The 57144-nt window shown below is 68.3% G+C and carries 42 protein-coding genes and 1 pseudogene (2 of these 43 only partly in view); 18 read left to right on the top strand and 25 right to left on the bottom strand.

What is annotated here, in order from left to right; all coding sequences use genetic code 11:
- Both OV287_RS37770 and OV287_RS56540 read right to left on the bottom strand, forming a co-directional pair.
- Positions 1-1647, bottom strand: the start of a protein-coding gene (locus tag OV287_RS37770; RefSeq protein WP_267538890.1) for an NHL domain-containing protein. It extends 4560 nt beyond the left edge of the window; the window shows 1647 of its 6207 coding nt (coding positions 1-1647); it begins with the start codon at positions 1645-1647; its stop codon lies beyond the left edge, outside the window.
- Between the two features lie 241 nt (positions 1648-1888).
- A pseudogene (locus tag OV287_RS56540) lies at positions 1889-1990 on the bottom strand (M1 family aminopeptidase); the annotation flags it as partial.
- Positions 1991-2366: 376 nt separating this feature from the next.
- Between OV287_RS56540 and OV287_RS37765 the strand changes: the two are divergent.
- Positions 2367-3287, top strand: a complete 921-nt coding sequence (locus OV287_RS37765) for a type VI immunity family protein (RefSeq protein WP_267538889.1) — start codon at positions 2367-2369, stop codon at positions 3285-3287.
- Between the two features lie 332 nt (positions 3288-3619).
- On the opposite strand, the gene OV287_RS37760 is transcribed toward OV287_RS37765, so the two are convergent.
- Positions 3620-3961 (bottom strand): hypothetical protein, encoded by a 342-nt coding sequence (locus OV287_RS37760; RefSeq protein ID WP_308809768.1) that lies wholly within the window; start codon positions 3959-3961, stop codon positions 3620-3622.
- 568 nt (positions 3962-4529) lie between these two features.
- Here OV287_RS37760 and OV287_RS37755 point away from each other — a divergent pair.
- The gene (locus OV287_RS37755; RefSeq protein ID WP_267538888.1) at positions 4530-4694 is read left to right on the top strand and encodes a hypothetical protein; all 165 of its coding nucleotides are present in this window, start codon (positions 4530-4532) and stop codon (positions 4692-4694) included.
- Positions 4695-4967: 273 nt separating this feature from the next.
- Here the strand turns inward: OV287_RS37755 and OV287_RS37750 are convergent, their stop codons facing one another.
- Positions 4968-6722, bottom strand: a complete 1755-nt coding sequence (locus tag OV287_RS37750) for a M1 family metallopeptidase (RefSeq protein ID WP_267538887.1) — start codon at positions 6720-6722, stop codon at positions 4968-4970.
- 118 nt (positions 6723-6840) lie between these two features.
- Between OV287_RS37750 and OV287_RS37745 the strand changes: the two genes are divergently transcribed.
- Both OV287_RS37745 and OV287_RS37740 read left to right on the top strand, forming a co-directional pair.
- The gene (locus OV287_RS37745) at positions 6841-9231 is read left to right on the top strand and encodes a 3-hydroxyacyl-CoA dehydrogenase/enoyl-CoA hydratase family protein (RefSeq protein ID WP_267538886.1); all 2391 of its coding nucleotides are present in this window, start codon (positions 6841-6843) and stop codon (positions 9229-9231) included.
- A gap of 88 nt (positions 9232-9319) precedes the next feature.
- Positions 9320-10492, top strand: a complete 1173-nt coding sequence (locus OV287_RS37740) for a thiolase family protein (RefSeq protein ID WP_267538885.1) — start codon at positions 9320-9322, stop codon at positions 10490-10492.
- A 65-nt stretch (positions 10493-10557) separates the two neighbouring features.
- Here OV287_RS37740 and OV287_RS37735 read toward each other — a convergent pair whose 3' ends face one another.
- Positions 10558-10797: an efflux RND transporter permease subunit gene (locus OV287_RS37735; protein WP_267538884.1), complete on the bottom strand. Its 240-nt coding sequence runs from the start codon at positions 10795-10797 to the stop codon at positions 10558-10560.
- A 149-nt stretch (positions 10798-10946) separates the two neighbouring features.
- On the opposite strand from OV287_RS37735, the gene OV287_RS37730 reads away from it, so the two are divergent.
- Positions 10947-11414, top strand: coding sequence for a hypothetical protein (locus OV287_RS37730; protein ID WP_267538883.1), 468 nt, complete (start codon positions 10947-10949; stop codon positions 11412-11414).
- Positions 11415-11595: 181 nt separating this feature from the next.
- Positions 11596-12819, top strand: coding sequence for a hypothetical protein (locus tag OV287_RS37725; RefSeq protein ID WP_267538882.1), 1224 nt, complete (start codon positions 11596-11598; stop codon positions 12817-12819).
- A 44-nt stretch (positions 12820-12863) separates the two neighbouring features.
- Here the strand turns inward: OV287_RS37725 and OV287_RS37720 are convergent, their stop codons facing one another.
- The 4 genes from OV287_RS37720 to OV287_RS37705 all read right to left on the bottom strand — a co-directional run bounded on the left by OV287_RS37720 (position 12864) and on the right by OV287_RS37705 (position 18486).
- Positions 12864-14771, bottom strand: a complete 1908-nt coding sequence (locus OV287_RS37720) for a MutS-related protein (protein WP_267538881.1) — start codon at positions 14769-14771, stop codon at positions 12864-12866.
- A 239-nt stretch (positions 14772-15010) separates the two neighbouring features.
- A complete protein-coding gene (gene mrpC / locus OV287_RS37715; RefSeq protein WP_267538880.1) occupies positions 15011-15757 on the bottom strand; it encodes a Crp/Fnr family transcriptional regulator MrpC in 747 nt (248 codons plus the stop codon).
- A 273-nt stretch (positions 15758-16030) separates the two neighbouring features.
- Positions 16031-17476: a sigma-54-dependent transcriptional regulator gene (locus OV287_RS37710; protein WP_267538879.1), complete on the bottom strand. Its 1446-nt coding sequence runs from the start codon at positions 17474-17476 to the stop codon at positions 16031-16033.
- Positions 17477-17481: 5 nt separating this feature from the next.
- Positions 17482-18486 (bottom strand): sensor histidine kinase, encoded by a 1005-nt coding sequence (locus OV287_RS37705; RefSeq protein WP_267538878.1) that lies wholly within the window; start codon positions 18484-18486, stop codon positions 17482-17484.
- Positions 18487-18756: 270 nt separating this feature from the next.
- Here OV287_RS37705 and OV287_RS37700 point away from each other — a divergent pair, with 270 nt between their 5' ends.
- A complete protein-coding gene (locus tag OV287_RS37700) occupies positions 18757-19017 on the top strand; it encodes a hypothetical protein (RefSeq protein ID WP_267538877.1) in 261 nt (86 codons plus the stop codon).
- Positions 19018-19062: 45 nt separating this feature from the next.
- Here the strand turns inward: OV287_RS37700 and OV287_RS37695 are convergent, their stop codons facing one another.
- The 7 genes from OV287_RS37695 to OV287_RS37665 form a co-directional block, all read right to left on the bottom strand.
- Positions 19063-21306, bottom strand: a complete 2244-nt coding sequence (locus OV287_RS37695; protein WP_267538876.1) for a YfhO family protein — start codon at positions 21304-21306, stop codon at positions 19063-19065.
- Between the two features lie 4 nt (positions 21307-21310).
- Entirely contained in the window at positions 21311-22477 is a 1167-nt protein-coding gene (locus tag OV287_RS37690; protein ID WP_267538875.1) for a hypothetical protein, read from the bottom strand.
- Between the two features lie 47 nt (positions 22478-22524).
- Positions 22525-23730 carry an SGNH/GDSL hydrolase family protein gene (locus OV287_RS37685; protein ID WP_267538874.1) on the bottom strand — a complete coding sequence of 402 codons (1206 nt, stop codon included), beginning with the start codon at positions 23728-23730 and terminating at the stop codon, positions 22525-22527.
- Between the two features lie 34 nt (positions 23731-23764).
- A complete protein-coding gene (locus tag OV287_RS37680) occupies positions 23765-25681 on the bottom strand; it encodes a HAMP domain-containing sensor histidine kinase (RefSeq protein WP_267538873.1) in 1917 nt (638 codons plus the stop codon).
- A complete protein-coding gene (locus OV287_RS37675; protein ID WP_267538872.1) occupies positions 25678-26643 on the bottom strand; it encodes an ABC transporter substrate-binding protein in 966 nt (321 codons plus the stop codon). The genes OV287_RS37680 and OV287_RS37675 overlap by 4 nt, the downstream gene beginning before the upstream one ends.
- A 117-nt stretch (positions 26644-26760) precedes the next feature.
- Positions 26761-29016: a fused MFS/spermidine synthase gene (locus tag OV287_RS37670; protein ID WP_267538871.1), complete on the bottom strand. Its 2256-nt coding sequence runs from the start codon at positions 29014-29016 to the stop codon at positions 26761-26763.
- Positions 29013-31856 carry a fused MFS/spermidine synthase gene (locus OV287_RS37665; RefSeq protein WP_267538870.1) on the bottom strand — a complete coding sequence of 948 codons (2844 nt, stop codon included), beginning with the start codon at positions 31854-31856 and terminating at the stop codon, positions 29013-29015. Before OV287_RS37665 ends, OV287_RS37670 begins: the two co-directional genes overlap by 4 nt.
- A 388-nt stretch (positions 31857-32244) precedes the next feature.
- Between OV287_RS37665 and OV287_RS37660 the strand changes: the two genes are divergently transcribed.
- On the top strand, positions 32245-33138 hold the full coding sequence (locus tag OV287_RS37660; protein WP_267538869.1) for a LysR family transcriptional regulator: 894 nt from the start codon (positions 32245-32247) through the stop codon (positions 33136-33138).
- Between the two features lie 142 nt (positions 33139-33280).
- Positions 33281-34123: an SDR family NAD(P)-dependent oxidoreductase gene (locus tag OV287_RS37655; RefSeq protein WP_267538868.1), complete on the top strand. Its 843-nt coding sequence runs from the start codon at positions 33281-33283 to the stop codon at positions 34121-34123.
- Between the two features lie 23 nt (positions 34124-34146).
- Here the strand turns inward: OV287_RS37655 and OV287_RS37650 are convergent, their stop codons facing one another.
- Complete coding sequence (locus OV287_RS37650; protein WP_267538867.1) at positions 34147-34806, bottom strand: hypothetical protein; 660 nt, start codon at positions 34804-34806, stop codon at positions 34147-34149.
- A gap of 36 nt (positions 34807-34842) precedes the next feature.
- Here OV287_RS37650 and OV287_RS37645 point away from each other — a divergent pair, with 36 nt between their 5' ends.
- Together OV287_RS37645 and OV287_RS37640 are read left to right on the top strand one after the other, a co-directional pair.
- On the top strand, positions 34843-37713 hold the full coding sequence (locus OV287_RS37645) for an aldo/keto reductase (RefSeq protein ID WP_267538866.1): 2871 nt from the start codon (positions 34843-34845) through the stop codon (positions 37711-37713).
- Between the two features lie 138 nt (positions 37714-37851).
- Complete coding sequence (locus OV287_RS37640; RefSeq protein WP_267538865.1) at positions 37852-38742, top strand: hypothetical protein; 891 nt, start codon at positions 37852-37854, stop codon at positions 38740-38742.
- A 74-nt stretch (positions 38743-38816) separates the two neighbouring features.
- Here OV287_RS37640 and OV287_RS37635 read toward each other — a convergent pair whose 3' ends face one another.
- Entirely contained in the window at positions 38817-39629 is an 813-nt protein-coding gene (locus OV287_RS37635; RefSeq protein WP_267538864.1) for an SDR family NAD(P)-dependent oxidoreductase, read from the bottom strand.
- Positions 39630-39741: 112 nt separating this feature from the next.
- On the opposite strand from OV287_RS37635, the gene OV287_RS37630 reads away from it, so the two are divergent.
- The 4 genes from OV287_RS37630 (at position 39742) to OV287_RS37615 (ending at position 43550) form a co-directional block, all read left to right on the top strand.
- Positions 39742-40356 (top strand): TetR/AcrR family transcriptional regulator, encoded by a 615-nt coding sequence (locus tag OV287_RS37630; protein ID WP_267538863.1) that lies wholly within the window; start codon positions 39742-39744, stop codon positions 40354-40356.
- 242 nt (positions 40357-40598) lie between these two features.
- Entirely contained in the window at positions 40599-42017 is a 1419-nt protein-coding gene (locus OV287_RS37625) for a reverse transcriptase family protein (RefSeq protein WP_267538862.1), read from the top strand.
- Complete coding sequence (locus OV287_RS37620; protein ID WP_267538861.1) at positions 42014-42997, top strand: TIGR02996 domain-containing protein; 984 nt, start codon at positions 42014-42016, stop codon at positions 42995-42997. Before OV287_RS37625 ends, OV287_RS37620 begins: the two co-directional genes overlap by 4 nt.
- A 133-nt stretch (positions 42998-43130) precedes the next feature.
- Positions 43131-43550 carry an MGMT family protein gene (locus OV287_RS37615; RefSeq protein ID WP_267538860.1) on the top strand — a complete coding sequence of 140 codons (420 nt, stop codon included), beginning with the start codon at positions 43131-43133 and terminating at the stop codon, positions 43548-43550.
- Between the two features lie 54 nt (positions 43551-43604).
- On the opposite strand, the gene OV287_RS37610 is transcribed toward OV287_RS37615, so the two are convergent.
- The 5 genes from OV287_RS37610 to OV287_RS37590 are packed head-to-tail and all read right to left on the bottom strand — an operon-like array spanning position 43605 to position 48261.
- A complete protein-coding gene (locus OV287_RS37610) occupies positions 43605-44375 on the bottom strand; it encodes an SMI1/KNR4 family protein (protein WP_267538859.1) in 771 nt (256 codons plus the stop codon).
- Between the two features lie 50 nt (positions 44376-44425).
- Entirely contained in the window at positions 44426-45190 is a 765-nt protein-coding gene (locus OV287_RS37605) for an SMI1/KNR4 family protein (protein WP_267538858.1), read from the bottom strand.
- Between the two features lies 1 nt (position 45191).
- On the bottom strand, positions 45192-46163 hold the full coding sequence (locus OV287_RS56535; protein ID WP_373371862.1) for a DUF4150 domain-containing protein: 972 nt from the start codon (positions 46161-46163) through the stop codon (positions 45192-45194).
- Positions 46160-47227: a 3-oxoacyl-ACP synthase gene (locus OV287_RS37595; RefSeq protein ID WP_267538857.1), complete on the bottom strand. Its 1068-nt coding sequence runs from the start codon at positions 47225-47227 to the stop codon at positions 46160-46162. The genes OV287_RS56535 and OV287_RS37595 overlap by 4 nt, the downstream gene beginning before the upstream one ends.
- On the bottom strand, positions 47224-48261 hold the full coding sequence (locus OV287_RS37590) for a DUF2169 family type VI secretion system accessory protein (protein ID WP_267538856.1): 1038 nt from the start codon (positions 48259-48261) through the stop codon (positions 47224-47226). Before OV287_RS37590 ends, OV287_RS37595 begins: the two co-directional genes overlap by 4 nt.
- A 43-nt stretch (positions 48262-48304) precedes the next feature.
- Here OV287_RS37590 and OV287_RS37585 point away from each other — a divergent pair, with 43 nt between their 5' ends.
- Positions 48305-49603 (top strand): HEAT repeat domain-containing protein, encoded by a 1299-nt coding sequence (locus OV287_RS37585; protein ID WP_267538855.1) that lies wholly within the window; start codon positions 48305-48307, stop codon positions 49601-49603.
- On the opposite strand, the gene OV287_RS37580 is transcribed toward OV287_RS37585, so the two are convergent.
- Positions 49588-50988, bottom strand: a complete 1401-nt coding sequence (locus OV287_RS37580; RefSeq protein WP_267538854.1) for an MBOAT family O-acyltransferase — start codon at positions 50986-50988, stop codon at positions 49588-49590. The two genes, OV287_RS37585 and OV287_RS37580, sit on opposite strands and share 16 nt — an antisense overlap.
- A gap of 186 nt (positions 50989-51174) precedes the next feature.
- Here OV287_RS37580 and OV287_RS37575 point away from each other — a divergent pair, with 186 nt between their 5' ends.
- Together OV287_RS37575 and OV287_RS37570 are read left to right on the top strand one after the other, a co-directional pair.
- Positions 51175-52470, top strand: coding sequence for an amidohydrolase family protein (locus OV287_RS37575; RefSeq protein WP_308809767.1), 1296 nt, complete (start codon positions 51175-51177; stop codon positions 52468-52470).
- Positions 52467-53453 (top strand): class I SAM-dependent rRNA methyltransferase, encoded by a 987-nt coding sequence (locus tag OV287_RS37570; protein WP_267538852.1) that lies wholly within the window; start codon positions 52467-52469, stop codon positions 53451-53453. The genes OV287_RS37575 and OV287_RS37570 overlap by 4 nt, the downstream gene beginning before the upstream one ends.
- A 6-nt stretch (positions 53454-53459) precedes the next feature.
- Here OV287_RS37570 and OV287_RS37565 read toward each other — a convergent pair whose 3' ends face one another.
- Positions 53460-57144 carry the 3' portion of an ATP-binding protein gene (locus tag OV287_RS37565; RefSeq protein ID WP_267538851.1) on the bottom strand. Its footprint extends 128 nt past the window's final position, so the window shows 3685 of its 3813 coding nt (coding positions 129-3813); its start codon lies beyond the right edge, outside the window; the stop codon is at positions 53460-53462.

Below are 57144 nucleotides of genomic sequence, written 5' to 3'. Positions count from 1 at the left end.
GATCTTGGTCTGTTTGTCCTTGTCGTCGTTCCCCCGAGGCTCTGGCGGGTTCGGTGCTTGAGCATCATCTGGTGGGGTGACAGGCCAGTTGAAGTCCCAGGGCGTAAAGTGGTTCATCGGCACGCGCCAGACCGTGTGTCCTGCTGGGTAGAGCTGCGCCAGGCGGGCCCGCTCGGCATCCGTCACCCCCAGCGCGGCGAGCTGGCTCGCGTCGTCCGCGGCTTCGTCCCCGTTCGTATCCAGCAGGGCCAGGCCATCCTGAATGCCGAGGACCTTCACCACTCGGCCGTTCTCGGAAGGAACCCAGGCGGCCTTCTCGCGGTCGTACCAGCCCGCCGGCACAAGGCCTCCCACCGGGAAGCCGAGGAAGTTGTCCACGTACACCGGCAGCGGCTGGCTGAAGCGCACCCCCCTCGCTCCGGCTTGCAGCGCCTCGTCCACGCTCAACTCCACCGCGTAGGTGTAGCCGCTGCTGGGAGGCAGCTCGCCCGGCATCATCCTGGGGCCTGCCGCGCCCACCGTGTACTCGGTGGCCCGCACGTTCAGCGTTGTCAGCGGCTGGGTGCTGCCGTCTGGCATCACCAGGGAGGCGAGGGTGCTGGGAGGAAACAGCACGGTGGCCTGCCGCGTGCCGTCCGAGTCCGTCACCGGGCTGCCTCGCGCCACTTGAACCTGCGTGCTGCTTCCGTCCAATGCAATGGCCGTCACCTGGCTGTCCAGGGCAATGAGCACCACCTCGGGCAGCCACGCATAGTCCTGCCATGGCGCATGAACCTGCCGCTGGGCGGGCAGTAACCCCGCCTTCTCATATTCGAGCGTCAGCAGCACTCCACCGTTCACCGCCAGGTCGAACATGCCGTTCTCCCGGGTGAAGGTATGGCCATACTCCGGATGGTCTTTGACAGAGACTTTGACGCCCGCCAGGGGGCTGCCATCCCGCTCCTTCACCTGTCCTCTCAGCACCGCTACGCGTTTGGGGTTGATCGTGCCGGGGGCCACTCCCACCTGAATGGCGCCCGGCCCCGTGTGCAGGAAGGCAATTGACTCCGCCAGCGGGACGACGACCGTGTCATCCAGCGGGGTGATCGTCCCCTCCAGCTCGGGCAGCACGGTCACGCGCAGCATGGATCGAGCCTCGTTGCCTGCCTTGTCCTGCACGCGGGCCACCAGCGTGGTGAGCCCCGTGGCCAGGCTCACGCTTCCTCGGACTGCGCTCTCCTCCACCGTGAGCTGAGAGCTCAGCTCCTGCCCATTGGCCAGCAGCTGGAACGTGCTGGGGACGACGCCCGAGAGCCCGTCCGCATAGGTCAGCATCAGCGTCTGGGTCGTCCCCTGAAGCGTGGCTCCCTCCGCCCAGTTGGAGAAGGACAGAGCAGGGGCCGTTCTATCCACCATGAACCCGGTCTGCGCCTGGGCCTCATTGCCGGCGGTGTCCGCCACCTGCGCCACCAGGGTGTGATTCCCCTCGGCGAGGGTTATCTCCCCCGTGGCTCCCGTGGCGGAGAGCGAGAGAGAGGCCTTCACCTCTTCCCCGTTCACACGGAGCTTCACCCGGGAGGGATCGATGCCCGAGGCATCCGTGTACTCCAGCTCCACGCGCTGGCTGGCCTGGTTGGAGATACTTCCCTGGGCCGGGCTCTTCAGCACGAGGGCCGGGGGCTCCGTGTCCTGCCCCGGCCCGGGGCCAGGGGGAGGCGGCGTAGAGGAACCTCCACATGCTGCCAGCCACAGCATTCCGACCGTGGCCCATGTCGCTGACAGGTACCGCCACGCTGACTGATTCATGAAGTGCCCCCAGCGACCTTTTTTACTCCGAGTGTGGCTGCCTTTTTACAGGAACCAAACGTTCAGCGCGGGCTTTTTGTAGACAAGCAGCTTTCTGATCGTCTTCTAGGAATATGAAGCCCTCGTTCAGCCAGAAGTGCTCGGCTGACGCGTTCGTCACCAAGTTGCCCGTCCACGAGTGCGCCAGCTCGTGCGCCACCACGCTCCTTGCGCCCGGTGAAGCCTGCGGCCTCCAGACAGATCGAGACTGTTCCAGCGGATTGAGCGACGCGGACTCCCATCCGCGCATGGAGTTCGGGAGGGGACGGCGGACTGGTTTTCAGTGAAGTGGGCGAGGATGGCACGCTCGGCCCGTTTGTCACAGGCCGGGTACGTGCTATCCCGCTCGCACCTCCTTCGTCAGAAGGCTCGATTCGGGCCGTACTGATTCTGGACCTCAAGTTTCCTTGTCCTGGAGACAGGGATCCCCAATGGACGAAGTACGGCGAAAAAAGTGCCTATAGCGGCCTCAACCAGCGTCAGATCTACCAGGAAGCGCTGGATGGAACTGCCCTGATTCTATCTCCGAAGGGAATCTTCCGATGAGCGGACGCTACCCTGTCATCCAGGTGCGTACAGAAGAGGGACACCTCAAGGTTCGCGACGGCCTCGTCCTCTGTTTCTTCATGCGGTGCAACCACACGGAGATCGCCCAGGCTGTCTGGCGCTCCTTGCAGGCATACTTGCACGCCATCCCTTCTGGGTCCCTGGGTTGGTATGTCGACCCAGATGGAGACACCCAGCCGTTGGACGACAACGGTTGGAAGCACATCCGAGAGAAGATACTGGAGCGCCCTTGGGCCATGGCCTGTCACGTCGATCTATGGCAGCTCGAGTACGAAGTGGGTGGCTATAACTTTGAATACAGTGGTTACCAGCTCGATCCGCTGTGCGTCCATGATGTGAGGGCCGCCTGCGCCATCGCCTTCTCCCTACCCACCGAGTACCTTCTGGAGCACGGGCCGGAGAAGGTACGCGCCCTTGCGCTCGAGCTGTCCCGTGAGCTCCCCTTCAGCTTCGGCTACGCCAGCTTTGCCCTCGTCTCCCCCAGCGGGCGCTGGTACCCGCACCGCATGAAGTTGCTCCCTCTGCTCGAGCGCTACCTGGGGCTGGACCTCTACCACGTTCAAATCACCAGCCGGTGCATCGGCACCGGCGCTCGCGGCGCTTATTGGCTCACCTTCCTCGGCCAGCCCCTGCTTGGCCAGCTCGGCGGACTCGAGGGGCTGCGCGGAGAGCTTCCCTTTCCCGAGGTTTCCTTCCAGCCCCTGGAGGGGGAGCGCCTGCTGCTCACCTTGGGCGAGTGGCCTGACCCCCTCGACACCCGCGACGAGCTCTACCTGCCCCCCTACAGAGTCCTGGCCCGTCTCCTCGAGCCCTACTTCCCCGAGGAGAAACTCGGCCTCACCTCGCTGCTGGACACCCGGAACATGGGCCGCTGGCTTCGTCGCCTCTGCCAGTGAGCTCAGGGGGCCGCAGTCCAACCTTCGGAGAGCGGATGGTGGGTTTCCTGAAGGTGACTCCAGGCGTCAACTACCCTGACACAGGGGGGAACCCCCTCTGGCCCGTTTCCGCTGGAAACCTGCTGGAGATTATTGATTCACACAAATCGCCCAAGCGCTGGTCAAACCATTACAATATGTATTATCGGTAGCGCCGTGCTTGCAGGTGACGCTTGTCAAGGCAATCGATGGCGCAAGACACCCTCCTGCTCCGACAACCGCCTTCCCGGTGGGGCAGGACACAGTAGAGATGCACGGGTTAGGGAAACTATAGAGATTGGGTACATTGCCAATCACCAACTGCCAGCCAGCCACTCCTCCCCCAGCCGGACCCTGGGGGCCAGTCGCCCCAACAGGCCCTTGGGGACCGACAGGCCCCACAGGACCCTGCGGCCCAGTCGCGCCCATCGCTCCGGTGTCACCCTTGGGGCCTTGTGCTCCCATCGGCCCGGTAGGACCTTGAGGTCCCGTTGCGCCAACCGGCCCCTGTGGCCCTGCCGGACCCACAGCACCCACGTCACCTTTGGGCCCTTGCGGCCCGGCAGGACCTTGTGCTCCGGCGGCACCCGCAGGACCTTGTGCTCCGGCAGGGCCCTGCGGACCGACCGCTCCGAAGGTGACGAGGTGACTATCATTCTCCGCGGCAGTGGGCCCTGCGGAGACAGACAGAAGATAATCCCCCTTCGCGCTCAGGAAGAGGTTTGGCATCCGGGCAACGATGAAGGTGTTGTCGTTTTGAAGCAGTGCCAGGGGCTGTTCGTACAACTGAACTGTGGGAGGTGCAGCTCCGAAGTTCCGGCCGTCGATGTAGATGCGCCGGCCGGCATAGTCCAACTCGACGGCAAGAATGGTGACAGGAGGTGGCAGTACCTGCGCCTCGGCATCCCTTCCCCCAGCCACTACAAGGGTCACAGCAAGCAACGTCCACACGGGCACTTTCATGCTTCCTCCTCGAGGACTGCCAAACAACGAGAGTGGGCTACCCTAACCCTAGCGCTGAGCTGTCGCTATGGATGCCTTCACTTTCCGTTCGAAGCGGATGTGGTCTAAAGCAAACACGATTGGAATACACCGCGCCGCGACCGCCTTGAGGCTCGCCACGCATGAGGCAGGGGCTTGTCGAGCGGCGGCCCGCGCCAACCTGACGGCGTGAATCCCTCCACGGCTGCGCGGGCCCAGAGCCTGTGGCGTACAGGGCCAGTCATGTCCGACCCCCTCCACATCGGGGTCGAACAGCTCCAGGCGCTCGGCCGTACTCCCGAGGCCCTCGCCACGGGGGAGGCCCTGGCCACCGAGCTGGCCAGGCAGGGCCAGCCGCTGTGTGCGCGCCCTCCGGGTGGAAGAGCACGCAGCCGACCACCTCCATGACCTCCACGGCCACCAGGTGCAGGCTGTCCTCGTCGAAGGGGAATTTCACCGAGGCGCGATCCATGCCGAGCGGTGCCCGGAGCACCTGGTAGCCCAGCTCCAGTTCCTGGGGGTAGAGGGGGTGGGAAGGTCCGAATTTGGTCCGACAAGAATCGATTTGGTCCCCCAAGGCGATCCGCGCCTCCTCATTAGGAGTGGGTTCGACTCAAGGCGGCGGGCAACTTCTAGCGGAGGCGGCGGAAATCGAAGCCGCCGCCTCCATGTGCTCCACGGCTACGCGCGGTTGAGGATGGACTCAACAGCGCCCTGGGCGATGGGGTGGTAGCGCTCGGCGTAGCGGTTGAACAGGCTGCGCGCCAGCACCTTGCCCTCGGGGGTGCTCGCCAGCGCCCCATACAGCGGCTTGAGGTACTTCATGCGCCCCACCTCGCCCAGGAAGGCCTCGGTGCGCCCCAGTGCCGGCTCCCAGCCTGCCCGCAGCGACGCCGCCAGCCACGACACCAGCACCTCCGCGTTCTGGCTCTTCGTCAGACGGAACCGCTCGTCCAACTGCCGGAACACGTCTCGTGACGTCCCGTGCGGTATCGACTGGATGTAGAGCTGCCACTCGGCCGGGGTCCAGTCCTTCACCTCTTCGACCGTGGGCACTCGGGCTTTCAGGCTCGTCATCCGCTCCAGGCGCTCCGAGCGCGGCACCGGCGAGCTGCCCGGAACGCCCGGCTTGTTCAGGTACGACTCCGCGTCCACCTTCGCCAGCGCGCCCGGCAGGTGCTTCTCCACGAAGGTGATGAACTGCTCCGTGGTGAGCGCCTGGAATCGGTGTGCCTCCAGGTAGCGCTTCAGGAAGGCGTCGAAGGCCGGCCGTCCCACCGCGTCCTCCAGCGCGCGCAGCAGCAGGAAGCCCTTCTCGTAGGGAATCTGCGAGAAGGCCTCGTCCGGGTCCACGCCCGTCAGGTGCGTGCGCAGCGCGGTGAGCTGCGGATGGTCCTTGAAGTGATGGACCGCGTCCTCCAGCGCGCGCCGGCCCAGCGCCGAGTGCAGCAGGGCCACGTCCGGCCCGTAGAGCGCCTCGAGGATGCGCCGCTCCGCGAAGACGGTGAAGCCCTCGTTCAGCCAGAAGTGCTCGGCCGACGCGTTCGTCACCAGGTTGCCCGTCCACGAGTGCGCCAGCTCGTGCGCCACCACGCTCACCAGGCTCTTGTCCCCCGCCAGCAGCGTGGGCGTCAGGAAGGTCAGCCGCGGGTTCTCCATACCCCCGTACGGGAACGAGGGCGGCATCGTCAGCAAGTCGAACCGCTCCCAGTCATACGGGCCGAAGAGCTCCTCCGCCGCGCGCAGCATGGCGTCCACGTCCTCGAACTCCTCGGCGGCCTCCTCCAGCACCTCGGGCTCGGCCCACACGCGCGAGCGCGGCCCCAGCTCCTTGGCCGCCAGCCGTCCCACCGCGAAGGCCAGCAGGTAGGGCGGAATCGGCTGGGGCATCTCGTAGCGCTCCACCGCCTCCACACCCGTCTCCTCGCGCCCGGTGAAGCCCGCCGCCATCACCGCCTTGAGCTCCTTGGGCACCGTCAGCTCCGCCCGGTAGCGGATGCGGATTCGCGGCGTGTCCTGGAGCGGTACCACCGAGCGTGCGTGGATGGCCTGGCACTGGCTGAAGAGGTACGGGTACTGGCCTCCCGCCGTCTGGGCCGGCGTCAGCCACTGCAGCGCGCTCGCCTGCGGGGACGTCCGGTAGCGGATGGTGAGCTGCTTCGTGCCTGGGCGCAGCTCCACCCTCAGGCGGCTGCCGAGGATGGGTTCGGGCGGCGACAGCAGGAAGGGCAGGGGCTTGCCCTGAGCGTCCACCACCGAGCGGATCTCCAACTCCCTCGTGTCCAGGTCCAGCGGGCCGGCGGATGCTTCCCTCATGGTGAGGGTGGCCTCCGCGTGCAGCCGGCGCGTGCGGAAGTCCACTCGCGCCTTCCAGGTGAGGGTCTCGGTCTCAGGTTGGGTGTCGTCGTTGTACGAGTGCGGATCGAGTCGGGCCATGGGGGCTCGTACCTTACCCCCCACCGGGTGACATGGGGGGCCTCAAGAGCCGGTTGACTTTTGAATCAACCGGCGCAATGTCTGGTGCCATCCTTTTTCAATTTGGGAGCCTCTTTCGATGACGATGCGGATCCGCAAAGTGGCAGTTCTGGGCGCGGGCGTGATGGGCAGCGGCATCGCCGCGCACCTGGCCAACTCGGGCGTGCGCGCCCTCCTGCTGGATATTGTCCCGCCCAAGGCGGGGCCCGGTGAGGACACGGCCTCCAAGGCCTTCAAGAACAAGTTCGCTCTCGGGGCGCTGGCCAACATGCGCAAGCAGAAGCCCAGCCCCATCGTGTCCGAGCAGGTGTTCACGGCCATCGAGGTTGGCAACTTCGAGGATGACCTGCACCGGCTGGCCGAGTGCGACTGGGTCATCGAGGTGGTGAAGGAGGACATGGGCGTCAAGCAGGCCCTGTTCGCCAAGGTGGAGCAGCACGCGCGCAAGGACGCCATCATCAGCTCCAACACCTCGGGCCTGTCCATCAAGGGCATGCTGGAGGGTCGTGGCGCCGCGTTCCGCAAGAACTTCCTCGTCACCCACTTCTTCAACCCCGTCCGCTACATGAAGCTGCTGGAGCTGGTGGCGGGCCCGGAGACGGACCCCGATGTGGTGAAGAGCATCCACCGCTTTGGCGAGGAGGTGCTCGGCAAGGGCATCGTCTACGGCAAGGACACCACCAACTTCATCGCCAACCGCGTCGGTACCTACGGGATGATGCGGACCATCTCGGAGATGCAGAAGGCGGAGCTGTCCATCGAGGAGGTGGACAAGATCTTTGGCCCCGCCATGGGCCGCCCCAAGTCCGCCGTGTTCCGCACCGCGGACATCGTCGGCCTGGACACCTTCAGCCACGTGGCGAAGAACTGTTACGACACGCTCACCCAGGACGAGGAGCGTGAGGTCTTCGCCATCCCCGACTTCCTCCAGAAGATGGTGGCCAAGGGGATGCTGGGCGACAAGAGCGGCGGCGGCTTCTACAAGAAGGACAAGAGCGCCGGCGGCAAGGACATCCTCGCCCTGGACCTGAAGACGCTGGAGTACCGGCCGCAGAACAAGGTGCGCTACGAGTCGCTGGGCGCCGCCAAGGACGTGGAGAACGTGCGCGAGCGCGTGGCCACGGTGCTGAACGGCCAGGACAAGGCCGCGAAGTTCGCCGAGCGGATCACCCTGGACGTGCTGGCCTACGCCAGCCGCCGGATTCCGGAGATCGCCGACGACGTGGTCAACATCGACCGCGGCATGCGCTGGGGCTTCGCCTGGGACCTGGGGCCCTTCGAGACCTGGGATGCCTATGGCGTGAAGAAGGGCGTGGAGCGGATGAAGGAGCTGGGCCTCAAGCCCGCCGCCTGGGTGGAGCAGATGCTCGCCACCGGCCGCACGTCCTTCTACGGCGTGGAGAACGGCAAGGACACGTACTGGGACATCCCCACGAAGTCCGTGAAGGTGGTGCCGGAGAACGCCCGCACGTCGCGCGTGGAGTACTTCAAGCGCGGCAACAAGAAGATCACCGGCAATGAGTCCGCCACCCTGTGGGACATGGGTGATGGGGTGACGCTGCTGGAGTTCCACTCGAAGATGAACTCCATCGACGACAGCATCATCGCGATGATGAACACGGCCCTGGACGAGACGGAGAAGAACTTCCGCGGCCTGGTCATCGGCAACGATGGGGCGAACTTCTCGGCGGGTGCCAACATCATGGCGCTGCTGATGGCGGCCAAGAGCGACGAGTTCGAGGCCATCCGCAAGATGGCCTCGGGCTTCCAGGCGGCCAACCAGCGCATGCGCTACAGCCCGGTGCCGGTGGTGACGGCGCCCTTCAACCTGACGCTGGGCGGCGGCGCCGAGTCGGCCATGGGCGGCAACGCCATCCAGGCCTCGGCCGAGCTGTACATGGGCCTGGTCGAGGTGGGCGTGGGCCTCATCCCCGGCGGCGGCGGCACCATGCAGCTGCTGCGCAACGTGTACGGCCCGTACGCGGCGGACAAGGACTTCGACGCGTTCCCCTTCATCAAGAAGGTGTTCCTGTCCATCGGCACGGCGAAGGTGGCCACCAGCGCCGAGGAGGCGCGCGAGTTCGGCTTCCTCAACGCCAACGATGGCATCAGCGCCAACCGCGACTTCCTGCTGTCGGACGCCAAGGCGCGGGTGATTGGCATGGCCAACGCGGGCTTCCGCGCCCCCCGGCCCACGCGCTTCCGCCTGCCCGGCGCCAGCGGCTTCGCCACCATCGACATGATGCTCTACGACATGGAGCTCAACGGACAGGTCTCCGCGCACGACCGGAAGATCGCCCAGAAGCTGGCGCGGGTGCTCACCGGCGGCGACACCAGCCCGTCGCTGCTCGTCACCGAGGAGCGGCTGCTGGAGCTGGAGCTGGAGGCGTTCCTCAGCCTGTGCGGCGAGGAGAAGACCCAGGACCGGCTGATGTTCATGCTCGAGAAGGGCAAGCCGCTGCGCAACTGAGGCGACAGCGTTAGGCCAGTTCACAAGTCATCCACTGATTCAGATTTTGAAGCCCGGGGGGTCGCTCCCCGGGCGAGGAGACAGACAGATGCCCGGTCGAGTCGTGATTGCCAGCGCGGTGCGTACCCCGTTCACCCGCGCGCACAAGGGAGAGTTCAAGGACACCCGGCCCGATACGCTCGCGGCCCTCGCCATCAAGGAGGCCGTTGCGCAGGTTCCCGGCCTGAAGCCCGAGGAGGTCGAGGACGTGATTCTCGGCTGCGCCATGCCGGAGGCCGAGCAGGGGATGAACGTGGCGCGCAACGCCGCCCTGCTGGCGGGGCTGCCGGACACCGTGCCCGGAATGACCATCAACCGCTTCTGCTCGTCGGGCACGCAGTCCATTGCCCAGGCGGCGCAGGCCATCAAGGCGGGGATGATGCAGGTCGCCGTGGCCGGTGGCACCGAGTCCATGACCATGGTCCCCATGGGTGGCAACAAGGTGAGCGCCAACCCGGAGATCATGGAGAAGCACCCGGAGGTCTACACCTCCATGGGCGCCACCGCGGAGAACATCGCCTCGCGCTACAACGTGTCGCGTGAGGACGCGGACAAGTTCGCCTACGAGAGCCAGCGCCGGGCGGCCACCGCGCGCGAGCAGGGCAAGTTGAAGGAGGAGATCTTCCCGGTGACCACCACCGTCTATGACGAGGACGGCAAGGCGCACCAGGTGACGGTCTCGGTGGACACCATCCTGCGCCCGGACACCACGCTGGAGGGTCTGGGCAAGCTCAAGCCGGCCTTCAACCCGAAGGGCATCGTGACGGCGGGTAACGCGTCGCCGCTGACGGACGGCGCGGCGGCCGCGGTGGTGATGAGCGAGGAGAAGGCCCAGCAGCTGGGCGTGAAGCCGCTCGGCTACTTCCTGGACTACCAGGTGGCCGGCGTGCCGCCGGAGATCATGGGCGTGGGTCCGGTGCCCGCGGTGAAGAAGCTGCTGGCGAAGAACAACCTCAAGGTCGAGGACATCGACGTCTTTGAGCTGAACGAGGCCTTCGCGGCGCAGGCGCTGTACTGCATCCGGGAGCTGGGGATTCCGCTGGACAAGGCGAACCCGAACGGCGGCGCCATCGCGCTGGGGCACCCGCTGGGCGTGTCGGGTGCGCGCCTGGTGGCCACCATCCTGCGCGAGCTGAAGCGGCGCAACGGCCGCTACGGCGTGGTGACGATGTGCATCGGCGGCGGCATGGGTGCCGCGGCGCTCGTCGAGGTGGCGAAGTAGTCACTCTTCCCTCTCCCACCGGGAGAGGGTCGGGGTGAGGGTATCCGGACCCCGGGTTGAATCCGTTACGAGGCCTCTCCTGGTTCACGCCTGGAGGGGCCTTCGTGTTTTCGGCTCCGCCGCCCTCCGGGACGCCACGCGACGAGCGCGTGCAGGCTGACGTAGAGGCACGGCACCACGAAGAGCGTGAGCAGCGTGCCCACGCTCAGTCCGGAGAGGGTGACGAGCGCGAGCGGACGCAGCAGTTCGGTGCCCTCGCCGAAGCCAAGCGCGATGGGCACCAGGTCCAGCGTGGCGAGCAGCATCGCTCACAGGTTCCTCGTGCTGGAGGACGTGTCTCGGGTGTCGTTGCAGTGGTGGGTGGGGGCGTGGTGCGTCAACAAGACGCACTCGCCGCTCTGGGCGTGCCGTAAGGTGTCGTCTCCGCGAGCCCATGGGCCCGCAGGTGAATGACATGCTCTATCAGGTGGTTCTCTTTCTGCATTCCTGGTTGCGCTGGGGCGTGCTGCTCCTCGGTGCGCTTTCACTCGGGCGGGCGGTGCATGGCTGGGCGCGTGGCCGGGATTGGACCCAGGCGGATCGGCGCATGCAGCAGCTCTTCGTCGCCTTGTTCGACAGTCAGGTGCTGCTCGGGCTGACGCTCTATTTCGTGCTCAGCCCGCTGACTCCCAGGAGCCTGGACGGCTTCCGGGTGGCCATGTCCAACTCCGTCCTCCGCTTCTACGGCATCGAGCATGTGACGGCGATGGTGCCGGCGCTCATCATCGCGCACTGGGCCTCCATCTCGAGCCGCCGGGCCCAGGACTCCACAACGAAGCACCGCCGATGGGTGGTGGGGCTACTCATCGCGCTCCTCTTCATCGCGGTGGGAATTCCCTGGCCCGCGTTGCCTTATGGAAGGCCGCTGGTGCGGGGGTTCTGAACCTGGGGCGACGTGCAACCTCTGCGTCTCGCGCCAAGGATGCCGTGCACGCCTCGGGACACCTCGGAGGTTGTTGGTTCTCGGCAAGGGGTTGAATTGATGGAGCTCCTTGCTGGCCCGTGACTTGCCCTGCGTCTGGAACTGCCGCACGCGCTCTCCGCGGCGGCCAGGAGGCAGGAACATGACCAGCGTAGGCTCGAGGCGGAACGACGACACTCTCGTGCTCGGGATGAATCCGCACGTCCAGGCGGAGGCCGAGGCCATCCAGAAGTCCAACCCCAGGGCCCGGGTGACCACCGTCCGGGACTCCTTCCAGAACGATCAGGTGCGCGCCAGGGGCTCGGACGGGAGGATGACGGTCCACGACCTGAGGACGGAGGACGGCATCCGGACCTTCGTGGCCACCCTGGGGCTGCCGCTCGCCCAGGGACAGAAGGTGGTGACGGCTATTGCCAGTGCTGGGGAGGATGCACGGGACGAGCTCGCGCAACTGGCGCAGGTGTGGGCCCGGGCGGAGAAGGGGGGCGTCGTTCCCTCGCGACTCGTGCTTTCCGGGCACAGTGGGGGCTCGAACCTGTGGGGCGAGGAGGGAAGCTTCACGAACGGCGTGCTCACCCGTAGCAGCCTTGCCTTGCTCGCAGCGGCCATGCCCCGGGCGGCGGCGGGGGTCGAGGACCTGTGCATCGCGGCCTGCTACAACGGCGGCGAGACCACGATGGAGGCCTGGCGTGCGCTCTTTCCCAACCTCCAGACGATGTGGGCCTACAACGGCAGCGCGCCCGGTACCTTCTCCGGTGCAACGGCTCATCTGGCCCGATGGGAGAAGGCGACGCGCGGCGAGGTGGCTTCTCTCCGGCCTGATTTGCTCAAGGGGTTGCGCAAGGGAGAGAACCTCGCGGTGTGGTCACGCCGGGAGGGCTACCAGACGGCCACGGTGGGGGCGAGCACCACGGACCTGCGTGTCCGCCAGGTTGCGGGTCATGCCGCCTTCGAGCGCTATTTTCGGGGCGATGAGGTGGTGCGCGATACCCAGCGCGGCCCGCTGCGGGAGCACTACAACACCCTCCAGGCGCTGCTGGGTCGGCCGGAGGTCTCTGCCTCTGAGCGGAGTGGACTCGAGCGGGCGCGCGATCAGACCCTCCGGCTCCTCTTCTATGGGAACGCCGCCACCCGTTTTCAGGAGGCGCACCGGTCTGTCATCCGGAGCGGCTTTGCGGCTCTCGGGTTGAATGCTCCCGACTTCTCACGGCTCGGCCGGAAGCAGGCGCTGGCGCTCATCCAGTCTTTTGAGTCTGAGCTGGCCCGCAGGAGTCCTCGGCCTGTCGAGGCCCAGCGGTTGTTACCCCTGCTCACAGAAGGGCTGCGAGAGCTTCAGCGCTCGCGCATCCCGGACAACTGGTTGTGAGCACGAGTTCCGCGAGGGGGGGTGGAGCACGGTGACGGGCACCCTCACCCCGTCCCTCTCCCGGAGGGAGAGGGGAGGTTGGTTGGAGAGGGGGCAGGGGGCGAGGTGGACTGCTCGGGGTCCTCCACGGGGACTCCCGCCATCCGCAGCACTCGCAGCGCGTTCGTGGTGTCCACCACCCCCGGCCGGAGCTGGTAGTCGAACACCATCTTTCCGTTCTCCAGATGGTCGCGGAAGTGCATGTTCACCACCTTCCCGGCGTGCTCGTCGGCGAGGGTCGCCAGGGAGAGATCGTGCGTCGTTACTCCACCGATCGCTCCCGTGGCCAGCAGCAGCCGCAGCACCTCTCGTGAGGCGATCTGCCGCTCCCGCGTGTTCGTTCCGAGGAGGATCTCATCCAGCAGGAACATGGCCTGCCCCTTCGCCGCCGCCGCCGCGTCGAGCACGGCCTTGATGCGCTGGACCTCCGCGTAGAAGTACGACACGCCCCGCTCCAGCGAGTCCTTCACGCGCATGCTCGTCAGCACCTGCAGCGGTGACACGGAGAAGCTCTTCGCGCACACCGGTGCTCCCGCCAGCGCGAGCACCGTGTTCAGCCCCACCGCTCGCAGCAGCGTCGTCTTGCCCGACATGTTGGAGCCCGTGAGCAGCAGCGCGCAGCCCGGTCCCGGCAGCTCCACGTCGTTCAGCACGGGTGCGTCCAGCAGCGGGTGGCCCACCGCCGTCGTCTTCACCTTCGGCCCGCCCGCTTCCATCGTGGGCCAGATGAAGTCCGGCCGGTCAAAGGCCAGCCCCGCCAGGCACGAGAGCGCCTCCAGCTCCGCCAGCGCCTCGAACCAGCTCCGCACTCGCGGCCCGTGCTGTTCCTTCCAGCGCTCCAGCGCGAACAGCGCGTGCACGTCCCACAGCGTGAACAGATGCACCACGGGGTGGAACTGGTGCCGCTTGAACTCCACGAACGAATAGAGCCAGCTGAAGCGCTTGAGGTGGGTGGAGACGGGTGGCTCTCCCTCGTGCTGCAGCCCCGCCTGCACTCGCCGCAGCTCCGGGTGCTCGAAACGTTCTCGCTCCACCCGCTCGAAGATGGGCGCGTAGCGCACGAAGCCGTGCTCGCCCGCGCTCATCCGCTCCTCCATGGCGCGCAGCGGACCCCGCGTGGCCCTCACCACCGCGAGGTGGACCAGCACGCCGGCCCACCACGCCCGCCCGGGTATCACCTCGAAGCTCCCCAGGATGAGCAGCGCCAGCGTCACCAGCGGCAGCACCACCGCCACCGGCCTCGCCCACCGGATGCTCGTGAGCGATGGCCCGCTCTCCGCCCACTGGATGAAGAGGCCAGGGTCCGCCTTCTCCTTCGCCACCGTGCGCGCTTCCACGCACACGTCCTGGCGGAACTCCACCCGGGGCCTCAGCTCGCGCGCCGCTCCCTGCCTCGTCACCACCGTGTCCGCCTGCGCAGGCCAGGACAGCCACGCCGCGAGTCGCTCCTCTCCCGCCTTCGTCGCCGTTTCGTTCATGAGCTGGAAGACGCTGCCCTGCCCGAAGACGTCCAGGTCCGCCGCGTACAGGTGTGAGCCCGTCAGGAAGCGCTCCCCTCGATCGGCGAAGTCGTGCCAGCCCCGCGTCAGCCGGGCCAGGCCCCGGTCATTGAGCTGCACGTACAGCCGCTGCCGCTCCTCGCGCAGGAAGATCCGATGGTGCAGCACCGCCAGCACCCCGTACACGACGAACGCCCCTCCGGCGGCCCACCACCACGTCTTCGGCAGCCGGCCGGCCAGGACGAACCCCGCCAGCGCGAGCCCCGCGAGGAAGGCCACGGTGCGCAGGTTGGCGTAGCGGGCGTTGACACCGTCCAGCCGCTTCAACTCCGCCTCGGCGGCGGCGCGGCGCTCGGTGTACGTGCGATGCGGGGAGGAGGACTCGGGGCGCGGAGTAGTCACGGACGCGCGCATGCTGATTCTGGCGGGCGGGCAGGGCAAGCCCGGAGACGCATGCGGTGCTCGGAAAATGGCGAACCCCGGCGCCAGACCCGTGGGAACGGATGGCGGCCGGGGCTCTCGGGTGTCGTGCCCGTCAAACGGGACACGTGGGGGCGGCACTTCGGGTGCTCACCTCGGCGACTCGGTGACGGATGCCCCCACCCCCGTCCCTCTCCTCGTAGGAGAGGGAAGGCACCCGCTTCACGGCCGGGTCACTTCTCCTTGGAAGCGTGCTTGCGCAGCGCCTTCTGGTCGCGGATGCAGAGGATGCGGCCCACGTTGCCCAGCACGCCGTCGCGCTTCATCTCGTTGATGAGCGTGGACACGAACGAGCGGGAGGCGCCCACCAGGTCCGCCAGGTCCTGCTGCGTAATGCCGCGCAGGTCCGTCTCACCGCCGTGCGGGCAGCGCTCGCCGTGCGCCTCGGCCAGGGTGAGCAGGGTGTCCGCCAGACGGGCCGGCACTTCCTTGAAGGTCAGGCCCAGCACGCGCTTGCGCAGGGCACGCACGCGCTCGGCGTAGGCGCGAACCACGTCCACCGCCAGGGCCGGCCGGGCCTCCAGCTGCGCGCGGAAGTCGCGGCCCTCGATGCTCCACACCTCGGCCTCACCGGAGGCAATCGCCATCTCCTCCACCGGCGTGCCCTCGGGGCGGAACAGCTCACCGAAGAGGTCTCCCGGGCGAAGGATGCTCACCACCGAGCGCGAGCTGTTCTTGCCCAGCCGCATCAGGCGCACGCGGCCGCTCTTGAGCAGGTACACGCGGTCCGTCGTGTCCCCCGGGCGGTAGATGACCGAGTTGTGCGGGAAGGACTCGACCTTGAAGTACCCCTTGAAGTCGATCGCCTCCTGTCCGGGGATCAGCTTGTTCGCCGTGACCAGCATGCCGCTGCTGGTGGTCTGGATGGGGGCGACAACGTTGGAGCCGATGGGACCGAGGGGACGATTGAAACCGTGCATGTGGGCACTCCTGCAGGCGGTTGAAAGTTGGGTTGCTGTGCTGCGGACGGAACAGTCCCTTTCCAAGCTTTGTGCCAACCCGAACGCTTCTCCCAACTCCTGAAAAACCCTGCGATGACGGCTACTTGGCGCTACAGCCCGCCTCTCTCTCCTTCCGAGTGTCCGAAACCTGAAACAGAACGTTCAAACAGTCTGATCAAGTTGAACGTTTCGTTCAATTCGTGCGGGGAGTTGTTGGACGGGGAACAGTGTCCGAAAGGCGTCCTTCGACGCCTACGCCTGCTGATCCTGTCGCACACCGTACTTCTGAAGCTTGCGCTCCAGGGTGGGGCGACTGATGCCCAGAATCTGGCAGGTCTTGCCCTTGTGACCCTTGGTCACGTTCATGGTCAGTTCGATCAACATCCGCTCCGCCTCCTCCAGGGTGGGGATGCGGCTGGGATCATCGATGGGGGCGACCAGGAAGTTGGGCAGGGAGTGGCCGTTGGCGTGGACGGAGTGGCCGTTGATGAGGTGGCCCCCATGCTCGGGCTCGGTGGGCTCGAGCGCCGGCAGGTTGTCGGAGAGCAGCACCTCGCCCGGGGCGAGCACCACGGCACGCGTCAGGACGTTCTCCAGCTCGCGCACGTTGCCCCGCCAGGGCAGGCGCATGAGGTGAGCCAACACCTCGGGAGGCACCCGGGTGACGCGCTTGTGCACCTTCTCGTTGATGCGGTCCAGGAGGTGGTGCACCAGCGAGGGGATGTCATCGCGCCGCTCGCGCAGCGGGGGAAGCTGCAGGGTAATGACCTTGAGGCGCTGGTAGAGGTCCTCGCGGAAGCGGCCGGAGGCCACCTCCTCCACCAGGTTGCGGTGGGTGGCGGCGATGACGCGGGCGCGCAGCTTGATTCGTTTGACGCCGCCCACGCGCTCGAACTCGCGCTCCTGCAGCACGCGCAGCAGCTTGGCCTGGAGCATGAGCGACATGTCGCCGATCTCGTCCAGGAAGATGGTGCCGTCCTCGGCCATCTCGAACTTGCCCGGCTTGACGGCGTTGGCGCCGGTGAAGGCGCCCTTCTCGTGGCCGAACAGCTCGCTCTCCAGCAGCGTGTCCACGATGGCCGAGCAGTTGATGCCGATGAAGGGCTTGGGCTCGTCGTAGGAGTAGTTGTGGATGACGCGGGCGATGAGCTCCTTGCCCGTGCCGCTCTCGCCGTGGATGAGCACGGTGGCGCGGCTGGCGGCCACCTTGCCGATCTCCTTGACCAGCTGCTGCATCAGCGAGCTGGTGCCGACGATGTCGCCCAGGCGCGCCGCCGCGGTCTCCACGTTCACCGTGGCCGCCCGGCGCGAGAGCTGCCGGTACTCCAGGGCGCGAGACACCACGATGTCCAGGGCCGTCAGGTCCGGGAAGGGCTTGTGGATGTAGTCGAAAGCCCCGGCCTTCATGGCCCGGATGGTGGTCTCCATGTCGTGGTAGGCGGTGACGAGGATGATGCGCGCGTCCCCGCACAGGCTCTTCATCTCCTCGATGATGTCCAGGCCCGTGCGGTCCGGGAGCTTCATGTCGAGGATGACGACGCTGGGCATGACCTCCTGAGCGACGCGGAGCGCCTCGGCGGCGCGGGTGGCCGTCACCACCTGGTAGCGCGGAGCGCCATCGTGCTCGATGTCCTCGAAGTGCATCTTCAAGGACTCCAGCAGCGAGAGGTCGTCGTCGACGATGAGAAGCGTCTCCATGTTCCTCAGGCGGCGAAGGTGAGTGTGAACACCGTGCCAGTCTCGGGGCCTGTCTCGGCGGAGACGTCACCCCCCTGGTGCTGCAATACGCGGCGCAGGGCCGCCAACGACAGTCCGGCCCCTCGCGCCAGGTGGCACTCGTAGGGCTTGAAGAGCGAGTCGCGTTGCTCCTCGGGCAGCAGGCCGGCGGGCTCCTTGAGCACCATCACCACCCGTCCCTCGGGGTCCGCGCGGATGGCTACCTCCACGTTGCCACCCTCCGTCAGCCCCATGGCGACGTTGAGCAGCACCTGGGCCAGCACCGGCCGCAGCCGGCCCGCGTCCACCCGCACCTTCGGCACGTCCGGCGCCTCGTCCACGCGCACCTCCACGCGGCGCTCGGTCAGCTCCGGGGCCACCATGGCCATGGCCTCCTGCACCAGGGTGCGCGGCGCGTGCTGCTCCAGGTTGGGCGTGGTGCCCCGGCCGTACTCGGAGAGCTGCCACAGCATCCGCTCCAGGGTGCGGATCTCCCGGTTGGCGATGGTCAGCCGGCGCTGGTCCCTCTCTGAGAGGCCCGTGTTCCGCGCCAGCGTCTGCACCGCCATCTTCACCGAGCTGAGCGGGTTGCGGAACTCGTGGCTCATCTGCGAGGCGAGCCCGGAGAGCTGCACCGGTGGCGCGCCCTCCAGCAGGGTGCTCAGGTTCACCCCCACAGCGGTGGCCTCGCCCTCCTCCAAGGTGAGCGTCAGCCGCAACGGCACCGGATCTCCCGAGCCCAGCGCGGCATAGAGGAACTCCACCGCCTGGTGACCCTCGCGGGCCAGGGCGTCCAGCTGCCGGACCTTCTCGGGGGTGGTTCCCAGCACCACGTGGAGCGGTCGATCCTTCAGCTCCGAGGCGGGGCGGTGCAGCACGGTCTCGCAGTCGCCCCCGGCCCGAGTCACCCTCAGGCTGGGGGACCATGAAATCTGGACGGCTTGCAGCAAGTGAAGGTTCATGGGCAGGTGCGAAAGATAACGAATCGCCATCGCTGCTGTCCCCCCCATGGCGAGACGGTTCTCCTTTAGAATCCGATACTTGGCGCTCTGGGCTGCCAGGGAGCGGTCCTTGCGGGCCCCTGAGTGTCAGCCAGGTAACATTTCGGGCGCAATGGAAGCCCGTCAGGGGACAGGTCCATGGAATCCCAGGGAAGTGCGATCATCCTCCCGATGACGGATGGAGGGCGAACGGGGAGCCATGTAGGTTGCACATCGTCGGTGGTGGCTACCCCCGCCACCCGCTACCCCCGGAGAATTCACATGGCCGCCAACAAGAAGAACCTGAAGAAGCTGGGCAAGCGTCGTGGTCAGGGTATGACCGAGTACATCATCATCGTGGCCCTGATCGCCATCGCGGCGATCGGCGTCATCACCCTGTTCGGCAACAACATCCGCAAGCTGTTCGGCGCCTCCGCCGAGGCCCTGGCCGGTAACGAGGACGTGTCCAACACGGGCCAGACCGCCAGCCGCCAGCTGCAGCGCAAGTCGCTCAAGACCTTCGGCGAGAACTCGGCCGACTGACGAAGGCACCGCTTTTCAGCGGTGGCTTCGCCTGAGGGCGGTCCTTCAAAGGGGCCGCCCTTCGTCTTTGCGGGGTCGGAGCGCGAGCACCAGCGCGCCGAGCGCGAGCGCGGAGAGGAGCGCCCCCAGCCGGAAGCTGAGGGGTCGGTAGTCGAAGCGGACCGAGTGTGCCCCCGGAGGCACGTGCACGGCGCGCATGACGGCGTTGGCCCGTCGCACCGGCACTGGCGCCCCATCGAGCGTGGCCTCCCAGCCCGGGTAGTACGAGTCGCTTAGGAGGAGGTAGCCCGGGCCACACGCCTCCAGCGCCACTTCCACCCAGGACAGGCCCGCCTCCGTCACCCGCGCCGACGAGCCCTCACAGTCGGGGCTCTCCAGGGGGTCGCCCTCGGCGAGCAGGGCGGTACGGCGCAGCGGCTGGGTGGGGTCCACGAAAGCTGCCTGGGTCTCGGCATCGCCGGCCACGCGCGCGGTGTGCACCACGAAGGCTCTCGGCAGGGCGGTGTCCGAGCGGTAGAGCGTGGGCAGCCCCGGCAGGGAGAGGACAGGCTGCAGGTCCTCGAAGGGCGGCGGACCCCGGCGCACGTAGTAGCCCACCCCGGCCAGGTCGAAGGCCGCGCGCGCTCCGGACTCATAGAGGGACTCGATGCGCAGGGGCTCCGGCGCGCCATAGCCCTCGAAGACGCGCAACCGCTCCTCCACGAAGCGGTTGGGCACCAGGGCATCCCGGCTGAGCGCGATGTACGAGCCCCCCTCGCCGGGCAGGGGCGCGGCGGTGGCGCTCAGGGTGGTGGAGACCTCGGAGAGCTCGTCCGAGTCGAGGTCCACGCTGACTCGGCCCGTGTATTCGCGGGGAATGGCGGCGGCGAGCCGGGATGCACGGCGGAGCGACTCGAGCGGTGCGCTGCCCGTGCCCCCCTGCATCAGGTGGAAGGCGCCCAGCTCCACCAGGGCCACCACGGTCAGCGAACGGCGGACTCGGAGGGCGCGGCCAGGGCCAGCGGCGGGGAGGATGAAGGCCAGGGCTCCCGCGCCGAGCGCCAGCACCACCCAGGGCAGTCCGGCCTCGACACCCGAGCGGAAGGAGGGGAGCCGGGTGAGAGGCGGGCCCAGGAGCAGCGCGACGAAGAGCGCGGCCACCACCCCAGCGATGTGCTTCAGGGAGCGGTGTCCCCTCCGGGCGCGGCGGGAGAGCACGTCCAGCCCGAAGGCGGAGAGCACTGCGAGGCAGAAGGCTGCGCCGACGAAGTACTTCACCGGGTAGCGGAAGAGGTGGAAGGGCGGCAGTTGGAGGACGAGGGCCGCCGGCGGGAAGTGCGCACCGAGTGCGAGCAGGGTGAGGACGAGGGCCCCGAGGCCGAAGGGCAGCGTCCGCCGCGAGCGTCCCAGGCCCACGAGCGCCAGGGCGCAGACGAGGGTGCCCAGGAAGAGGACGAGGATGAAGAACTGGTCGTCCCCGGCCCAGTAGCGGGAGCGCGGGTGCTCGGCGAAGGGCCACGCCACCGAGAGAAGCTGGGGCCAGGACAGGGACCATTCGAGCTGGTCCATCCGTCCCGAGCCGCGGGTGGAGTTCCGGGCGAACTCGAGTGCGGGCAGGGCCACGAGCGCCCCGAGCGCGAAGCCCCATGCGAGTCCCGCTCCCGTGGCCACCAGCGTGCGCATCTCGCGTCGCGCGGCGAGGGCTACGGCGAGGGCAAGCGGGGCCTGCCACAGCCACGTCTCCGGAGAGCCCGCGAGGAATGCGAGGCCCGCGACGGGGGCCACCTGGGCGGCGCGGCAGGGAGAGGGCTGGAGCGCAGCCCGGCGCGAGGCCAACAGGAGGAAGCCTGTCCACGCTGCGGCACTGGCGACGTTCTGCTGGGCTGACAGCACAGCGAAGGGGGCCGAGAGTGCGAAGGCAGCGGAGCCCAGCACAGCCGCGGGGCGCGAGGCGCGCAGGTGGCGCAGCAGAAGGAAGGTGCCCGCGGCGGCGATGGCCACGTGGAGCAGGTGCTGGAGGGTGAGGCCGAGCTCAGGGCCCGCGAGCAGCACGGTGAGCAGCCGGGGCGGATAGAAGACCTGCGAGTACAGCGTGGCGGCGAATGGCTGCCCGAGCCGGAGATAGGGATTCCACAGGGGCAGCTCCCCGGCGTGCAGCGCCTCGAGGAGGAAGGCGGAGTCGGGGATGAAGATGCGGAAGGCATCCCGCCCGGCCATGACTCGGCCCTGGAGGACGGAGCGGTACACGAGGGCCATGCCCGCGAGCAGCCCCAGCCAGGGGATGAGCCGCCTTCGGAGCGCCTCGCGCATCCGCTCAGCTCGCGAAGCCCAGCCGGCGCAGCATCACCCGGCGGATGCTCGGGAGACGGAAGCGGTAGATGAGGGCGTCGGCGAAGTAGTGGGCGAGCACCACGCCCAGGCTCAGTGTGGTGAGCCCTCGCAGCACCACGTGGGACTTCAGGTCCGTGGCTGCGGCGCTCACGGTGCCGTGGGAGGGCCCGGCGATGACCAGGTGCACCACGCCCAGCGCCAGCAGCGGCAGCATGGAGAGCACCATCATCGGCCACACCCAGGCGCGGCTCACGCGGGACGGAGGGTCGCCCTCACGCGGCTCCAGCATGCGGGCGGAGAGCAGGTAGTACTCGAGACCATGCAGGCCGGGGAGCATCACGTTGCCCCAGGCGGGAGCCACCAGGGTGAGCCCCGTGGCCACGGCCACGGTGAGCAGGTAGAGCACCTTCGGCCCACTGGCCGTCCCGGAGCGCAGCAGGGTGCGGAACAGCAGCCCGAAGTAGCCGAGCCACACCATGAGCAGCACCGCCATGGCGCCATGGGGCAAGGGCGTGCCCTGGTCGATGTCCAGGTAGGGCGTGTCACCCGGGCGAGGGGACTCGGCGACGAAGAACAGGCGCACCATCACCAGCGTCAGCATCACCGGGACGAACCACAGCTGCAGTCGGCGCTCGAGCGGGGCGGGGGCGGTGATTCCCGCCTGGAAGCCTCGCAGCGTGTGCAGGGCCCAGAAGCCCTTGCACTGAGAAAGGATGTGGTGGAGCCCGAAGATGTTGAAGATGACGCCCACCACATAGGCGTAGCCCGTGGAGTCCACGTAGTAGAGGGCGAACAGGAGCGCGCCCACCCCCAGCATCCCGAGGCTTCCGGCAAGTACCTGTCGCGGCTGACGGGGCTCGGCGGTGAGCACGTCCCGGTGCACCGCGAAGAGCAGGAAGGTGAGCACCACGTGGGTGCCGTTACCGAGGAGGTACTGGGCCGTCCAGATGGCCAATCGGTTGGCCGAGCCGGACACCGGCTGAGCCAGCAGAGTACTCACCACCCATGCGAGCACTGTGAAGGCCAGGGGGATTACGAGCAGGAGGCCATCCAGCCGGGGAGAGAACAGCCACAGCCCCCGAAAGGAGAGGCTCCCGGCCGGGGCGGCGGACGGAGGGGTCAGCACGGCGCTGGGGCTCGACGTCGTCATCGGCCCGACAGCCTACCACATGGAGGGGGTGGGGGAGCCCCACTGGCTCACGGCGTGCCCGGACCCGCCATGGATGGGGCAGGGGACGAGAGCACTTCAGCGAGCCGGCGCGACAGCCTGGGCCGGCCGCTCGACTCGTTGAGGTGCGTGACGTCGATGAAGTCCTCGGGGGTGAACTCCGGCGCCTCCGACAGGTCCACCACGGGCACTCCTGTGTCGCGCGAGAGCCGGGCCACCACTTCGTCGAGCCGTGCGCGGCCCTCGGGAGTCAGCTGCACCCAGGCCCGGTTGCGCGGGGCGAGCAGCAGCACGGTGCGCTCGGACACGCTGGCCAGCGCCCGCAGCGCCTCCGCGAAGGCGGCCACCTTGCCCTCGTCGAAGCGCAACTCCAACAGGTCGCTCGTCTCCACCCGCCACTCCAGGTCCTGCTTCAGCACCTCCGGCGCCGAGCGCATTCGCGCCCAGGCCAGGTAGTCCTCGCGTGTCTCGTCGAACACGAGGCGCACCTCGCCCCGGCGCATCGGGTCCCACTCCGGCACGGGTCGTCCCTCCACCCGATCCCTCCCAGCGCGGACCCGTGCAGCAATGGCCTTGCGTTCGGCATCCGGGTCCTCAGGAGCCAGTCCGTCGAAGAGCTGGTGCTCCAGCAGCGAGGTGACGGCCAGCGGCGAGTTCCCACCCAGGGCCTGCAGTGCCGCCAGGTGCGAGGCCTCTTCCGGTGAGCGCAGCGCCGTCTTCGCCAGGTCGCTCGGCGTAGCCAGCAGGGCCTTCTTCACCTGGGCCAGCTCGTGGAAGCGCGAGGACTGCCCGCGCGCCAAGGTGGCCTGGAAGGGAGTGAACTCCACCACCGTCAGCCGTGCGCGGCGTCCGCGACGCTGGAAAGCCTCCGCCACCCGGTGTGCGAGCAGCCGCTGCACCTCTGGCTCCACGCCGGGGAAGCCCAGGTTGTAGGCGGTGACGCGCGGCCCGCGTAGGTGGGCCTCGAACACCTCCGGCGAGAAGCCATGCTGGATGATGGACGAGCCGAAGACGAGCGCTGTGTCCTCCTTCGCCGCGAGCTCCGGTAGCTCCTGGAGGAAGTCTCGGACGCGGCCGGCCCCCTCGGTGAAGCGGGCCCGTGTGTCCGGGCTCGTGGTGCCTTCGAGCAGGGCGATGAAGCCGCGTGCCATCCCCAGTGCCGCCAACAGGACGCCGAGGCCCACGACCAGGGCCCTCGCGGCGGTCCGGTTTTCAGCGGGGAGGGGAGGGCTCATGGCGCATGGGCTCCAGGGACTTCGTGCCGCCTTCTCAGGCTGATTTCGTCCCGGTCGCGGCCTGCATGGCCCTGTCGGCTTCGGGCATGAAGACGCGGAAGGTGGTGCCCTTGCCCACCTCACTGGAGACCTCGATGCGCCCTCCCATCGCCGTGACGATGCCGTGGCAGATGGAGAGGCCCAGACCTGTTCCCACTCCCACCGGCTTGGTGGTGAAGAAGGGCTTGAACAGCCGCTGGAGGTTCTCCGGCGGAATCCCCACCCCCGTGTCTCGCACCGAGATCACCACCCACCCATCTTCCGCGCGCGCGGTGGTGATGCGGACGCTGTGCCCCTTCACGTCCCCCTCGGGGATGGCCTGGCCGGCGTTGACGAGCAGGTTGAGGAAGAGCTGCCCGAGCCTCGACTCGTTGGCGAGCACGCGCGGGATGTCTCCGTACTCCTTCACCAACTGCGCGCGGTGGCGGATCGCGCTCCGGGCCAGGCTCGCGCACGAGTCGAGCACCGCGTGGATATCGACCGGGCCGAGGCGCTCATCCTCCCTGCGCGCGAAGCTCCGCAGGTCGTGCACGATGTTGCGCATGCGCTCACCGCCCTCGAGTGCCTCGCGCAGCGCCTGTTGGATCTCCTCCAGCTGCTCGGCGGACGGCGGCTTGCCCGCCTCGGTCTGCTCGCCCAGCTCGTCCACCGCGAAGCGCAGGTTGCTCAGCACGAAGGAGATGGGGTTGTTGAGCTCGTGGGCCACGCCCGCGGCCAGCGTGCCGAGCGACACCATGCGGTCCGTGGTGCGCAGCTTCTCCTGCACCTGCTTGCGCTCGGTGACGTCTCGCGCGATGGACACCACCGCGGGCTGGCCGTCGAAGGGAATGGAGAACGTCACCACCTCGCCCAGCACCTGCTGGCCTCCCCGGTGCCGGAAGCGGACCTCCCGGGCGGCTCCGGCGGAGGACGTCTCGGCGAGCGGATCCTGCTCCCCGGGCATGAGGAGCTCCGCCACCTCGCGGCCCCGCAGCTCCTCCTCACGCGCGTAGCCCAGCAGCGAGACGGCCGCAGGATTGGCGAAGAGCAGCCTTTGCTCGCGGTGGACGAAGATGGCGTCCGGAGCGCGCTCGATGAGGGTGCGGAAGCTGGCCTCCGAGCGCAGCAGGGCCTCTTGCTCCTGGCTGAGGCGCTCGGCCATTTCATCGAAGGCACGGCCCAGTGTCCCCAGTTCGTCCACGCCGCGCAGCCCGGCGCGTGCGCTCAGCTCTCCCGCGGCGAGCCGGTGAGCGGTGGACTCCAGGCGCCTCACGCGCCGCCCCAAGGCGAAGTGGAAGAACAGACCCAGCAACCCGGCGATCAGCACCAGGAGGAGGCTCGAACGGAGCGCGGAGCGCTCGGCCCGGTAGCGCTGCGCTGCCTTGAGCTGCGACAGATCCTGCTGGAGATAGAGGATGCCCACCCTCCTCCCCTGGAACTCTGGCTTGAGCTGGATGGGGTAGTAGCCCTCCACCCGCGACCCGTCCTTGCTCACCTGCACGTCCCCGCTCATCCGAGCCACGGCTGCCTTCATCCGGGCGATGGCTTCCGGGCGTGTGAGCTCCGGCCAGGCCTTCTGTACCGGTTGGTCGAGCAGGGCGAGTCGGGTGGAGGCCAGTACGGTGTGCTGGTCGTTGAGGAGCAGCCCCACCTTCAGGTCAGGATTGGAGCCCAGGCTGGCGAGCTCCTCGCGCACGGCTTCGAGCTGCTCGGTGCGCAGCAGGTAGTCGAGCGTCCCCTGCAGGTGCGTCATCCGCAGGGTGACGTCCTCGCGGACATGCTCCTCCACCTGCTGCTCGCGGTGCACCATGTCGCGCTGCAGGGTGTAGAGCCCGAAGAAGCACGCATATGCGAGCAGCAGGAGCGGGACGAGTACCCGCATGGACACCAGTCGGTGCCAGCCGGCGCGCCGTACTGGGATGGGCGGACTCATGGTGACACCCTCAACAGCGGCGCGATATCGAGTAGCTGTGAGGCCTCCGTGCTCCCCTCGAGGAGCTGGTGGTGCCGCAGCAGCTCCCCCATCCGCTCGAGGGTGGTATGCAGGCCTGGCTGGGAGCCGGTGAGCAGGGCGCGCTGCGCGTGCTCGTCCATGAGCCTCACGCCGGACAAAGCCTCATGGAACCGCAGCGGGTCCAGGCCGAGCCGCCGCGACATCCTCTGCATCGCCTCCTGGGGATGCTGCTGCTTCCAGATGAGGGTGGCGAACCAGCCGCGCAGCAATGCGTCCACCTGCTGCGGCGAGGCCTCGAGGAAGTTCTTGCGGACCACCAGGACGTCGACGATCTCCCCGGGGAGGCGGGTGCTGTCGAAGAGCCGGCGTGCGCCCACGTCGGCGAGCCGCTGGCAGTACGGCTCGAAGGTCACCACCGCGTCCAGCTCACCCCGCTGCCAGGCCGCCACCTGGGTCTCCAGGGGGACGAACTCCAGCTTGACGTCCTCGCGCTTCAGCCCGGCGTGCTCGACCACGCGGGTGAGGATGTACATCCCGAGGAGCGACTCCTCGGAGCCGATCCTCCGGCCCGCGAGGGCGGAGAGTGACTCCACCTCGGGCCGCGCCATCAGACAGTCCGCCCCGTGGGAGGCGTCGAGCACGAGCACCACCCTCGGGTCATGGCCGAGCTGCTCGAGGGACAGCACCTCCTCGATGGTGGCGGACATGGCATCGATGGCGCCATTGCGGAAGGCCCGCAGGAGCTGAGAGGAGGACAGGTATTCCACCAGGTGGACGCGCTGGGTGGGGATCAGGCCCAGCTCCTGGCCGAGGAAGAGGGGCTCGTTGCCGGGCCAGGGGACCGTACCCACCCGGAGTCGGGGCTCGGGTGTTGGCGTGCAGGCGCACAGCAGCAACAACAGTGTCGCCAGCAGCCAGCTCTGGGGTCTCAGCGCGTTCATGGGAGAGCCGGAAGCCAGGATATCAAGCTCTGGCCCCTCCGCCGGGAAGTTCCGCTGGAGGTGAGATTTCTCGTGCTCCCTCGCCCCCCAGACAGCCATTCCAGGTCAACCCAGGAATCAGTTGTTGGAATAGAAGAGGCCCAACTTGCCGGGCAACCGGCGGAACTCCAGCGTCGGCATGTCGTCGCTGTTCTGGAACTCGGGGGTGCGCGAGGCCAGCTCCTGGAGCTTCTCGTCACCCAGGGCGATCAGCTCCTCGAAGCCGGCGAGCCCGTTCTCCAGCCCGATGGGTCCGAACAGCGCCCGGCCCTCGTCGTACTGCCGCAGGAACACCTCCCGCTGGTGCGGCTGCAGCGGCTCCGCCGAGGCGATGAGGGTGAGCCCGTTGCCATACGCCGGGATGGCCTTCACGTGGGGAAACACCTCGCGAATGCCGTGGTACAGCGACGCGATGTCCGGCCCGAAGATGTGCTGCGCCAGCACGCCCCCCGGCTTCAAGCGCGAGCGCGCCATCTCGTAGAACTCGCGGCTGAACAGGCTGGAGGAGCCCGGCAGGTACGGGTCCGACACGTTGATGGAGATGATGTCGTAGCGGTCGGGCGTGGTGGCCAGGAAGTGCCGCCCGTCGGTGACGTGCACCTGGATGCGTGGGTTGTCGAAATAGCGGTGGTTGCCCGGGCTGAACAGGCTGGCGTGCTCGACGAGCGCCGGGACGATCTCCACCGCCTCGATGGAGCGCACCTCGGCGACGCGCGAGAACGCCCCCGCGGTGATGCCGTAGCCCGAGCCGATGTTGAGCACCTTCTCCAACTGGGGCGCGTAGAGGACGGGGAGGTAGGCCTGGGACTCCTGCACGTACTGGGTGCTGGGGTCGCCGTACAGGTAGACGAGGTCCGTGCGGTTGTTGAGCACCCGGAGCCGGCCCTCGTCCATGCGCACCACGCTGAAGATGCCGTGCGCGTCCTCGCTGCTCACCACCGCGTTCGTCGTGTCCACCACCGGTGGCACCTCGGTGCTGCGCGGGAGGATGATCGTCAGGAAGCCGAGGCCCGCCGCGGCGACCAGGGCATGGTCCGACGGCCGGAAGTGCTGGCGGAAGGCATACACCAGCCCCAGCAGGGACAGCACCAGCAGCGCCGAGTTGAAGGCGATGAGGCCGTTGGAGCCGATGAGGTTGATGAGCACGTAGCCGCTTGCCAGCGAGCCCACGAGGCTGGCCAGGGTGTTGAACCCATACACGAGTCCTACCCAGCTCGCCGGGTTCTCCACTCCGGCGGGCCGGGCGGCGAGCGTCAGCGGGAAGAGCAGCCCGAGCGCCGTGGCCGGGAACACCACCATGACGAGGATGAAGAGCACCACCAGGCCCGGGTGGCTGGCCTGCAGGGCCGGGCGCTCCAGCAGGAACGCGGCCGAGAAGGAGATGAGGGTGAAGGCGCACGAGTAGAGCAGGATGCGCCACAGCGGATTGGGGCCGCGCAGCAGGGCGCTGCTCATGCGCGCCGCCTGGCCCATGAAGAGCAGGATGAGCGCCAGCGTGATGCTCGTCACGTAGACGCGGTTGCCGAACGTCAGCGAGAGGAATCGCGTCCAGGTGATCTCACACGACAGCGCGATGAAGCCCGAGAAGACAGCAAGCGCCAGCAGCAGCGGGCGGCTGAGCAGTCGGCCCTCCGTGGAGCCCGTGGCTGCCAGGGCGCTGTCACCCGGTTCCTCCTCGGCCCCCGCAGGGACGGGCGGGAAGTAACGGCTGGTCAGCAGGGCAGCGCAGAAGATGAGGCCATTGAGCGCCGCAGCCGCCGCTCCAGCCCGGATGCAGCCCAGGTAGTAGATGAGGACGAAGCTGGCGACGATGCTCCCCGTGGCGCCGCCGATGGTGTTGATGCCGTAGAGGGCGGACACCTGCCGCCGGTCCGTGACGAGCTGGCTCACCAGCGGCAGCGTCATGCCCATGAGCGTCGTAGGCACCGCGATGAGGGCGGCGCAGACGGTGATTTGTGCGGCCAGCCGCTGCAGCAGGGGCGCCGTGGGCGAGCCGGAGAGCGACAGGTAGAAGCCCTGGTGCGTGAAGAGCGTCCAGGTGACGAGCAGGGCGCTGAGGCCCACCAGCAGCTCCACGCCGCCGTAGGCCGCCAGTGGGTGGGCCGCCAGCCATCGGCCTCGCTTCAGCAGCTGGGACATCAGGAAGCTGCCGAGCGCCAGACCGAGCATGAACACGGTGATGACGGCCGACATCGAATAGATGGTGCTGCCAAGGATGATGCCGAACCCGCGCAGCCAGATGATCTGGAACACGAGCGACGTCATGCCCGTGCAGAACAGGAGCGCGCAGAGGAAGCGGAAACGGGAGCGGCTAAGCGTCGTCGGGGCGGTCATGGAATCTCGGTGGCGAGCCGGGAGTAGGGGGCGAGTGCGCGAATCCGCGCGAGGTATTTGCGGGCCTCGTCCTGCTCTCCGTTCTGGAGGGCCAGGCGCGCGAGCGCCTCGGTAGCGGCGAGGTCTGTAGGGTTGTAGCGGATGGCGGCCTCGAGCAGCGTCCGGGTACGCCCGGGCTCCAGGGGCGGGTCGACGCGGGCGGCCAGTCCCATCACCTGCCCCGTCCACACCGCGGCGGCCGGATGCGCCGGGTACAGCTCGAGCGCCCGGAGGAAGTCGGCCGTGAGAGCCTCTGCGTTCTCCAGCACCTCTGCCGGGGGGCGGGCGCCAAATGCGTCGAGCGCCGCCACACCTCGCAGGAAGTGCTGGTCCGCTTCGTGGATCCGCTGAACGCTGGCGCGCAACCCCACCAGCGCCTCCTGGTTGGCCGGGGCCGCGCGCAGGTGCTCGAAGATGAAGCCCGGGTCGTACGCGACGAGCCGCTCGACGGTGGAGGCGATCTCCCGGGGAGGATCCTGCGGGAGGAAGTCCAGTACCGGGTTCATGTCGCGGTTGATGAGTGGCACGCGCGAGGCAATCTCCGCCAGCCGCTCGGGTCCGGCCCGGAAGCTGGCGAAGAAGACGGCCGGATCTCCCCAGCCGAAGCCCTCCAGGTCCGTCCGCGCCACCCGCTCGAACTTCTCGTGCCACGCCTCCCAGTCGATGTGCGCCTCGTCACGGAAGCCGATGAGGAAGGCCTCCTGCGTGTTGAGGCCCAGCGGCAGCCACAGCAGGCTCTGGGGGAAGACCTGCTGGAACGTCTTCAGGATGACCAGGGCCTTGGTGGTGCCGGCGTTGAGCGGCAGCCACGCGAGCACCACGCCCCCGGGACTCAGGTGCCGGCGCGCCTCGCGGAAGTGCTCCTCCGTGTAGAGCCGGAGGCTGCCCTCGCTCGCGAGGATCATCGAGTCCGACATGATGACGTCGTACGTGTCGGGGCTCATCTTCAGGAAGTGCCGGCCGTCCATCACATCCACGCGCACGTTGGGGCGGCGGCTGGCCTTCTCGTTGAGGGCCTCGAAGTACTGCTCGGCCATCGGAATCATGTGCTCGTCGAGCTCGGCGATGTGCAGCAGCTCGGGCTGGTAGAGCTGGAGGGTGCGCGCCAGCTCTCCCACGCCGTAGCCGATCTCCAGCACGCGGCGCGGCGCGGGGTGCACGAGCATGGGCAGGTGGGCCTGCAGCCGTTGCGTCTGCCGGCGTGCGGGCACTGTCTCGCCGGACTGGAAGGGGCCGCCCATGAGCACCCGCTCTCCGTGCGCATCCTCGGCAACCAGCACCGGCTGAAGGCTGCCCTCGCTCTGGGCGATGATGTGGAAGCCGGGCCGGAGCCCCGCGCGCTCGTAGAAGCGGGTGAGCCAGTCTCCGCTGAACCAGCCCGTCACCCCCACGACCGCGAGCCCCACCGCTACCGCCACCTGACGCATGGGCAGCGGCCGGAGCGCCAGGCCCGCCACGCCCACGGCGATGAGGAGGTTGAGCCCCGCGGTGAGCAGGAGCGTGTGCGACGTACCCAGCCAGGGGATGAGGACGAAGCCCGCGAGGAACGAGCCCAGCACCGAGCCCAGGGTGTTGGCCGAGTAGAGGTTGCCCACGGTCCGCCCGAGCAGCCGCAGCGGCCCGGCGTACAGCTTGCCGGCCAGAGGAAAGAGACCTCCCAGGAGGAGGGTCATCCCGAAGAGCAGGAGGAAGGCGGTGGCGATGGTGAGGGGCCGTTGGCCCAGACTGCTGATCAACGACAGCAGCGGCAGGGTGACGAGCCCGAGCAGTCCCAGGATGAGCTCGAAGAGGATGAACAGCCGGAGCTCGCTCTGGCCGGGGGGACTCCAGCGGCTGAGCACGAGGCTGCCGAGGCTGATGCCCAGCAGATACACGGCGAGGACACAGGCGAAGGTGGCCAGCTTTCCGAGCAGGAGGAAGTCGAGGGTGCGGAACCAGATGACCTCGTAGGCGAGCGCACAGAATCCAGAGAGCGCGAAGGCCGGCAGAAGCACCCGCGCAGACGCTCCCCCTGCGACAACCCTTTCTCCAGCTCTCTCGCCAGAACTCCCCTCTCCCTCCGGGAGAGGGACGGGGTGAGGGTATCTCGCCTCCGTGGCTTCCACCCGTGGCTCCCTCCGTGCCATCACGAGCGCCGCGAGCCCGGTGACGGAGTTGAGCAAGAGGGCGACGTGGTAGCTGGACTCATAACCAATCCCCCACACCAGTCCGAGCATGAGGATGGCGCCGGCGGAGGAGCCCAGGGAGTTGATGGCATACAGCCGGCCGAGCGCGGACTTCACCCCCTCGGCGTGAGTCACGGCGTGCCGGACGATCGCGGGCAGCGTGCCGCCAATAAGGGTGGCGGGGATGGAGATGAAGACGAAGGCGATGAGGAAGACGAGCCACTTGATGGTGGCGTGGGGGGCCCGGGTGTACAGGACGGCGTAGAGCGACTCGATGTGCTGGAAGGCGTAGAAGGCGACGAGCCCGCTGAGGGCGACGCCGAGCTCCAGCACTCCATAGAGGACCAGGGGCCGCCGGGCGCGGCCGTCCACGAGCCTGCCGAAGAAGTACGAGCCCACGCCGAGCCCGAGCATGAAGGCCGTGATGACGGCGCTCACGCTCTGGGTGGTGCCGCCGAGCAAATACGTGAAGATGCGCGTCCAGAGGACCTGGAAGAGGATCCCCGAGAGCCCCGAGAGGAAGAAGAGGCGCAGCACCCACGGCCGGATACCGGGCACGGGGGGGGACGCGTCACCGCTCGTCGGGAGGTCGGGGGGATCGGGTGGACGGAGCACCGCGGCCGTGGTCTGTCTCATCGGGGAGTGGGCGCGAGGATGCCACACTGCCAGCGAAACGTCTCTCGGTTGACGGGCGGATGCACGGGCGGACGCCCGTCAGGCGGGATGCTCCTTAGACGGAGGCGGCCTCCGTCTCGGCGGAGAGCGCCCGGCCGAGCCGCAGCACCTCCTGGACGAGGAGCTCGAGGTCCTCACGGCGAGTGCGGTGGTTGGTGAGGCAGACGCGCAGTCAGTAGCGCCCGCCGAGCGTGGTGTACGAGGGCACGGCCATCCCACGCCTCGGGCGACTCGGGATCCAGCGTCTCTTCCAATTTTCCCATGGGGGTGTTCATGGCCCTTGGGTAACACCCGCATTCGCGCATGGACGAGCGCCGTTTCCGCGTACCTGCTATGCATTCCTGCATCCATGTTCGGCTGGGATGACGCCCGCTTCTTCCTCGAAATCCACCGCGCCGGCTCGCTGTCCGCCGCGGGGCGCAGGCTCCGGGTCAACCAGTCCACCGTGGGTCGGCGCCTGGCCGCGCTGGAGTCCGTGCTGAGAGTGCGCCTCTTCGACCGGACGCCCGGAGGCTACCTGCTGACGCCCGCGGGGGAGACGCTACTGCCCCGCGCCGAGCGCATGGAAGAGGAGGCACTCGCGGCGGCTCGGGACGTGGCGGGTGGGGAGGCTCGGCTCGCTGGCACCGTGCGACTCACCGCGCCGGAAGCGTTCGGCAGCCGCTTCCTCACCTCCCGGCTGGCGGGCTTCCACCAGCGCTACCCGGACATCACCCTGGAGCTGGTGGCCGACAACCGCACCTTCAGCCTCTCGCGCCGGGAGGCGGACGTGGCCCTGCGGCTGGCCCGGCCCGTTCAGCCCCTCCTCGTCACCCGGCAGGTGGCGGAGGTGGGCACCACGCTGTACGCCTCGAAGGGCTACCTCTCCGCTCGAAGGAAGCCCCGCACGCCGGACCTCTCCGGGCACCAACTCATTGGCTTCGACGAGACGTTCCAGCCCGAGGCGGAGGTGCGCTGGTTGGCTCAGCATGCCCGGAGCGCGCGCGTCGTCTTCAAGAGCAACAGCCCGCAGTCCCAGCTCGCGGCGGCCGAGGCCGGGTTGGGACTGGCCCTGCTGCCGTGCTACCTCGCGGACCCGGTGCCTGGACTCGTCCGGGTGCTTCCCGTCTCCAAGGGTGTGGTGCGTAGCTTGTGGCTCGTCCTTCACCGTGACCTGCGACACACCGCCCGGGTGCGTGCGCTGGCCGATTTCCTCGGGGAGACCCTCCACCGCGAGCGAGGAGCGCTGCGCGGTGGGCCCTGACTCAAGAGAAAGGCAAACCCCGATTACGTGAAATCCTGGATAGTCGGTAGATTTTTGCTGGATTACTGGAGAATTACAGCGTAGCTGGCGGTCCGCGCACTGCCGCTGGTGCACAAAAGGTGCTCATGAAACGAGGGTGGCCATGACGAAGGACTTCCTGAAGGACCAGGTGTGCCTGGTGACAGGTGGGGCTCAGGGAATCGGCTGGGCGACGGCGCGGCGGCTCGCGGAGGCCGGAGGCACGGTGTACGTGTGCGACATCTCCGAGGAGCACCTGGCGGCGGCACCGGCGCGAGCGGCCGAGCTGCCCTGGCCCGAGCGCTTCCACTTCTCCCGTTGTGACGTCTCGGACCGCAAGCAGGTGGATGCGTGGTGCGCGAGCGTCCTGGAGAAGGAGGGCCGCGTCGACGTCCTCGTCAACAACGCTGCCTTCGTGCGGTGGGAGACCGTGCTCGACATGCCCGTGGAGGACGTGGAGCGGACGATGGCGGTGGGCTTCAACGCCATCGTCTACACCATCCACGCGCTGCTCCCCTCCATGCTGGCGAAGGGGCGGGGCCTCATCGTCAACGTCGGCTCGTCCGCGGGGCGCGTCTTCGTGGGCAACTCGTCCGCGGCCTATGCGGCGGTGAAGGCGGCGGTGGACGGGTACACGCAGATGCTGCAAGGGGAGCTGCGGGGTACGCCCGTGCACGCGATGCTCGTCCGCCCCGGGACGGTGGCGGGGACGGAGTTCTTCGGCAAGCACGTGCCCTCCACGCGGATGCCGCGGCTGGCGGACTTTGTACGGCCCCTGAGTCCCGATGAGGTGGCGGAGGCCATCCTCGAGGGACTCGAGCGGCGCAGGCCCATCGTGGACGTGCCCCGCTCATTAGGCGTCTTCTACGCGATCTTCGAGCACGCGCCGGGCGTCATGCGCTGGCTGACGCGCGTGGGCGGCAGCGCCCGGAGCGATTTCGGAATTCTTCCGAGTCGGTCCAGCTGAGGCGCGAAAGCGGTTGGGTGGCTTCAGCCGGCGGAGCTCAGGCGCGCGGCGAGGACGCTCTGGACGGACTTCGCCACCTCCTGGGTGTTGGGAAGCAGCTCGTCGGGCAGCCAGTAGTAGAGCGTCCGGCCCTCGGCATCCACCCGGGCGCGGGTGAAGGACATGCCCGCCGCCTCGGCCCGCTCGTTGCTCTGGGGCAGGCAGCGGCGGCATAGGCACGGCAGGGGCCCCTGTGCATCGTGGGCCGTGAGGTTGATGCGTGTCTCCTCGACGGCACCTCCCGAGCCCCCCACTGCTCCCAGCAGCAGCGCCACGTCCCCGGTGGCCAGCGCCCGCGGCGTCTGGAGGGACATGCCCAGGGCCCCCTTCGCCGCTTGAATGCCCTTACCGGACTCGAAGCGGATGCGGGGGATGAGGGCGGTGACGTCGGTGATGGGCACCCGGTTGGGAGGGGCGTGCCACTCGTTGTCCTTGAACCTGAGCCCCTCGAGCACCGCCACCAGCCAGAGCGACTCCGAGGGAGGCCGCACGGTGAAGAGGAAGAGCCGCCCGCCGGCGCGCAGCGGCTCCAGGTGCTTGCTGGCGCTGCGATAGCGATCGACGGGGAGCACCTCGCCAGGGGCACGGCCGGCTGCTTCCTTCTCGAACACGGCCTTGCTGATGATCGCCAGCATGTCGGGCATGTCCTGACTCTACCAGGGCGCATAGAGTCCGCGTCCATGGGCCTCCTGGATTCGGCCGCGGTGCGACTGCTCGATGAAAACGCGGAAGTGCGCCGCGAGGCGGTGGATGCCGTCGACACCTTGGTGCCGCCGGGCCGTTTCGCCTTGCGTCAGGCCCTGCTGACGGACGAGGACGCCGAGGTCCGGGCCTCTGCCGCGCGCCGTCTGGGAGACGCCCGGGATGGGCGCTTCGTCTCGGCCCTGCTCGAGGCCCTGGGCGATCCGATGCCCAGTGTCCGCGATCGGGCCTGGCGCGCCCTGGCCCGGCTGGGTGCGGAAGCGCTACTGGCGCGGGTGCCACGTGCCATTCGCGAGGAGCCGGTCTGGTGGGTACGCCGCGCCGCCATCCGGGCCGCGGCTTCGGTGGCGGGGTCGGGGGCCCTGGAACTCCTGCTGGAGGCGCTGGAGGATCCTTTCTGGCGAGTTCGCAACGCGGCGGTGCAGGCCCTGGCCTGGTTGGGAGAGGCGGACGCGCTCGTGCGGCAGCGGGTGCGCGACGTGGCGGACGGTTCCCGGAATGGCGCGGTCAAGGCCGCCGGCGCCTACCTGGAGGGTGTGTGGGGTGGGGCGGCGCTGGCTCCAGTGACTCCGCCCCTGTTTGGGTCCGAGCTGCCTCAGGTTCCCGCAGGGGCCCTCGACAACGAGGACCCGGCGGTGGTGACGGCGCGGCTCGAACGGATGCCCGCCTCGGACGTGCCTGTGTCCGAACTGGTGAAGTGGCTCGGAGATCCCCACGAACCGCTGCGGGCCCTGGCGCGACGCCGGTTGCGCGAGCGGCGTGAGCCGGAGGCCCTGCGGCTCGCGCTGCGGTGGTTGGACGAGCCGCGTGTCCCGCATGCCGCGGACGAGGTTCGTGCCCTGCTCGAACGGCTCGACCTGGACGACGTGTCACTCGCTTCCCGGATTCTCGACGAGCCGCCGCGGGCGGGCGCGGTGGGGCTGGCGGCATGGGTGGCCGCGCGCAGGGCACACCCGGGTTTGCTGGAGCGGGTCCGGCCACTGGCTCGGCATCCCGTGCCCGCGGTGCGACGTGCGGCACTCTCGGGGCTCGTCCATGACCCGGAGAGCCGGGCGCTGGTCCTGTCCGCTCTCGAGGACTCCGATGAGACGGTGCGCGAGGTGCTGCTCTCCTCGTGGGAGCGGCGGCCGGTGGCACCGGAGTCGCTCGAGGCCCATGCTCGTGCGTTGGTTGTCTTCGCGCCTGCTGCCCGCTCTCCTCGCGAGCGCCGGGCCGTGGCGGAGGCGGCGGTCTTCCTGGAGGACGAGGCACTGCTGGCTCGGGCCGCGGAGGACCTGGACCCTTCCGTTCGTGCGGTGGCGTTGGCCGCGCTCGCGCGACGTGGGGTGTTCTCCGAAGCGGAGCTGCTCGCGGCGTCCGTGCACGAGGACCCGTGGATTCGCGCCGCCGTGTTGGACACGGAGTCGGCGCGCGCCGCGAGTGCGAGCGACCTGGATCCATCCGTGCGCCGCGCGGCGATGCAGCTCCTTGTGTCCCGCAGATACGAGCTGTCCGTCTCGGAGTTGCGCTCCGTGGCGCTCCTGGGCGCGGGAGGGCAGGACCCGTGGATCCGCGCCCGTGCGGCGGAGCTGCTCCAGGTGGAGGGCGAGCGGGAGGAGCTGAGTGCGTTGCTGCGCCTGTCGCTCGATACGTCGCCCATGGTCCGGGCCGCGGCTGCCTCGGGGCTGGAGGCGTGCGCCACGCTCGACGAACGCCTGGCGGAACTGCTGCACGGGCCTGGGCATGAGCAGGCCGAGGACGTTCGCGTCTCCGCCTATACGTGGTTGCTCCGCCGGGCGGATGGTCCCGCCTTCGAGCGCCTGTGCGCTGCTTTGCGCGGCACCTCCGAACCGGAGCGGGTGGCCTCGCACCTGGAGGCCCTGACGCTCGTCTTCCCCGACGAGGCTTTCGCTGCGGCCCCTGACCTCGAGCGGCGACGGCCCACGCGTCCCCAGCGGGCGAAGGCGGGCCCGGTGAGAGCGGCACCGGAGTTCCCGCCGCACTCCTCCCGGCGGCCCCTGGGTCGGACGGGGTTGAGTGTCTCGCCACTCGTGCTCTCGGGTGCTCACGGCCTGTCGGTCGGCGCGCTGGCCGAGGCCCATGAGGCCGGCGTGAACGCGTTCTTCTGGGAGCCTCGCTACATGGAGCTCACGCGCTTCCTGCGCTCCGGCCGTACCCGGAGGGACGGGCTCGTGGTGGTGGCCGGCACGTACCATTCGGGGGCCGAGGCCATCCGCCGGGACGTGCGCGCCGCGCTGCGGCTGCTGCGAACGGATCGGCTGGACGTCTTCCTACTGTTCTGGGTGCGCTCGCGCGAGCGGCTGGACGCGGAGAACTTCGAGACCCTCGAGGCCCTGCGTGCCGAGGGCCGCATCCGTGCCTTCGGCTTCTCCACCCACCACCGGGACATTGCGCTGGAGGCCCTGCGCCAGCACCCCTGGCCGGTGGTGATGACCCGCCACAGCGCCGCGCACCCGGGGGCGGAGTCAGCGCTCTTCCCCGAGGCCCTCGCGCGTGGGACGGGCGTGCTGACCTTCACCGCCACCTGCTACGGACGCCTCTTGCGGCCCGCACCCGGCGAGCCCGCGGACCTTGCGCTCCCCAGCGCCGTGGACTGTTACCGCTACGCGCTGTCCCAGCCCGGGGTAGGGGCGTGCCTCAGCGCGCCGCGCAACCACCGCGAGCTGAGGCAGAACCTGGAGGTGCTCGACCGTCCCTGGATGATGCCGGACGTGCTGGCGGCGATGCGGGCCCACGGCGAGCGAGTGCGGGCGGGCAATCAGCGCTTCAATGCCCTCGTGCGGCAGGCCCCCGGTGGTACGCGCGACACCCTGCTGGCGCTGCTCGACGAGGAGTCGTCCGACTTCTGACCACCTCATCGCCCTGTCCGGCACTTCACACGGAGAACGTTCACTGGCAGCGGTGGCGGTGGGCAGTGAAGCACCTGGACGGGCCCGAACCGCGACACTTCCTCATGGGCCCATCTTCAGGGGTCCGGGGAGGACACCATGAAAGTCACGGCATTGTTCGGAGTGATCGTCCTGGTTCTCGTTGGAGGCTGCGGCCCGGTGGAGGAACCCGCCAACCTGTCCGGGGAGCCTGGACACACGGCGGTTCAAGCACTCGAGGATGGCAACGGACTGGCCTTCAACGGACTGGCCTTCAACGGACTGGCCTTCAACGGACTGGCCTTCAATGGGCTCGCCTTCAACGGCCTGTCCAGCAGCAGCTTCTCGTCCTGGTTCCAGCAGCGCCCGGCGGATGCCAACCTCTTCATGAAGTACCTGATCCATTGCTCCGTCCCGGCCGGACAGACGCGGACGTACTCGAATGGCTCGACCACCTATGTCTGGAACGGTGGCCTGGGACTGGCACCGGCCTGGTCCAACGGCTCGCCAGCCACCCTGGAGGAGCAGCAGACCGTGTCCGCGTGCCTGGCCGCCCTCGTCAATAAGTACGGACGCACCGTGCAGATCTCCGTCTTGGGCTCCAACGCATGGGGCCAGCCCATCCCCACCACGGCCTCGGAGCGGAACAACTTCACGCTGCGGGAGGCCTGCTTCTTCGGGAACCTCTTCAACGGCGAGGGGCTCTTCGTCGGAAACGACCAGGGCCTGTTTCCCCCGGGGCAGAGCAGCCTCCGCGCCTGTGCGCTCTCGGGCGGCAACGCGTGCCCGCCGCTCACCCATATCGGGAGCTGCCACGCACGTTGCCAGCACGACATCTCGGGGTCGTACTTCACGAGGTGCACCTTCAACGGTGTCACCTATCACCCCCTCACCACCCGGCTCCGCTACCAGGACATCCACACGTGCGGTGACGGCATCTGCCAGCCCTCCGAGTCCTGCGGCAACGGCCTGAGCGCCAACAGCTGCCGCGACTGCGGCACCTGCGGCTGAGCCCGGAGGAAATGAAACGGGCGTCACCGGCGGGGGGATGAACATCCTCCCTGGCCGATGCCGTCCTGTGAATCTCAGGCGCTGAGCAGGCGAGCCGTGGTGTCCCGCACCGCGCGCCGTGTGGCCTCGTCCTCGGCGACGGCGGGCCACGGCTGCTCCTCCTCTTCGACGAGCCAGCGCGCCTCGCCAGCGGGAGACCAACGCTCGCGCGCGAGGATCCGTGCGAGGCGTGCGGCACATACCTCGGGTGCTTCCCAGCCGCGCTTCACGAGCGACAACAGCCAGCCGATCGGTCCCGGGCGGGCCCCGAGGTCCGTGCGCACCACGCCGGGGTGGAGGACGACGACATCGAGCTCCGGGTGAGCGGTCGCTACGTCGCGCATGGCGAGGGCGAAGCAGAGCTTGGTGTTGCAGTAGGTGCGAATGCTGGAGAAGTCCTCACCGGTGGGAGTGCGGGCCGCGTCGAAGTGGCCCTTGATGATCAATCCAGCGCTCACCACCATGATGCGGCGCAGGCGCCCGGCCTCGAGAAGCGCCTGCTGCATCACGAGCGGCGCCAGATGATTGACGACGAATGCGGCCTCGAGGCCATCAGGGTTGAGCACCCGCTTGGACGGCCATAGCCCGGCGTTGTGGATGAGCGTCGAGCCCGGGGTGACGATGTCCGCGAGCCGCTGTCCGAGCGCCCGGGCCTCTTCCTTGGTGGAGAGGTCACCCGGTACGGCGATGGCGCGGCCGCCCTTCTGCTCGATGGCGGCGACGAGGGCCTCCAGGCGGGCGCGGTCTCGGGCGACGAGGACGAGGCGAGCTCCGTGCTTCTCTGCGAGGGCGAGGGCCAGTGCGTGGCCGATACCGCGCGAGGCGCCGGTGAGGATCAAGTCAGCCATGGGGACAGCCTGACAGGCCGGTCTCGAAAGTGGAAGATTATTCCACTTTCAGTCAGCGTGCCCACCCCGGGGTGGTCGACCTCGAACGATGCTCCGCATAGGGTGGGGGCGCATGGAACCCGCTCGACGTGATGGCCAGAAACGGCGCGAGGCGCTCCTGGATGCGGCGCTGCGGTGCTTCGCGGAGCGGGGCGTGCTCGGCACGGGCATCGAGGAGATCCGGCGGGCGGCGGGGGCGAGTCCCTCCAGCGTCTACCACCTGTTCGATGGGCTCTCCGGGCTCACGCTCGCGTTGCTGACGCGCACCTTCGAGCGTCTCTTCACCCACCTCGCCGGGAGGGTGTTGCCAACGGCCACCGCGGAGGCCGCGGTCGTCGCCCTCGTCGATGGCCATCTCGAGTGGATTCTGAGCCACCAGGACGAGGGGCGCTTCATGTATCAGGCGATGGCCCTCGAGCTCGGCGCCGACACGATGGACTCCCTGCAGGCGAGGAAGGCCGAGCTGCTGACCCCCATTGTCGTCCACCTGAGCCGCTTCATCGACCAGGGGACGCTGCCGCAGTGGTCCCCTCTGGTCTTCGACGTGGTGCTGCTCGGCCCGAGTCACGAGTCCTGCCGTCGATTCCTCGCGGGTGCTCCGTTGGAGCCCTCGTGGATGCGGGAGACGCTGCCCCGTCTTGCCTGGCAGAGCGTCAAGCCCCGGCGATCGCGCCGGACTCGCACGTGAAGCGAGGGCGCTCTTTCCAGTCCGCTCCGGTTGTGGTCAGCTTGTCCCCGGTGCTCCTGGGGTCGTGTGCAGCCAGCCTTCCGTCCGCGATGTCACGTCGCGGCTGCTGACGTTACCCATTGAAGAACGATGCAGTACGAGGTCCGCCTCGCGGGCTACCCTGACCTCGTCTGCCTCTGCCGTGCAGGTGGCGGCGGCTCCAGGAGCACCGGTTTCATCCTTGGCCGTCCCGGGTACAGCACATGAACCTCGCCAGCCTCCTCCTCGAGCTCAAGCCCCTGCTGGCGGACCCCGATACCCACTTCGAGCGCATCACCGAGTTGCTGGAGCGCCATCAGGGTCTGGCCGAGTACGAGGTGGCGCGCTTCTACGTGAGTCGCCTCTGGCAGGAGCCCGTCGAGCGCAAGCTGCGCAGCGTGGACCCTCGCGAGCGGCTGAAGGGGGTACGGCACCTGCCGCTGCTCTTCTCCAGCATGACGGCGGCCCGGCTGCTCCGCCATCGGGTGAAGGATTCGGACACGCGCGTGTCTCAGACCGCACGTGCCGCGGTGCGCAAGCTGGGGCTCGCGGATGTGGCGCCGCCGGATCTCCGGGGAGATCCCCGCTACCGCCATGGGGCCGTGGGCGGGTGGAATCCCACTGGCTGGAACTTCGGCCTCTTCGCCAGTGAGATGCGCGGCTTCCGGCGGGTAAAGCGCCCTCCGCCCACCACGGGCGAGCTGCCCCCACTGCGCACCCGGGCGGATGTGGCGGAGCTGGTAGGCGTGGAGGAGTCCGCGCTCGATGCGTTGATGCGTCCGGGCACGGAGGCCGGCTCGGGGTACGTTGAGTTCGAGGTTCCCAAGCGCTCGGGCGGGGTGCGCCGCATCTCGGCGCCGCGCCAGAAGCTCAAGGAGGTCCAGCGGGCCATCCTCGACAAGGTGCTCGCGCGCATGACGCCGCACCCGGCCGCGCACGGCTTCATCGAGGGCCGCTCCACGGTGAGCAATGCCGAGCCCCACGTGGGGGCCATGGCGGTGGTGCGGGTGGACCTGGAGGACTTCTTCCCCACGGTGCACTTCCGCCGGGTGAAGGGTCTGTTCGAGGCGCACGGCTATGGCGAGGAGGTGTCTGGAGTGCTCGCCGGGCTCACCACGCACCGGCCGAAGCTGCCGGACGGGACGGTGGTCTGGCCGGGCATGCTGCCGCAGGGCGCGCCGACTTCACCGGCGATTGCCAACCTTGTCTGCCGGCGCATGGATGCGCGCCTCACCGCGCTGGCCGGGAAGTTCGGCGCCACCTACACCCGCTACGCGGATGACCTGTCCTTCTCCTTCCGAGCGCCCCCCGAGCGCCTGGGTCGCTTCTTCTGGTGGCTCAACGCCATCCTCCAGCAGGAGGGCTTCACGGAGAACAGCCCGAAGCGGCGGGTGATGCGCCAGGGCTCCCGCCAGCGTGTGACGGGCCTCACGGTGAATCAGAAGGTCTCCATCCCGCGTGAGGATCGGCGCCGTTTCAAGGCCATCCTCGCCAACTGCCGCAAGCACGGGGTGGCCTCGCAGGCGAGGGGCCGGCCGGACTTCGAGCGCTGGCTGGAAGGCTACGCGGCCTACGTCCGCATGGTGCACCCGGAGCTGGGCTCGCGCTGGCAGCACGAGGTGAAGGAGTTGCTCGGCCGATGAGTCCCCTCCGCGAGTTGCTGGCACGGGTGGCTGCCCACCCAAACGAGATGGAGGCCCGTCTGGCCTGTGCGGAGTCCCTCCGCGAGAAGGATGCTCCGCGCGCTGAGCTCATTCGAGCGCAAGTGGCGCTCACGGGGCGGGGGATGGATCCGGCGCGGCGGCTCACGTTGCGCAAGCGGGTGGACGCGCTGCTGCGAGAGCACGGGAAGGCGTGGTTGGGCGGGCTGAAGGCCCTGGGCGCGTCCGGCTTCGAGCTCAGCCGAGGCTTCGTCGAGGAGGTGTCCCTCTCGGAGAAGAGCCTCGCGGAGCATGGGGAGACGCTGCTCGCGCTCGAGCCCATTCACCGGTTGCGGCTCGAAGTCGGGGATGGGACGGGGCTGGCGAAGGCCATGGCGCAGCCCTGGTTCGAGCAGATCCGCTGGCTGAAGCTGACGGGGGACGAGCCCGCGGATGAGGCGGTGCGGGCGCTCGCCACCGCCGCGCATGCCGGGCGGTTGGAAGGGTTGGCGCTCTCCAACGTGGACCCGGAGGGGGTGGCCGCGCTGGCCGAGAGCGCGGTGCTGACGAGCCTGCGCTGGCTCAGCCTGACGGGGAATGACGGGAGCGGGGACGAATTCGCCGAGGCGCTCGCGGAGAGCCGCTTCTCGCTGGAGCGCCTGTACTTGTCGGGTACCGGCATCTCCGAGGAGGGCATCGCCGCCCTGGCGGGCTCGGAGCGGCTCGGGTCGCTCGAGCTGCTCGCCCTCAACCGCAACGATCTCGGCGACGAGGTCGCGGAGGTGCTCGCGGGCAGCGAGGTGTTGGTGAACCTTCAGCGGCTCGAACTGGCGCGCAATGAGCTGAGCGAGGAGGGGGCGCTGGCCTTCCGGCTCAAGAAGGCGCTGCCGAAGCTGCGCCTGTTGGATCTCCGGGACATGGGGCTCTCGGCCCGGGAGCTGGCGCCGCTACTGAAGCGGCTCGGCAAGGGCGTGTATCTCTAGAGCCCTGTTTCCGACCGGGCACGGGGGCGCCTGCCTACTCCACGTGTCGGGTCATGTATATGACGGCGGACGTAATACCGACTTCCCTGGACAGGGTCTCTGAGGTAGTACGCGAGACCTGACTGGAGAAGACATGTCCACGACCGTTACCATCACCATGCAGGAGCGAAGGTTTTTCGAGCGCATCTACCAGGTCGTCGAGCAGGTGCCGCACGGCCAGGTGTCCACCTACGGTGACATCGCGATCATCGTGGGAGGCGGTTGCGATGCACGCGTTGTAGGGCTCGCGATGGGGGACCTGGGGCCGCGCGCGGCCAAGGTGCCCTGGCAGCGGATCATCAACCGCTCGGGCGGCATCAGCACGCAGGGGTACAACCAGAAGGAGCTGCTGGTCGCCGAGGGCGTCGAGTTCGACGAGAAGGGCAAGGTGTATCTCGACCGGTTCCGCTGGCCCGGGCCAAGTCAGGAGTGGGCGACGAAGCACGGCTTCACCCCGCTGCCCGCGCGCAGCTCGGGCAAGGAGGAGGATAAGTCGCAGATGCGCCTGTTCTGAGCCACCCGGGCGCGAGTCTGATGCACCGGCTCGCGCCGGGCCTCAGGCGAGGGGCTATTTCGAGGCAGGAACGGGTGGCAGTCGTCTACTGAGTTCATCCGCCAGATGGTGCAGTTGCACGGCATCATGTGCCGCGAGCGAGAGGCGCACGGGCTCACCCGGGTTGGGGCTGATGATGGCGGTGGCGTCCTGCCGATCGAAGTAGCGCACGACGACGGTTGATTCGGGGTGCCGCTCGAATCCGAGCTGCTCGAGGATGGCGGCGCCTCTTTCGACTTCCTCAGGAGAATGCGCGTCGAAGAAGAGGGTCCGCTGGTGTTTGAACTGGGGCCAGCGGTACTGCAGATAGGCCTTTGCAAAGAGCGCTTCGTAGAGGGTGGGGTCCACGAGATCGAAGACGCGGATGGACTCGGGGAATTCGTGGGGACGCTCTGCCGGAGGGTAGGTGGTGAGCGCGAATTCACCCGAGTCCTCGTCCTGGCTCAATTCGATAGGCCTCTCGTAGATCTCGCGGCTGTTACCGTAAGGACCGTAACGGGAGATGCCGATGGCGGGAGGGCTGTCGCGATCGGCTTCCTCGCTGGAGTAGTGCCGGATGAGGGTTTCGATGCGGAAGTCTCCGTCCTGGAAGGACATCCCGCCCATCCGGCGACCCATGACACGGAGGAACTCGACATAGGGCTCGGGCAGAGGTTGGCCCACGAGCGCCTGGAGTCTCTCGATTTCCTCTGGGGAGCATCCTTCGATTTCAGTGTGGAAGGAGGGGTGATACCGCGCGATGGCGGAGATCAACTGCTCCATCCTGTTTGTCTGGGGGGAACTCAAGCCGCTCTCCTGTGATGTAGGCATCGCCGGTGGAGACGTGGATTTCGAAATCACCCAGGAGCGATGAGGTGGAGTTGCTGCGCTAGGACATCCGAGACCTTGAGCAACTCTCGCCGATCGTAAGCTGCCAGGGAAAAGAGTAGAGGGGCGCCTATGGGGCGGCTTCGGCTGAGAACGACCGTACAGGTTGGACGTTCGTAGTACGTCACTGCAGCGCTCGACTGCGGATGGCGTGTGAAACCCAGTTTCTTTAGCGGCAACTCAGCCTGTTCCTGTTCGAGCTTGATGCGAGTCTCAGGATTCTCGGCGAGAGAACCCCTCTGCGGAAAACGCGAAACGTGGAAGCCGAAGAAAGCCTTGGAGAAGACAAACTCGTAGAGAGAGGACGCCAGCCAGTCCAACTGCTCGATGATCCTGGGAAACTCCTCGACTCTCTCTGGCGTCGGAAACCGAACCACCTGGGGATCTGGGGTACCACAGTCCAGGTAGAAGTCGTAATAGGGGTCATCTTCCGCGAGGCCGAACAGCAGATAGCGCTCTGGCGGACGCGGTATGTTTTTGTTGGAGTGATACGCTAGAACAGGCCCGAAGGAGAAGACGTCGGAATCCTGGAACAGTTGCAGCGGCCCGGTGCTGTGCCCCATGAGTTGCAGGAACTCGATGTAGGAAGGAGGGATCGGCTGACCGACGGCCGCTTGGAGTTGAGAAATTTCGGCGGGACTGCACCCTCGGATTTCGTCGGCGAAGGATGGATGATACTGGGTAATGGCTTGGACCACTGCCTGCATTCGGGTTTCTGTGCTCTTGATAGACATGTCAATTGGTCTTCAGATCGACGGTGGTCGTTCCATTGCCCTGCTGTGGACACAGAAGGGCAGGGAGGAGCTTTTTGCAGGTTGGACAGGATTCGTAGTGGTGACCGTTACGTCGGCCTTCCTCGTTGATGGGGCCCACCCAGAACTCCGTCATGGATTTGATTTCAAGTCCTAACCTCCTGGCCTCGGAGATGAGCTTTTGGGCCGCGCAACTGCCGACAGGAGGGCCTTTGAATTCTGGACTGCGTTCTACGTGGATTTTCTGGCCGCCGAGGCTCTTCCATTCGATGGGCGAAGGTGGCTTGGGCTTTACGATGAATTTCTGGATTTCGGTGTTGCCGGAATGCAACTGCAGGAAGACCGTTTTACCAGTTTTGGGATGCCGGCAGCGCAGCACACCGGCCATGTAACCTTTCTTCTGGTCACGGACACGCTTGTGCGGAGGGCATCTTTTGTAGAGTTTCTGGGCCGCCTTTTCGCTGCGCTTGTCCGACTTCAACTCGTGCCCCGCCGGGTTGCCGCAGATGGGGCACTTGTCGTCTGCGCCATAGGTCAGGCCAACGCTGGGCTTGCCGGTAGCGGCGTTGCCTCCCGTGTTGACCGCGTTGCCGTTGTGCAGGCAGATGTCGAGGAAGCGGACGACGTTCTTGCCCTCGAACTTCACGTCCGGGCTGAAGGTGGCCCACGTCACCTTGCCCTTCGTCTTGGCGGAGATGATGCCGCCACCCGCGGTGCCCGCCTCGTCTCCCGTACTGGTGCTCAGGTTGGAACTGCTGAGGGCCACGGGGTGCCCCTCGATCGACACCTTCTTGGTTCCCTTGGCCAGGTCTGAGTCCCGTGCCACGTTGACGTAGGGCACCGGCACCGGGCCACCCGGCGAGGGCGTCTTGCACACGTCCGGCACCGGGCATGTCTGGGTCTGCCCATCTCCCGCGTTGAGCGCCATGCGCCCGTTGACGAAGACGTGACTCATGCGTGCACCTCCACCATACATGCTCCGATGTGACCGCCGTCCGAGCTTCCATACACCAATGTCCGCCAAGGGCCCGGTCGGGCCTCGCCCCAGCCGCCCCGGGCATGCAGCGCCATGCCCACCTGGATGACGCCCGCCGCCGCTCCCGGATCCCCCAGGCTCCCGGCGATGACTTCTCCCGCCAACGGTTCGGGCAGCAGGCTGGCGTTGCGCAGGTAGGCGTGCGTGAACTCCCGGCCCCAGAACGCCTCCGTGGGCTGGCATGAGAGGAAGAAATCCGCGCGCCGGGTACCCGCCACCGGGTGGGCACGCAACCGCCGGAAGGCCTCGGTCAGCCCGTGGCCAAGAGGTGGTTGGGATTGCAGGAAGTGGCGCTCGTCCCTGGCGAGCGCGCAGCCCAGCACCAGACCTCGTGCCTCGGTGGCGCGCGTTTCCAGCCCGCCCGCTCTCGCCAGCAGCACGAAGCCCGCCCCTTCGCCGGGGATGATGCCGTCCCGGTTGGGACCCCCGAGCGTACGCCCCCGGGCAGCCAGCATCCGCAGGGATTCACGGTCGCAGAGCGAGTCCACTGCACCCACGAGGACGAACGGGTAACGCTTGGAGTCCAGCATCTCGCCGGCCCAGCACAGCGCCTGGAAGAAGGCGGCCCGGCCCCGGGCAAGCAATCCCCCGTCCGCGAGCTGGAGGCGCCAAGCCGCGCCCGCTTCCAGCACCGCCCGGGCCAGTTTCTGCCCGTCCAGGGGCGCGCCACCCTCCGGCTCCGGAAGCCCCAGCACGACGGGGAGCGGGTGTTTCCCAGGTGGCGGAGCGCCCCGCATGCAATCCTCGAGTGCCGTGACCGCCATGGCGGCCATGCGCTCGCCGCGAGGCAGCCCCTCTTCCAGCGGTTTCAGCACGGAGGCCCGGACGGGCTCTCCCCGGATGTCCTCCACGTCGGTCTGGAACATGCGGACGGTGCCTGCGGCCACCTCCGCCTGCGTGGTCCGTGCGGTGAGCCCCAGGGGCGTGCACAGTCCCAGGCTCATGATGGCGAGCGGCTGGTTTCCCATGTCCGGAGGGCTCATCCGTCCTCCCACGATTCCAACTCGCGCACGAGTGTCTGTTCATGGTTGGCGAGCTCGCGCTCCGCCGGGAATGCCACTCGCCAGTACAGCCGGAGCAGCCGCTCGTCAGGTTCCAGCAGCACTGCATCCAGGCGCAGGCGCCGACGCTCGGTCCGGTCGCGGAACACCGCGCTGGCCACTAGCCGGGGGCGAGGCAGGTGGAAGCTGAACATGCCATCCGGGGAGAGTCCGCTCAGGACCACCGGCTCTCCTCCTTCCAACCATGGGGTCGCCACCAGTCCTGGTGAGGCCGCCTGGAAGAAGCGCACATCGAAATCGAGTGGCCACAAGGGGGCCCGCTGGTCAATCCATTTCTGATTGTAGGTCCCCCCGTATGCCAGGCGTGGTTGCCACGCCCGCGCGATGGCTCCGAAGCCCGCAGGCGGCACCCGCTCCGTGGGAGAGGCGAGGAGGCGCAGGGGATCCTCCAGGTTGGGCAGTGGTTGATCCACGGCGTCTCGTCCTTCGGGGTGGAAGCCTCGCCCGAGCGGGTTGCGGTCTTCATATGCACAAGGGCGCTCCCCCTCCCGGGGGGCGGGGCCGCCGAAGCTGCGCTCGTAGCGTAGCGGCATGGACTCGAACGGTTCAGGGGATGACGGACGCCAGCCGGTGATGCCCCGCCGCCACACCCGGTCCCCGAATACCTGGAGGCCCTTGCGGCAGGCACCCACTCGGACCGCCACCTGCATCTCCTTCACCGGACGTCCGAGTGGCGCCCAGGCCTGTCCGTTCAAGTAGATGTCCGTGCCGGGCCGGAAGTAAGTCGATTGGCCTTCGTACCGCAAGCTGGAGGTGCCCGGCTCGCCCCAGTACACGTCCTCGGGCACGGGCTCCGGTTGCTCATCGGCCATAGGCAATTCCTCGGGTCCTGGCTTTCCAGGCCCGGGTAGGCGGAACGAGCCACAGAGGCAGATGACCAGCGTGTCCGCGCCCTCCTTGTCGATGGACAAGAAGTCCCTGGCCGCGAAAGCAGTGGTGTTCTCGATGATGGGCATGCGGGGACGATACTGGGAAGACTGGCTGACGGCATGCTAACACATGGCAATGGCTCACACATTGCTGGATGGCTCGTCCGCCTCGGAGTTCCTCCAGGGACTCCAAGAGGAGCACTCGTCGGAACTGGCCTTCCTCCTCGCGCAGCGCCAGCGCTATCTGCACGATGCCGAGGTGGAATGGCCCGATGTCGAGTCGTTGGAAATTCGCATCATCCGTCATGCGGAGGCGATGCGGGTGGGGCGCGAGGCGGCGCTCGCGTGCGCGAGAGAGGCATTGGCTAGCGAGGCATGGGACGAGCTCGCGGCGGGTGTCCACGCGAGGGTGCTCATCGGCCCTGAAGGTGAGGGCATCGCTGAATCCCTGGCGCGTATGGCCGAACTCGATACGGTGTTGCTGCCGTATTGCAGCCAAGCCCTCATGCTGGTGCAACACCCGCAGCTCTCCGAGCGTCTCTGCGCCTTGCTGGACTCGCCGCGCGAGTCGGTGCGGGCCGCCGCCGTGCGTGTCATTGGGCACCGCCGCGACAGCGGGGCGGGGCCGCTCCTTCCTCTACTAGACGACGCCGACCTGGAGGTCCGCGCCGCCGCAGCACTCGCGGTGTCGGAGTTGGGGCACCGGCCCGCGCTCCCCATTCTCGAGCGGAAGCTGGCTCGGGCGCCCGCGGACGAAATGGATGTGTGGGCCCTCGCGGTGCTGCGGCTCGGGTCATCTCGTGCACTGCACGCTTGCCGCCAGTTCTGTCATGCGGCGGGCCCCCTTCCACCGCGGCTGCCCTGGCTCCTCGGCCTGGCCGGGGAGGCCAAGGACTTCGGTTTGTTGCGGCAGTTGTGCGGCCGGCTGGAGTCGATAGTGGGGAGTCTCGAAGCGCTTGGCATGCTCGGGGTTCCCGCGGCCGTGCCGCTTCTGCTCGAGCATTTGGGCCACGAGAAGCCCGCGGTGAAGAACGCGGCGGCAAAAGCCTTGTCCCTCATGACCGGTGCGGGACTCACGGAGACAGTCCAGATTCCTGATGAGTGGTCCCGGGAGGGTGATGAGGTTGAACTCCAGCAAGTGGTGCAGCCGAGTACTGACGCCGCCACGTGGCGCGCATGGTGGAATGCGCACCGTGCTCGTCTGGAAGGACCATCGCGGCTGCGGCTCGGTCAGCCATACAGCCTGTCTTTGTGTCTCGAGGAACTGGTCCACCCCCGCACTCCGTTTGACGCTCGGGCGCGTGCGGGGCTGGAACTTGTCATCCGCTCCGGGCAGACCGTGGGATTCCAGCCGGACTGGCCTGTTCGCCGCCAGCGTCAGGCCATCGAGCAGTGGCGGCAATGCATGGCAAATCAGAACTGGAAGTAGATGAAGCTCTGCCCCGGTGTCCCGATGGCCATGGCTATGGCCATGCACGTGGCCACCGCGGGCCAGAGCAGGGCAGGGCGCCGCTGTAGTCCAGTGCGCTCGGCGAGCGCGGATACGCCGTGGCACACCACGAGCCCCGCGCCTACGAGCACCAGCGTCAGCACCGAGGCCCGGCTGACGTCCGAGGCCACCGTCGGCGCGTGCATGCCGCCCAGCACCCGCAGCGCCGAGCCCAGGCTTTCCGCTCGGAAGAGCACCCAGCCGAGCACCACCATGTAGAACGTCCCGGCCCGCTTCACCCACTGGAGCGCCGGGGGCGTGGCTGTTCCGGACAACTGGGGCAGGCGCGCCGCGAGCACGTGCGAGGCCACCAGCAGCAGCCCGTGGTACGCGCCCCAGAGGACGAACGTCCAGTTGGCCCCGTGCCACAGCCCGCCCAGCAGCATGGTGAGCAGCAGGTTGCGGTAGCGCCCGTTCCGGTTGCCGCCCAGCGGGATGTACAGGTAGTCCCGTAGCCACGTGGACAGCGACAGGTGCCAGCGCCTCCAGAAGTCCACGGGCGAGGTGGCCAGGTACGGCAGGTCGAAGTTCGGCGGCAGCACGAAGCCCAGCAGCAGCGCCACCCCAATGGCGATGTCCGTGTAGCCCGAGAAGTCCGCGTAGATCTGCCCCGTGAAGGCCAGCGCTCCCGTCCAGCTCTCGAGCGCCCCCACCGGCCCCGTGGCCCCGAAGAGGCCGTCCGCCACCGGTGCCAGCAGGTCGGCCAGTGTTTTCTTGAACAGTCCCACCGCGATGAGCAGGTAGCCGCGCTGCACCTGCTCCCACCGCGGTGGCTCCATCCGCTCGAACTGGGGCAGCAGCACCGACGCCCGGATGATGGGCCCGGCCACCAGGTGCGGGAAGAAGGAGACCGCCGCGACGAACTCCTCCGGCCGCTCCCGTGCCTTCAGCTCACCCCGGTACACGTCGATGGTGTAGCTCATGCTCTGGAACGTGTAGAAGGAGATGCCCGCCGGCAGGACCAGCGAGAACGTGGGCTCCGGTACCGCCACCCCGAGCAGCGCCAGCAGCCCGTGGGCCGAGTCCGTGAAGAACCGTGCGTACTTGAAGAGTGCCAGTACACCCAGGTTCGCGGTCAGGCTCACTACAAGTAACAGCCGCCTGCGCCGAGCCTCCTCCGAGCGGCCAATTTCCCTCGCCAGCCAGAAGTCCAGCAGCGCGGTGCCCAGCAGCAGCGGCACGAAGCGCACGTCCCACGCCCCGTAGAAGACGAGGCTGCCCCCCGTGACGAGCCACAGCTTCGCCCCGCGCGAGCGCGCCACGAAGTGGAAGGCCACGAAGAAAGCCAGAAAGAAAACGCCGAACAGCGCGGTGTTGAAGAGCATGTCAGCGAGGGGGGGGCACCACGCCGCGGCGGGTCGTGGGCCTTCATCCTACCCGGGTCGCCTGGTTCCAGCACACCCCGCGATCGTAACGCCCGCTCCATGCGTATACTCGGCGCCCCTATGGAAGGCCGCTTGGTTCTTAAGAACTGCTCAATCTTCCGTGCCGACGGCCGTGGACGTGCCGGCATGGCCGTCGTCATCGAGGGTGGCCTCATCCGCCGGGTCGCTCCGGATGCCGAGGTCCCCGTGCTCCCCGGGGACTGGGAGGTCTCCTGTCGCGGCCGGCTGGTGATGCCGGGCCTCGTGGACTGTCATGCCCACCTCGTGGGTGACCTGCTCGTCCCCACCTCGGGCGAGCTCCTCCTGCACCCGCCCCAGGTCCGGCTGGAGCACGAGCGGCGGTTGGCTGCCCAGCTCACCGTCCCGGATGTGGAGGTCCTCTCCCGCTACGCCATGGCCCGTGCGCTGCGCTCGGGCGTCACGCTGGTGGTGGAGCACCTGTCCTGTCCGGGGGACGTGGGAGGCGCGCTCGATGCCCAGGCGCGCGCGGCGGAGCAGCTCGGCCTGCGGCTGGTGGCGAGTCATTCCACCAACAGCCTCGAGGGCACCGTCGAGGCGGAGGCCCAGGCGGAGGCCAATGCCGACTTCGTGCGGCGCCGCGGCTCCCATCCGCTGGTGCGTGGCGCGCTCGGCTTCCATGCCTCGTGGACGAGCGCCAATCCCCTGCTCCAGAGACTCAGCCGCTTGCGGGAGACCTCCGGTGCGCCCGTTGTCTTCCACCTCTCCGAGGGAGACCACGACCTGGCCACCACTTGGGGGCAGCACTTCCAACGGGTGGTGCCGCGGCTGGAGGGCTTCGGGCTGCTCGGGCCTCTCTCGGTGGCCGCGTACGCGCGCGCCGTGGACGACACCGAGTCCATCCGTCTGGCGGAGTCCGGTACCTGCGTGGCGCTCGGCCCCGGGGCGGCCCTCCTCATCGAGCCCAGTGGTCGGGCCCTGGAGACGCTGCACGGACGCCAGAACCTGATGGGGTTGGGCAGCGCCGGGCATGGCAACCTCTGGGACGCGGTCTCGGCTGCGCTCGTCACTGCGATGGGCGCCGCGCGAGGCGCGCGTCTGGTGGACCCGGACGGCGTGCTGGTGCAGCTCTTCGCGGACGGCCCGGCGGAGCTGTGCTCTCGTCTCTACGGCCATCCTTCCGGTGCAGTGGAGGAGGGGCGTCTGGCGGACCTGGCGGTGTTCGACTTCGTGCCCGCGCTGGACCCCGACAGCGGGCAGGCGCCGTTCCTCCTCGGTCAGCTCGGGCGCTCCCGGGTGGCGTGGAACATCGTGGACGGCCGCGTCACCGTGCGCGAGGGGCAGCTGCTCGGCATGGATGAGGTGGTGCTGGCGCGCGAGGCCTCCCTCGTGCTCTCCCGCCTGTGGGCGCGGACCCGGGCCCCGGAGGCCGCGGCCCCCTTGTGGCCGGTGCGCCAGGGATGAGCCTCGGCACCTCGTCCCTGGTGGAGCTCCTCCTCCAGGCTCGCGAGCGGCGGGCTCCGCTGCGCGAGGACCCGCGTACCACGGCCTTCCGGCTCATCAACGGCGAGCCCGATGGCGTCCCCGATGTGACGGTGGACGTCTTCGAGTACCTCCATGTGGTGAGCCTCTACCGCGACTTCTCTCCGGCCGAGGAGCAGGTGCTGCTCGACGCCATCGAGTCCGCCTGGGCGCCGCGCAGCCTCTACCTCAAGCGCCGGCCCAAGGAGGCGCGCCACCTGGCCAACGTGGCGAAGGAGCAGCTTGCCCCCGAGCAGGTCGAGCGCGGCGAGCCGGTGGAGTCGCTGGTGGCACTGGAGAACGGGCTGCGCTTCCTCATCCGCCCGGGCCAGGGGCTCTCGGTGGGGCTCTACCTGGACATGCGCGACACGCGGGCCTGGCTGGCCGGGGAGGTGCGTGGCCTCACCGTCCTCAACCTCTTCTCGTACACCTGTGGTTTCGGCGTGGCGGCCACGGCGGGAGGGGCGAAGCGTGTCCTCAACATCGACGCCAGCCGTCGCGTGCTGGAGTGGGGCGAGGAGAACGCTCGTCTCAACGGTCAGTCGGTGGACCGGTACGACTACGTGGCTGGGGATGTCTTCGAGTGGTTGGGCCGCCTGGCTCGCAAGGGGGAGACGTTCGACGTCGTGGTGGCGGATCCCCCCTCGTTCGCGACGACGCGCACCAGCCGCTTCTCCGCTGCGCGGGACTACGCCCGGCTGGCCGAGGCCACCGCTCGGGTGGTGGCCCCTGGAGGCCGGCTGGTGGCGTGCTGCAACCTCGCCACGCTGGAGCCGCGTCGCTTCGAGGCCATGGTGACGGAGGGCGTGTCCCGCGCGGGGCGCAAGGGCAGGGGGCTGCTGTCCCTGGGCCCCTCGCCGGTGGATTTTCCTGCGTCCCCCGCGCAACCGGCCGCCCTCAAGGTGCGGGTGCTCGAGCTGCCTTGACGGCCTTCAGGACGCGGCCATTCGTTTGAGCAGCGACTCCAGCACATCCAGGTCGAGCGGCTTGACGAGGTGGGCATCGAAGCCGGCCGCCTTGGATTGCTGACGGTCCGAGGACTGGCCGTAGCCCGTCACTGCGATGAGCCGGATGCCCCGGGTCGAGTGTTGCTCGCGAAGCAGGCGAGCCAGCTCGTAGCCGTCCATGATGGGCAGCCCGATGTCCAGCAGGGCCACCTCGGGCCGGAACGTCTCCGCCATCTTCAAGGCGCTCGGGCCGTCATAGGCGACCTGGGTCTCGCACCCGAGGATCATGAGCGACTCGGAGAGAATGTCGGCGGCATCCTTGTTGTCGTCGACGACCAGGATGCGGCTGGGCACGGCGTTGCGGGCGGGTGGCTTCGGTTCGGCTTGGACGGGCGCGGCCACGGCCTGGACTTCTCCCGCCTCCAGCACCGGAAGCCGGACCGTGAACTCGCTGCCGCGCCCCCGTCCCTCGCTGTGCACCCCCACGCTGCCACCGTGGAGCGTGACCATGCTCCGGACGATGGCGAGCCCGAGCCCAAGCCCTCCCTGTGACCGGTCCAGGGCCTGGCGCTCTTGGACGAAGAGATCGAACACCCGGGGCAGCGTCTCGGGAGCGATGCCCGTGCCGTTGTCGCGGATCCGGACGACGGCCTCGCCTCCCTCCCTCACCGCGGTCACGGAGATTCGCCCTCCGGGCTCGGTGTACTTCGCGGCGTTCGTCAGCAGGTTCGAGAAGACCTGGGCGAGCCGGGTCGGGTCCGCGTCCAGCCGCAGGCCGTTCCGGGGCACGTCCACCGTCAGCATGTGCTCGCGTTGTTCGATCAGCGGGCTGGCCTGCTCGATGGCCTTCGCCACCACCGTGGACAGCTCGACCTTCTCTCGCTTGAGCTCGACCCTGCCCTGTGTCACGCGCGACACGTCGAGCAGGTCATCCACCAGCCGCACCAGGTGTTTGACCTGGCGCTCGATGAGGGTGCGCTCCCGCTCCGTCGAGTCGTCGCCTCGCAGCTGCATGAGTTGCAGCGCCGTCAGGATGGGGGCCAGCGGATTGCGCAGCTCGTGGCCGAGCATCGCGAGGAACTCGTCCTTGGCGCGGTTCGCCGATTCCGCCCCACGCCGCGCGTTCGCCAGCTCCGTGACATCGAAGGCCACGGCCACGATGCCCTCCACCTGTCCAGCCTCGTCGAGCATTGGCTGATAGACGAAGTCGAAGAAGCCCTCCTCCGGTGCACCTCCGGCGCCACGGTTGAGCATCACGCGCACGGACCTGCCGATGAACGGTTCGCCTGTCGCGAACACGTTGTCCAGCAGCTCGAAGATGCCCTGATTGGCCAGCTCCGGAAGGGCCTCGCGAGCGCTGCGGCCCACCACCGGACGGTTCGAGATGAGCTTGAGATAATCCGCGTTGGCGAACTCGAACACATGGTTTGGGCCTCGCAAGATCGAGATCCCCACCGGGGCGTGCTGGAAGACCCTGGCGAGCCGCCGGTGGTGCTCCTGTTGCAGGGTGTGCAGCCGGGCCCTCGCGAGCTGGGACTCGACCCGCGCCACCAGCTCTCGGGCCGAGAACGGCTTCACCAGGTAGTCATTGGCGCCCGCCCGGAGTCCCTCGACGTGCGCCTCCTCGCCCGCGCGCGCCGACAGGATGATGACGGGCACGTTCCGGGTGCGCTCATCGGCCCGCAGCTCCCTCAAGAGACCGAAGCCATCCAGGCCGGGCATCATGACGTCCGTGAGCACCAGGTCCGGAAGCCGCTCGCGTGCGGCCTCGAGCGCGGCCAGGCCGTCCGCGACCGTCTCCACCTCCCAGCGCTCGGCGAGGAGCCGGCCCACGTACTCCCGCATGTCCGCGTTGTCGTCGGCGAACAGGATGCGGGCTCCGGCCACGATGTCCATGACCGGGCGTACGGGGGCGCTCAACTGCGAGGGCTCCTCGGCAGGCATCTCGGACGCTCCCGGCAGCCAGCGCAGCGCCTCGTTCACATAGGCGGACGCTCCCAGCGCCGTGGACACCTGCGAACGGCTGGCGGCCACTCGCTCCTTCGGCAAGTGCGCCGTTCCGGCTGGCACGGTGACGGTGAAAGTCGTTCCCTGTCCGGGCGTGCTCGTGGCGGTGATGGTGCCGCCGTGCATGCGGACCAGCTCGTGCACCAGCGCCAGTCCGATGCCGGAGCCCTCATGCGTCCGCGCCCGGGCCCCCTGCACGCGATGGAAGCGCTCGAAGAGGTGGGGCAGCTCACTCTCGGGGATGCCCGTCCCCGTGTCGGTGACCCGGAGCTCGACGCGGTCTCCCAACCATCGCTGCGAGACGTGGATGGAGCCCTCGAACGTGAACTTCAGCGCGTTGGAGAGCAGGTTCAGGACAATCTTCTCCCACATGTCCTGATCGACGTAGATCTGCTCCGGGAGGGGAGGACAGCTCACCTCGAACGAGAGCCCCGCGCGATCCATGGCCGAGCGGAAGGCGCTCGCGAGGCCGGTCGTCAGCTCCGCCAGGTCCACCGGCACGTACGACGCCTGGATGCGGCCGGCCTCGATGCGCGCGAAGTCGAGCAGCGAGTTGACGAGCTTCAGCAGCCGGAGCGCGTTGCGGTGGACGGTCTCCAGGTTCCCACCCGTGAGCGCTTGCGCGGGGGAGGCGAGCGCGTCCTCCGTCGGCCCGAGCATCAGCGTCAGGGGGGTGCGGAACTCGTGGCTGACGTTGCTGAAGAAGGCCGTCTTCGCCCGGTCGATCTCCGCCAGCGCTTCCGCGCGCTTGCGCTCCTCTTCGTAGGCGCTTGCATTGGTGATCGCGGTCACCACCTGGTCGACCGTCAGCCGGAAGAGTCCCAGGTAGCGGTCATCCAGCACGCGTCGGGGGCTGACTCCGGCGACCAGGAAGCCGTACGGGTGGGGCTGACCGGGCCGCGACAAGGGGAGGACCACCGCACGCTCCGAGGGAATTCCCCAGCGGCCTCCAGGCATGGGCCCGAAGCGCTCCCGGAGGTTCCCAACGAGGGCCTCGCGTCCAGAGCGAGCCGCCTCGGCGAATGGCCACCCCTCGGTGGTGCCGGACCTGGGGTCGAACGGCACGCGGTCCGGTCTGCCCGGGCCCTCGTAGTGGTCCAGCCCGCTGGTGCAGACGAGGCGGAGCTCCCGGGTGTCCGCATTCAACAGATAGAGGAGCGAGAACGGCAGGTCGGCGTCATTCTCCGCGAGGATGCGCGTGGCTGTGTGACAGGCCTGCTCCTCGGACTCCGCGTCGGCAGCTCGCGCCGCCAGGTCTCCCAACATCCGGAGCTGGCGGTTGTCCTGGACCTGCTCGGTCGTCTCCTGGACCGTCACGAGCACGCCGCCGACCTGGCCCTCCTCGGCGGGGACGGGGCTATACGAGAAGGTGTGGTACGTCTCCTCGGCGAACCCCCGCCGGTGGATGAGGAGCAGCAAGGACTCATTCCACGTCGCCGGGCCACCGTCGAGCACGCTCCGGGCCATCGGTCCGATGACGTCCCAGATCTCCGCCCAGACCTGGGCCGCGGGGGCGCCCAGGGAGGCGGGGTGCTTCTCGCCGAGGATGGGCCGATAGCTGTCGTTGTAGATCTGGATGAGGTCTGGTCCCCACCACAGCAGCATGGGGAAGCGGTTGCGGAGCACGACGCCCACCATCGTCTTGAGGCTGGTGGGCCACCCG

Origin of the sequence: Archangium lansingense (genome assembly GCF_026626635.1) — a bacterium.
Lineage (GTDB): Bacteria > Myxococcota > Myxococcia > Myxococcales > Myxococcaceae > Archangium > Archangium lansingense.
The sequence above is the reverse complement of the archived record's forward strand: the minus strand, read 5'-3'. Positions and strand labels throughout refer to the sequence as shown.

What these genes read in the sequence shown, in the direction of transcription:
- OV287_RS37765 (WP_267538889.1), top strand. Translation starts at nt 2,367, where the DNA reads ATGAGCGGACGCTACCCTGTCATCCAGGTGCGTACAGAAGAGGGACAC.
- OV287_RS37760 (WP_308809768.1), bottom strand. Translation starts at nt 3,961, where the DNA reads ATGATAGTCACCTCGTCACCTTCGGAGCGGTCGGTCCGCAGGGCCCTG.
- OV287_RS37755 (WP_267538888.1), top strand. Translation starts at nt 4,530, where the DNA reads ATGTCCGACCCCCTCCACATCGGGGTCGAACAGCTCCAGGCGCTCGGC.
- OV287_RS37750 (WP_267538887.1), bottom strand. Translation starts at nt 6,722, where the DNA reads ATGGCCCGACTCGATCCGCACTCGTACAACGACGACACCCAACCTGAG.
- OV287_RS37745 (WP_267538886.1), top strand. Translation starts at nt 6,841, where the DNA reads ATGACGATGCGGATCCGCAAAGTGGCAGTTCTGGGCGCGGGCGTGATG.
- OV287_RS37740 (WP_267538885.1), top strand. Translation starts at nt 9,320, where the DNA reads ATGCCCGGTCGAGTCGTGATTGCCAGCGCGGTGCGTACCCCGTTCACC.
- OV287_RS37735 (WP_267538884.1), bottom strand. Translation starts at nt 10,797, where the DNA reads ATGCTGCTCGCCACGCTGGACCTGGTGCCCATCGCGCTTGGCTTCGGC.
- OV287_RS37730 (WP_267538883.1), top strand. Translation starts at nt 10,947, where the DNA reads ATGCTCTATCAGGTGGTTCTCTTTCTGCATTCCTGGTTGCGCTGGGGC.
- OV287_RS37725 (WP_267538882.1), top strand. Translation starts at nt 11,596, where the DNA reads ATGACCAGCGTAGGCTCGAGGCGGAACGACGACACTCTCGTGCTCGGG.
- OV287_RS37720 (WP_267538881.1), bottom strand. Translation starts at nt 14,771, where the DNA reads ATGCGCGCGTCCGTGACTACTCCGCGCCCCGAGTCCTCCTCCCCGCAT.
- mrpC (WP_267538880.1), bottom strand. Translation starts at nt 15,757, where the DNA reads ATGCACGGTTTCAATCGTCCCCTCGGTCCCATCGGCTCCAACGTTGTC.
- OV287_RS37710 (WP_267538879.1), bottom strand. Translation starts at nt 17,476, where the DNA reads ATGGAGACGCTTCTCATCGTCGACGACGACCTCTCGCTGCTGGAGTCC.
- OV287_RS37705 (WP_267538878.1), bottom strand. Translation starts at nt 18,486, where the DNA reads ATGGCGATTCGTTATCTTTCGCACCTGCCCATGAACCTTCACTTGCTG.
- OV287_RS37700 (WP_267538877.1), top strand. Translation starts at nt 18,757, where the DNA reads ATGGCCGCCAACAAGAAGAACCTGAAGAAGCTGGGCAAGCGTCGTGGT.
- OV287_RS37695 (WP_267538876.1), bottom strand. Translation starts at nt 21,306, where the DNA reads ATGCGCGAGGCGCTCCGAAGGCGGCTCATCCCCTGGCTGGGGCTGCTC.
- OV287_RS37690 (WP_267538875.1), bottom strand. Translation starts at nt 22,477, where the DNA reads ATGACGACGTCGAGCCCCAGCGCCGTGCTGACCCCTCCGTCCGCCGCC.
- OV287_RS37685 (WP_267538874.1), bottom strand. Translation starts at nt 23,730, where the DNA reads ATGAGCCCTCCCCTCCCCGCTGAAAACCGGACCGCCGCGAGGGCCCTG.
- OV287_RS37680 (WP_267538873.1), bottom strand. Translation starts at nt 25,681, where the DNA reads ATGAGTCCGCCCATCCCAGTACGGCGCGCCGGCTGGCACCGACTGGTG.
- OV287_RS37675 (WP_267538872.1), bottom strand. Translation starts at nt 26,643, where the DNA reads ATGAACGCGCTGAGACCCCAGAGCTGGCTGCTGGCGACACTGTTGTTG.
- OV287_RS37670 (WP_267538871.1), bottom strand. Translation starts at nt 29,016, where the DNA reads ATGACCGCCCCGACGACGCTTAGCCGCTCCCGTTTCCGCTTCCTCTGC.
- OV287_RS37665 (WP_267538870.1), bottom strand. Translation starts at nt 31,856, where the DNA reads ATGAGACAGACCACGGCCGCGGTGCTCCGTCCACCCGATCCCCCCGAC.
- OV287_RS37660 (WP_267538869.1), top strand. Translation starts at nt 32,245, where the DNA reads ATGTTCGGCTGGGATGACGCCCGCTTCTTCCTCGAAATCCACCGCGCC.
- OV287_RS37655 (WP_267538868.1), top strand. Translation starts at nt 33,281, where the DNA reads ATGACGAAGGACTTCCTGAAGGACCAGGTGTGCCTGGTGACAGGTGGG.
- OV287_RS37650 (WP_267538867.1), bottom strand. Translation starts at nt 34,806, where the DNA reads ATGCCCGACATGCTGGCGATCATCAGCAAGGCCGTGTTCGAGAAGGAA.
- OV287_RS37645 (WP_267538866.1), top strand. Translation starts at nt 34,843, where the DNA reads ATGGGCCTCCTGGATTCGGCCGCGGTGCGACTGCTCGATGAAAACGCG.
- OV287_RS37640 (WP_267538865.1), top strand. Translation starts at nt 37,852, where the DNA reads ATGAAAGTCACGGCATTGTTCGGAGTGATCGTCCTGGTTCTCGTTGGA.
- OV287_RS37635 (WP_267538864.1), bottom strand. Translation starts at nt 39,629, where the DNA reads ATGGCTGACTTGATCCTCACCGGCGCCTCGCGCGGTATCGGCCACGCA.
- OV287_RS37630 (WP_267538863.1), top strand. Translation starts at nt 39,742, where the DNA reads ATGGAACCCGCTCGACGTGATGGCCAGAAACGGCGCGAGGCGCTCCTG.
- OV287_RS37625 (WP_267538862.1), top strand. Translation starts at nt 40,599, where the DNA reads ATGAACCTCGCCAGCCTCCTCCTCGAGCTCAAGCCCCTGCTGGCGGAC.
- OV287_RS37620 (WP_267538861.1), top strand. Translation starts at nt 42,014, where the DNA reads ATGAGTCCCCTCCGCGAGTTGCTGGCACGGGTGGCTGCCCACCCAAAC.
- OV287_RS37615 (WP_267538860.1), top strand. Translation starts at nt 43,131, where the DNA reads ATGTCCACGACCGTTACCATCACCATGCAGGAGCGAAGGTTTTTCGAG.
- OV287_RS37605 (WP_267538858.1), bottom strand. Translation starts at nt 45,190, where the DNA reads ATGTCTATCAAGAGCACAGAAACCCGAATGCAGGCAGTGGTCCAAGCC.
- OV287_RS56535 (WP_373371862.1), bottom strand. Translation starts at nt 46,163, where the DNA reads ATGAGTCACGTCTTCGTCAACGGGCGCATGGCGCTCAACGCGGGAGAT.
- OV287_RS37595 (WP_267538857.1), bottom strand. Translation starts at nt 47,227, where the DNA reads ATGAGCCCTCCGGACATGGGAAACCAGCCGCTCGCCATCATGAGCCTG.
- OV287_RS37590 (WP_267538856.1), bottom strand. Translation starts at nt 48,261, where the DNA reads ATGCCCATCATCGAGAACACCACTGCTTTCGCGGCCAGGGACTTCTTG.
- OV287_RS37585 (WP_267538855.1), top strand. Translation starts at nt 48,305, where the DNA reads ATGGCAATGGCTCACACATTGCTGGATGGCTCGTCCGCCTCGGAGTTC.
- OV287_RS37580 (WP_267538854.1), bottom strand. Translation starts at nt 50,988, where the DNA reads ATGCTCTTCAACACCGCGCTGTTCGGCGTTTTCTTTCTGGCTTTCTTC.
- OV287_RS37575 (WP_308809767.1), top strand. Translation starts at nt 51,175, where the DNA reads ATGGCCGTCGTCATCGAGGGTGGCCTCATCCGCCGGGTCGCTCCGGAT.
- OV287_RS37570 (WP_267538852.1), top strand. Translation starts at nt 52,467, where the DNA reads ATGAGCCTCGGCACCTCGTCCCTGGTGGAGCTCCTCCTCCAGGCTCGC.